The organism is Amycolatopsis sp. NBC_01307 (assembly GCF_035975215.1).
In the GTDB taxonomy this organism is placed as follows: Bacteria; Actinomycetota; Actinomycetes; order Mycobacteriales; family Pseudonocardiaceae; genus Amycolatopsis.
This window is the reverse complement of record NZ_CP108403.1, coordinates 6,792,363-6,848,168: the sequence shown is the minus strand read 5'-3', so window position 1 is coordinate 6,848,168 and position 55,806 is coordinate 6,792,363. Positions and strand designations below refer to the sequence as shown.

Below are 55,806 nucleotides of genomic sequence, written 5' to 3'. Positions count from 1 at the left end.
ACGCGGCGAGGATCGCGGGCCCGCCCTTGCGGTGGATGGCCCCATCGACGCCGCCCCCGCCCAGCAGCGAGGAGTTGGCGGCGTTGACGACGACATCGACGTCGAGGGTGGTGATGTCGGCTTCGACGATCCGGATGGACGGGCTCATGGTGACCATGTTCCCGGGCCCGTACACCGGTAATCGGAAGTCCGTGAATGCCACATCCACGGACGCTGGGTCCTCGATGTGGCATTCACGGACTTCCCCTAGCTCCGGAAGAAGTCCCTCAGCACCGGGGCCAGAGCCGCCGCCTTCACGATGTGTGTCTGGCCCGCCAGGGTCCGGTGGTCCGCCGATGGCAGGGCCTTCGCCAGTGCCGCCACTCCGTTGCGCATCCACTCCGGGCTCTTGCCGCCGTCGATGGTCACCGTGGGGATCTTCACCTGCGGCCACGCCGGGGACGGCAGCACGGCACCCGACTGGTGGTCGCCCACCACCGCCGTGTCGTACGGGAGGGTGTGGGCCACTCGCTTGAGCTTCGACCAGAACGGCATGATCCGCATCATCGCGACCACGCCGCCGCTCAGGCCGACGCCCTCCCTCATGAAGATCTTGACCGCCTTGCCGCGCTTGCCCGCTGCCACGGCTTCGTTCAGGCGGGTCGCGTAGTCGGCCGGGACCGGCTTGCGGGTGTCGTCGAGGATGAACGGCGGTTCGTACAGCGCCAGCTTCGTCGCCGGGAGCCCGCGGTCCACCGCTTCCAGCGCCAGCGCGGCGCCCGACGAGATGCCGAACAGCAGCGCCGAACCGCCCGCTTCCCCGACCAGCGCGTCGAGGTCCTCGACCTCGCGCTCGACCGCGTACGGCGTCGTGTCGGTGCTCTCGCCGCGGCCTCGGCGGTCGTAGGTGTAGACCGTGAAGTGCGCGGCCAGCTCCTTCGCCAGGTCGTCGTTGGGGGACGACCCGCGGTAGCACATCGCGCCGTCCACCAGGACGAGCGCGGGGCCGGACCCGGCGCGGGTGTAGGCGATCTTGGTGCCGTCGGCGGAAACCGTCGTGCTCATGGGGACTTCTCCTTGTCCGGTAGGGGTTTCAGCGCCGCGCCAGGTGGGCTGACGTCGTCGCGAGCCAGAGCCAGGCGACGGTGACCGCCGCCCAGAAGCCGAGCGTCACGGCCGGGCTCGTCGAACCGGACGCTACGCCCGCGAAGCCGAGGAAGAAAAGCACGCCGGTGATCCGCGCGTACCAGGCCCGCCCCGGCGTGAGGTGCGAGCCGATGACGAAGCACGCCGCGACCAGGCCGGCGAAGCCGAGGCCGCCGCAGACGAAGTGCAGCGTGCCGTGCCAGCTCACCGACGCCGGCGGCCCGGCGGGCGCGCCGAGCGGGAAGCCGTCCTGCGGGTCGGCCCGGAAGACGCCGGCGCAGAGCAGGCCGACGCCGTAGACCGTGAGCAGTCCCGGGCCCCACCGGCCGGGTAGTGCCCGCCGGATCCCGGCGGCGGCCGCGATCGTCAGCAGGCCGCTGACCAGGAAGTTCGTGATCTGGATGAAGCCGAGCGAGCCGTTCGACAGCAGGCTCGCCGGGTGCCGGGTGAGGTCGAAGCCCGCTCGCGTCAGGCCCTGGACCAGCCCGGTCAGAACGAAGACGGGCCCGGCGAGGACGCCGCAGGCGAGCAGGGCGCGGGTCCGGCCGTCCGACGTCGGGGCGGTGCGGGCGGGGCTCAGGGTGGTGGTCATGCCGCACAGCCTGACACCCGAGTACAAAAACTGTCAAGACAAAAAAACTTGTCGGTAACGCCGGAGAGAGGCCGCCCCGGGATCGAGGCGGCCTGACTCAGGCGCGGCGCAGCGTGAGGAGCGTGATCTCGCTGGGCGCGAAGACCCGGAACGGCGGGCCCCAGAACCCGGTGCCCCGGCTGTTGTACAGCTGGGTCGGGCCGAACCGCTTGAGGCCGGACAGCATCGGCTGGTCCAGCCGCACCAGGAAGTGGAACGGCCAGATCTGGCCGCCGTGCGTGTGCCCGGAGATCTGCAGGTCGATGCCCGCTTCCCGGGCCTGCGCGACCTGCTTCGGCTGGTGCGCGAGCAGCACCACCGGCACCTCGGACGGGACGCCGTCGAGCGCCGCGGGCAGGTCGGGACCGTGGCCGGGCAGGCCGGACGACGCGCCCGTCGGGTCGTCGATGCCGGCGAACACGATCCGGTCGCCGCCGCGCTCCAGCAGCGTCGAGCGGTTGTGCAGCGGGTCCCAGCCGAGCCCGGCCATGTGGTCGAGCCAGCCCTGCGCCTCGCCGAAGTACTCGTGGTTGCCGGTGATGTAGAACCGCCCGAGCTTGGCCTGGACGCCGCCGAGCGGGTCGACCTGCTTGCGGCGCCGCGCCACCGAGCCGTCCGCGAGGTCGCCGGCGTGGCAGACGACGTCCGCGTCCAGGGCGTTCACCGCCGCGACGACCTTCTCCGACCACTTGGTGCGGTCGATCGGGCCGAAGTGGGTGTCGGTCAGCACCGCGACGCGCAGGCCGTCGAGCGCCGGGCCGAGCCGCGGGATGACGACGTCGGTCGCCTTCACCGGCGGCACGCGCATCGCGACACGGTTGCCGTACACCAGCAACGAGACGGCGACGAGCGCCGCCGCGCCCGCGACGATCCGCGACCGCGCCGGGTCGTCGACGCCGAGCAGCGCGACGCGCAGCACCAGGCTCAGCACGGACCACGTGAACAGCACCCAGCTGACGGCGAGCAGCGTGTCGCCGAGGCGGGCACCGCCGTCACGCTGGCGCTTGCCGTGGCCGAAGACCATCGCGACGGGCATCGTGACCAGGCCCAGCGCGAAGAGCGCGGTGCCGGCGACGAAGCCCGCGGTACCCCACTCCGGTGCGAGAACGAGCGTCCACCACGGGACGGTGAACAGCAGAAGCAGCGCCAGAATCGGCACCGCGAGGAAAGGGCCTCTCATCGAACCAGGTTACAGCCCATCGGGCTGTTAGCACTTCGGCTACGCTGGGAGCGGAAGGAAGGGGGACGGCCGCCGTGAACACGTTGCTCGAGCTGGCGTTCCCCGCGCTGATCAGCCCCACCGCGCTGGTCGCCTTCGCCTCCCTCGCCGCCGCGAGCCTCCTGGTCGTCCTGCTGGTCGGCAGCACGCAGCGCAGCGAGCTCGCACTCTGGTCGGTGCCGGCGCGCAGCCGCGTCGCCGCCGCTCGCCGCCGCGCCCGCCGGGCCGAGTCCATCCGGCTCCGCGACCCAGGAGCACCCGGACGCAGCAGGCCACGAGCACCCGGTTTCCGCAGCCTGGCTGCGTAAAAACCCTTTCACGCAGCCATTCCGCCTGCCCTTCTCACTCATGCGGAGTGCTGCCCATGTTCGGCTTTCTCGACGTGCCCGTTTCCGGCGCGTACCACCTGATCCACTGGCTGCTCGCGGCCACGACGTTCACCGGCCCGCTCGCCGCGGCCCTGGCCATCGCCGGCTTCACCCTGTCCGTGCGGCTGCTGCTGCACCCGTTCGCCCGCGCGGCGGCCCGCGGCGAGCGCGCCCGGGCGGTCCTGATGCCCGAAATCAAGGCGCTGCAGACCAAGCACGGCCGGGACCGGGAGCGCCTGGCCGCGGAGATGACGAAGCTGCAGCAGGAAAGCGGCACGTCGATGTTCGTCGGCTGCCTGCCGATGCTGGCGCAGCTGCCGTTCTTCATGGTGATGTACCGCGTCTTCACGACGGCGACGATCGGCGGCGAGCCCAACTCGCTGCTCGGCGCGACGCTGTTCGGCACGCCGCTGGGCGCGCACGGCCTGGCCGGCAGCCCGCTCGTCTTCGTGATCGCGGCCGGGCTCGCCGTCGTCGCGTGGTTCTCCGTGCGCTGGCAGGACCGGCAGCGCGAGGCCGGCGCTGCCGACGTGCCGGGCGGGAAGCTGCTGCGGCTGCTGCCCTACGGCACGGTGCTAGCGACGCTCGTCGTGCCGCAGGCCGCCGGGATCTACCTGCTCACGACGACCGCGTGGAGCGCGGCGGAACGCGCGTGGTTACGGCGTGGCGCGTGACCGGCGCCAGTCTTCGAGCGCTTCCTCGACGTCGACCAGCGCGACGGTGAGCGGCGGCCCGGACAGGTGGTTGCGGTAGGCCTGGCGGATCCGTTCGTTGAGGTCCTCGACGACCTCCCGCACCCGCCGTTCGGTCCGCTCACCGGCGACGGTGCCGGGCAGATCCTGCACCTCGCGCTTGAGCGCGAGCGCGGGCGGCAGCAACGCCGCGGTGTCGTGGCCCTCGGCCCGGACCCGCCGCAGGACCCAGTCGGTCGCGGCGTCGTTGCCGGTGGGCGGCGGCAGCGGCTTGCCGGTGCCGGGCAGGTCGTCGAACTCCCCGCGGTCGCGCGCTTCGCTGATCTGGCGGTCGACCCACCAGCGGAAGGAGACCTTGGGCGGCTTGCGTCCGGTCATGTGGTCCAGGGTAGGTGGACGCGCGTCCGGATTCACGGGACCAACGTCCTGAAGTGCCAGGTGAGGGCGGTTCGCCGGTAGGATCCGGGAGGAGCGAGGGGAGCGCATGACCGCCGAACGCAGTGGTGCCGAGAACATCGACCGCACGCTCGGATTGCTCTGGCGCGCCCGGGGCGGCGGTGCCGAACCGACGAGGGGCCGCCGTCCGACGCTGACGGTCGAGCGGATCGTCGCGGCGGCGATCACGGTCGCGGACGCCGACGGGCTGGCGGCCGCGTCGATGCACCGCGTCGCCAAGGAGCTCGGCGCGGGCACGATGACGCTCTACACGTACGTGCCGGGCAAGACCGAGCTGGTGGACCTGATGGTCGACGACGTGCTCGTCGAGCGGCGGCTGCCCGGGCCGGGCGAGCCGCGCCCGGCCGGCTGGCGCGAGCAGGTGGCGCTGTACGCGTCGCGGACCGGGGACGCCTACCGCGACCACCCGTGGCTGTGCGAGGTCTCGCGGGTGCGGCCGCCGCTGGGCCCCGGGCAGCTGGCCGGCCAGGAGTACCTGCTGTCCATCATGGACGGTCTGGGCCTGCCGCCGCGGGACGCCGTCGCGGCGGCCAACGGGATCGGCACGTACGTCGACGCGAACGCGGCCATGGGCGCGGAGAACACGCGCCTGGAGCGCAGCACGGGACAGTCCACCGAGGCCTGGTGGCACCAGCGGTCGTCGTTCTGGGAGAACCACTTCACGGTCGAGGGCCACCCGGCGATCAACCGCGCCTGGCTGGGCGGCGGCTTCGACGGGACGGCGGCGGCCCAGGGCGAAGCGGCCTACGAGTTCGGGCTGCACCGCATGCTCGACGGCATCCAGGCCCTCGTGAGTGGTAATTCGGGTTAGAACCCGCATTGCCACTCACGACCAGCGGCACCGAGGTCTAGCGGCGCGTGGTGCGCAGCCACCGGGGTGGTCGGTTCGAGGTTTCGGTCAGGGCGGTGTTCCGGTTGCGCCTGGGCTCCGGTCGGTGGCGAGTGGGCGGTGAAGACCCCGCCGCCGTACGCGGGCGGGCCGAGGCCGGGCCGCCGGGTTCGGTGTTCCGGTCGCGACCTGGGCGGGTCGGCGGAGACGAGGCGCGACGACTGCGCCCTCCGGCGGCCGGAACGGTCTCGTCGCCTGGCGGGTACGCGAGGCGAGACGGTCGCGTTCGGGCGTTGCTCGGCGGATGCGATCGGGCTGTGGTCTGAGCCCGCGTCAACGGCGCGTGGTGCGCAGCCACCGTGACCGGCGGCGTTCCTGCGCCGGGACCGACGGCTCGGCCGGCGTCGTGTCGCCGCGCAGGATGTCGCGGCACGTCGGGTCGAAGCGGCCCGGGGCCTCGATCATCGGGGCCGCCAGCACGACGTGCCCGCAGATCGCGCGGAACCGGCCGCCGTGGCGGCCCGTCGCGAACTCGTCCTCGGTGACGGCGTGGGTGTAGCCGTCGGTGTCGCAGCGGATGTGCACCAGGAACGGCTCCACCGCGCTCAGCCCGTCGGGCTGGTCGTGGTGGTGGTCTCGGTGGGCGTCTCCGCCGAGTCCGCCGGGGTCGTCGCCGTGGTCGACGGCGGCGGGGTGGTCGTGCTCGTGGTCGACGGCGGCGGAGTGGTGGGCGTCGTCGGCGTGGTGGAGGCCGGCGGGGTCGACGTCGTCGGGGTGGTCGACGTCGCCGGTGACGTCGGGGACGTCGAAGTGGTCGGCGTCGTCGACGTGCCCGGCAGCGGGAGCGACCCCGGCGGGCCGGTGACCACCGGCGGAGCGGGCGGGGCGGGGACGCCGACCGGGCCGCCGGCCGCGGCGTTGTCCGGGGCGCTCGGCGTGCCGATCGGGACGTCGCTGTCGGGCAGCTGCGCCACCCCGCCGCGGTAGGCCGTGGCCCACGCCAGCACGGTGTCCACATAGGACTGGGAGTTGTTGTAGCGGCGGACGGCGACGCGCTGGCCGGCGTCCGTCGAGAGGTCGAGCCCGCCCGAGCAGAGGTACCGCGCGCTGGCCAGGGTCTCGTCGTAGATGTTGTTCGGGTTCGAGACGCCGTCGCCGTTGCCGTCGGAGGCGTAGCCGCGCCAGGTCGCCGGGATGAACTGCGTCGGGCCGACCGCGCGGTCCCACAGCGCGTCGCCGTCGTACTTGCCGCCGTCGGTGTCCGGGATCGCGGCGAACGCGCCCGCGCCGTTGAGCACCGGGCCGAGGATCGGCTCCAGCGTGTCGCCGGCCGCGTTGACGTACCCGCCGCGGGCGTGGTTCGACTCGATGCGGCCGATGCTCGCGATCAGCGCCCAGTCGATGTGGCAGCCCGGCTGTTCCTTGTTCAGGATGTCGGCGGCGTTCTTGTACGCCTTGAGCATGCTGGCCGGGATGCCGAGCGGCCCGGAGATGCCCGCCGAGCCGGCGTGCCCGCCCGGCACGATCAGCGGCATCGGCACGGGCGGCTGCGGCAGGCTGCCGTCGACCGCGACCGGCGGCATGACGATGTTCGGCTGCTGCAGCGGCGCGGCCTGACCCGGCAGCAGCGCGTCCCCGCTGTTCGCCACGACGACCGGCGCGGGCAGGCCGCCTGCGGTCAGCGTGGGCAGCACGACGAGCGCGCCACCGGCGAGCGCGGCGGCGGTCCGGCGAACGGAACGCGCGCTCTTGCGACGTGGCCGGTGCTTCGGCATGGTCGTCCCCGCTTCCCTCGATCTTCGCTGATCGCCCTCACCCGATCGGCCCCACCGCCGGTACTGGCCGGTAGGAGCAAGCTATCCGATGGAAGCAAACTTTGGCGAATGGCACAGCGAAATCCGGCCGCGACGGAGAAGTTCGTCCTGTTGGCACAAAACCTTCGTAGGGAATCTGTCACATTCACCAGGATTTAACGGGTCACTCAGGAGAGTTTGTCCAGTAGCGCGGCCGGGACGGTGATCCCGCGGTGACGCACGTCCGAACGAAACCGCCGGACGAGCGAATCCGACGGCGTAACGGTGAAAGTGACGACGTCGCGGTGCGGTGCGGGCTTCAGCCGCCGCAGCGCCCCGGCGAACGTGCGGGTCAGCGCCGTCGTCGGGACCAGCGCGGCCCCCAGGCCGGCCGCGGCCAGCTCGGCCGCCGTCGCCGCCTGCTTCGTCCGCATCACCGAGTCAAGCACCGCGCCGTGCTCCGCCACCACTTCGTCCAGCCAGCCGCCGAGGCCGTTGTCCCGGTGGTAGTGGACCACCGGCAGCCCGGCCAGGTCCGTGATCGGCACCGATGCGCGGGTGGCGAGCGGGTGGTCGGCGGCCAGGGCCAGGACGATCTCCTCGCGCCCCACCACCTCGGTGTGTCCAGTCCAGCGGCTCGGCCGCGGCCCCACCGCGACGTCGGCTTCGCCCGCCTCCAACGCCGCGACCAGCGCGTCCGCGCTCGTCGTCTCGGTGAGCGTGATCAGCACGCCCGGCCGGTGCCGGTGCCAGGCGCGCAGGACCGGCGCGAGCAGCCCGGCGGTCATGGACTCCGCGCACGCGATCCGGAGGGTGCCGGCACCGCTGTCCGCCACCGCGCGGCCGGTGCGGACCACCCGCTCGGCCGCCGCCAGCGCCGCGCGCGCGTCGACCAGGACCGCCCGGCCTGCCGCGGTCGGCCGGACCCCGCGCGGCAGCCGTTCGAGCACGGGCGTGCCCAGTTCGCGCTCGAGCGCGCCGATCTGGTGGGACAGCGCGGGCTGCGACAGGTGCAGCCGCGCGGCCGCTTCGGTGATCGACCCCGCGTCCAGCACGGCGACCAGGCACTCCAGCGCGCGCAGCGTAGGCATTCGCCGATTCTATCGCAGCCATCGAAAACCTTCGGATCGCGACGGGATGGATCCGGCGCCGCCGTGCGCTGAACCCGGTGTGCGAGACGAAAGGAGCACGACGATGTCATTGGTGTCATTGGTGTCATTGCGGGAAAAGCGATTGGTGATCGTGGGCGGCGGTTCGGGGATCGGCCGCCGGATCGCGGCGGACGCGCACGCGGCGGGCGCGGAAGTCGTCTTCGCCGGGCGGAATCCGGAGCGTTTCACCGAGCCCGGAATACGCGCGGAATTCGCGGATCTCGGGGATGAATCATCGCTGGAAACGCTCGCCGGGAAGGTGGGCGAACTCGATTATCTGATCACCCTCGCCGCGGCCCCGGCGAACGGGCCGGTCGCGACGCTGGAGCGGGACGCGATCATCCGGGCGTTCGACGCCAAGGTGATCGGGCCGCTGCTGCTGGCCAAGCACTTCGCGCCGCGATTCCGCGCCGGGGGCGCGATCGTGCTGTTCTCCGGCGTCGCCGCATGGCGCCCGCAGCCCGAGCGGGCGGTCATGGCCACGACGAACGGCGCGGTCGCGTTCCTGGCCGAGGCGCTCGCGGTGGACCTCGCGCCGATCCGCGTCAACGCCGTGTCGCCGGGCATCGTCGACTCGGGCGCGTGGGACCGCCTCGGCGAAGCGAAGGACGGCTTCTTCCGCCGCACGGCGGAATCGAATCCGGCGCGCCGGGTCGGCACCACGGCGGATATCTCCGCGGCCACCCTGAGCGTGCTGGCGAATCCGTTCATCACCGGGACGACCCTGCACGTCGACGGCGGTGGCCGGTTGTCCTGAGCGCGGATCCTTTACACGGCCCCCGGTCATTCCTAAGATCGCCTCGACCGGCCGCGTCGCCACCGTCCGGTCGACCCAGGGTGGAGGGTTTGATGACACGTCGGGCTCCGCGCCGCGAGCAGGTCAGCGTGGCCGAGTTGCTGGTCAGGTCGGACAGCTGGCAGGACGCGCTCGAAGCGCCGCCGTCGCGGCACCGGCGCCGGTCACCGGTGCTGCGTTCGCTCGCCCGCGTCCGGGCGCTCTCGGTCGTCGCCGGGGCGCTCGCGATCACCGGCGGGGTCGCGGCCTTGGCGGCGCAGCCGTTCGAGCACGCCGCGGGCGCGGTCTGGCCGCCCGTCGGTCTCGAACCCGTGCCGCTGGCCCTGACGCCGTCACCGGCGGACGTCGTGACGCCACCGGAATCCGTGGTACCGGAATCGAAACTCGGCGGAATCATTCCTGCGGCCGTGGTCCGGCCGGCGAATTCCGGAAAGCCGGCCGGAAACACCGCCGCGCCTTCGAATCAGGTGGCGCCGGTGCGGCACGAACTCCCGGCCTGGGCCGCCGGTGCCGATCGGCACTCGGCCCGGCCCTCGAGTCCGTCGCGCCAGCAGGTTTCGCAACGGCAGCAGGTTTCGGAACGGCAGTCGGTCTCGCAACGGCAATCCGCCTCGTCGCGGCAGTCGGCGTGGTCCGGCGGTCACCACGACGGCGGCGGGCACGGCCACCACCGCGGTGGCGGCGGTGGCCGGCACCGCCGCTAGCCGAGCGGGATCTGGTACTGCATGAACCCCTTGTCGAGCGCGACCTGGTCGTAGAGCCGGCGCGCGGTCGCGTTCGACGTCTGCGTGTGCCAGTAGACGCGCACGCAGCCCCGGGCCCGCGCCCAGCCGGCGACGGCTTCGATCAGCGCCCGGCCGACGCCGTGGCCGCGGGCTTCGGGCGCGGTGAAGAGGTCCTGCAGGTAACAGACGTCGCCCGACGTCGTGCTGGCGTGCGTCAGGAAGTGCGTGATCCCGACGAGCTCGCCGTCGAGCCGCGCGCCGAGCGCGTGCATCCGCTCGCCGGTCGAGAACTCGCGCCAGTCGCGATCCGCCAGCTCCGGCGTGAGCGGCCTGCCGTAGAACTCGTTGTAGCCGGCGAACAGGTTTTCCCAGGCCACACGGTCGGTTTCGGTCAACGCCCCAGTGGTGATCATGCGGCGAGGCTAACGCGGCGGATGGCCGGTCGAGGGACACGCCGGACACAACTGGTGAGTAAGGTGACGAACCCGAATTTGATTCATAGAATCAGCGCCATCCCGCACGGCAGCTACTCCCGGAGGTTCCCGATGGCGCGCACGCCACCCCGTGCCAGTGGCAAGCCCGTCACGGTCAGCGAGCTGTACCTGCGGCCGGACGTCCACGGCAGACGCCGGCCCGAAGATCTCGAAGTGCTCGAACTCGCCTACCGCATGCGCCGCCGGATCGGCCCGGAGGCGGTGGTGACGCCGGTGCCGTCGTCGCGTTCGCGCGCGATGGCCGTCGTCACCGGGCTGCTGCGCCGCAAGCCCCGGTAGCCGCCGGACCCGCTCTCCTGCTGCAGGCCACCCTCGCCGAGGGTGGCCTTTTTGCTGCGCCCGGACCCGGTGCCGGTTCCGTCGTCTGCTGTCTTCTCGCGCACTTCTCTGCGCGGACTCTGTGTGAAGTTGCACGATACGACGATTGACGACGCACAAAACTGCACCTAACGTGACAGGTGTTGCGCACAACCGGCACGGATGGGGAGTTCATGAGCGGGACCTTCATGGCGGCGGAGATCGCGAGCCAGCCCGGCTGCTGGCGGGACGCGGCCGCGCTGGCCTCGGCGAACAGCGGGCAGCTGCCCGCCCCGGGCGCCCGGGTGGCGATCGTCGGCTGTGGCACGTCGTGGTTCGTCGGCCAGGCGTACGCGGTGCTGCGGGAAACCGCCGGGCTCGGCGAGACCGACGCGTTCGCCGCGTCCGAGTTCCCGGTCGGCCGGGCCTACGACCACGTGCTCGCGCTGAGCCGCTCGGGCACCACGACCGAGGTGCACAGCCTGCTCGCGCAGTTGCGCGGCCGGACCCGGACCACGGCGATCACCGGCGTGCCCGCCGAGATCGAGCGGGCCGCGGACGGCGTCGTCGACCTGTCCGCGGTGGACGAACGCTCGGTCGTGCAGACCCGGTTCGCCACCACCGCGCTCGCGATGCTGCGCGCGCACCTCGGCGAGGACCTGACCGGCGTCATCGCGCAGGCCGAGCAGGTGCTGGTGGAGCCGCTGCCGGAGTCATTGGTCGGCGCCGGGCAGTTCAGCTTCCTCGGCACCGGCTGGTCGGTGGGGCTCGCGAACGAGGCGGCGCTCAAGTTCCGCGAGGCGTGTCTGCTGTGGACGGAGTCGTACCCGGCGTGGGACTACCGGCACGGCCCGATCAGCATCGCCGAGCCGGGCCGGGTGACCTGGATGTTCGGCCACGCGCCGGACGGGCTGGCCGAGGACGTCCGCCGGGCGGGCGGCACGTTCGTCGAAAGCGGCCTCGACCCGATGGCCGACCTGGTCCGCGCGCAGCTCGTCGCGGGCGCGATCGCCCGGCGCAAGGGCCTGGACCCGGACAACCCGCGCAGTCTCTCCCGCTCCGTCGTCCTGACGTGAGCCCGCCGTGATCCTCACCGTCACGCCCAACACCGCGCTCGACGTCACGTACACAGTGGACGGTCTGCGGCCGGACGGCGTGCACCGCGTCCGGGAGGTCCGGAGCCGGGCCGGGGGCAAGGGGATCAACGTCGCGCGGGTGCTGCACGCGCTGGGCGTCGACGTCCGCGCGGTCGCGACGGCCGGCGGGGCGACGGGGTCCGCGGTCGCGGCGGACCTCGGTGCGGCCGGGCTGCCGGCCGAGCTGGTGCCGATCGCCGGCGAGACGCGCCGCACCACGACCGTGCTGGGCGACGACGGGTCGGTCACGCTGCTGAACGAGCCCGGCCCGGCGCTGTCGGTCGCGGAGTGGGCGCTGCTCGCCGACGCGGTCCGGCGGCACGCGCCCGAGGTGCTGGTCTGCTCCGGCAGCCTCCCGCCCGGTGCGCCGTCCGGCGCCTACGCGTCGCTGCTCACGGGAACGTCGGTGCTGGACACGTCAGGCGCGGCACTGCTGGCCGGCCTGGCCGCGCACCCGGCCGTGGTGAAGCCGAACGCCGAAGAGCTGCGCGAGGTCACGGGCCTGGCCGACCCGGTCGCCGCGGCGGGTGAGCTGCGGAAGGCGGGCGCGGGTGCGGTCGTCGTGTCGCTCGGCGCCGACGGCCTGCTCGCGGTCACCGGCTCGGGCACGTGGCACGCGACGCCGTCCACCGCGCTCCACGGCAACAGCACCGGTGCGGGTGACGCGGTGGTCGCGGCACTCGCACTGGGCCTCAGCCGCCGCGAGCCGTGGCCGGACATCCTGCGCCGGGCCGTCGCACTGTCCGGCGCAGCGGTGCTGGGTCCGCTGGCCGGCGACGTCGACCTGGCGCACTACGAGCGCGAACTGGACTTGGTCGCGGTGCGGGTCGTGAGTGGTAATTCGGGTTAGAACCCGAATTACCACTCACGACAAGCCGCGGCAGACCCGAAACGACAGGAGTAGGTCATGCCTCTGGTGAGCACCGGGGAGATCGTCACCGCCGCCGCGGCGGCGAGACGCGGCTGTGGGGCCTTCAACGCCATCCAGCTGGAACACATCACCGCCATCGTCGACGGTGCGGCCGCGGCCCGAGCGCCGGTGATCGTGCAGCTCAGCCAGAACGCCGTCCGCTACCACGGCGCCCTCGCGCCGATCGGTGGTGCGGCGCTCGCCGCGGCCCGGGAGGCCGAGCCGGACGTCGCCGTGCACCTCGACCACGCCGAGTCCGCCGACCTCGTGCGGGAAGCCGTCGGGCTCGGGTTCGGGTCGGTCATGTTCGACGCGTCCAAACTGGACTACGCCGACAACGTCCGTGCGACCCGGGAGATCACCGCGTTCTGCCACGACCACGGCGTCTGGGTCGAAGCCGAGCTGGGCGAGGTCGGGGGCAAGGACGGCGTGCACGCGCCCGGCGCGCGCACCGATCCGGACGAGGCGGCGGAGTTCGCCGCGGCCACCGGGGTCGACGCGCTCGCCGTCGCCGTCGGCAGCTCGCACGCGATGCTGACCCGGGACGCCGCGCTGGACTTCGAGCTGATCGCGCGGCTGCGGGCCCGGGTGCCGGTCCCGCTGGTGCTGCACGGTTCTTCCGGGGTGTCCGACGACGGCCTGGCCGAGGCCGTGAAAGCCGGGATGACGAAGATCAACATCGCCACCCAGCTCAACAAGGTGTTCACCGCGGCCGCCACCGGCGACTGGCGTGCGCACCCGGACCGCGTCGACCCGCGGAAGTACCTGGGGGCCGGGCGGGACGCCGTCGCCGTCGAGGTGCGGCGGTTGCTCGGTGTGCTCATGCTGGTCACGGAGGGCGGACCCAAGTGACGATTGAGCAGAATTTGTTCCAATGAGTGTTGACAGATGCGTGAAACCTAACAAAACTGCGCAGCAACGCGCAGAAGTTGCGTGAAACTCGAACTCTGGTGGTGGCGGATGCGGCGAAGCAAGGTCATGGCGTGTGCGGTGGGGGCCTCTCTCCTGCTGGCCGGCTGCGGCGGGGGCGCGGACTCCGGCAGCGACACCGGTGAGAACGCGCTGCCCGGTGTCGACCAGTACCTCAACGCGCCTTGCCCGGAGGCGGCGGTCAAACCCGCCACGGACAAGGAGTTCACCTACTGGGCGATGTGGACGGCCGACGAGCCCCAGGGCAAGGTCCTGCAGAAGGCCTTCAAGTGCTTCCAGGAGAAGACCGGCGTCAAGGTGAACGTGCAGTGGCTGGGGCGCAAGGCCTACACGCAGAACCTGGTGCCCGCGCTGAACACCGACGCGGTGCCGGACCTGTTCGACCAGGACGTCAGCAAGGTCGGCGCGGCGATCGCGACGCCGGGCGGCACGCAGAGCGTCGACGACGTCTTCGCGATGAAGGTCGGCGAGGGCGACAAGACCGTCAAGGACGTGCTTTCGCCCAGCTCGTACGACTTCCCGCAGAACAAGGACCGCGAGGGCCACAACTTCATGGTCCCCTACACCGTCCAGTCGAGCGCCTGGTGGTTCAACAAGGACGCCGCGGGTGACGTCCAGCAGCCGAAGACGATGGACGACCTGACCGCGCTGTTCGACAAGGCGAAGGCCGACGGCAAGGCCGCGATCAGCCAGGACGGCGACATCCCGTTCTACAACATGTACTTCTTCACCCAGCTCGCCGAGCGCTACGTCGGCTCGGGCGGGCTGAACAAGGCCGCGGCCGACAAGACCGGGCAGCTCTGGAAGACCGACCCCGGTTTCCTCAAGGCCGCCACCGAAACCGCGAAGCTGCCGAAGTACTTCATCGACGGCTGGGACGCGGCGAAGTTCCCGCAGGTGCAGCAGCGCTGGGCGGACGGCGACTCGCGCTACCTCTACGTCGGCACGTGGGCGCCGAGTGAGACGCGCGAGTACCTGGACAAGCAGGGCGCCGGGACGAAGATCAACTACGGCTCGTTCCAGTTCCCGATGCCGGCCGGCGCCACGCACGACACCGTCGAGCAGATGTCGATCGGCTTCGCCGTCACCAAGAAGGCCAAGCACGCCGAGGCCGCGAAGGCGTTCATCGCCTACTTCCTCAACAAGGACATCCTGTCCGGCATCCCGGCGGTGGCCGACAACCTGGTGCCGCGCGCCGACCTCGCCGTGCCGGACGACCTCAAGCAGGTCAAGGCCGCGATGGACGACCCGAAGAAGGAGCACGTCCTGCAGTACGACGGGATCGACGGCATCGCCGGCGGCAAGTGGCAGACCGACGTCTTCGACCCGGCCGACACCTCGCTGCTCAAGGGCGAGCTGAACCCGCAGCAGTTCGTGGACCAGCTCGCGACCAAGGGTGCCGACTTCTGGAAGAACCAGAGCTGATGGCCACGGTCACGACGACGGCGGCGCGGGATCGGGGGACCCGCGCCGCCGGGGCCGCGCACCTGCGCCGCAAGAAGCGGCTGTTCTGGCCGTTCGCCGCCCCGGCTCTGGTGCTGTACCTGGCTTTCCTCGTACTGCCGACGCTCGCGACCGTCGTCCTGAGCTTCACCAGCTGGGCCGGCGCGGGCGACACGCCCAAGCCCAATGGCGTCACCAACTACACACAGATGTGGGCGAGCGACTCGTTCCAGTACGCCTTCCGCAACACGCTGGTGTACGTCTTCCTCGGCGGCATCGGCACGTTCGCGATCGCGTTCCTGTTCACCATGGTGCTGCGGGACATGCGCGGCGGCAAGGTCGTCCGGGCCATCCTGTTCTTCCCGAACATCGTCGCGCCGGTGGCGCTGGGCATGTTCCTCGGGTTCGTGTTCAAGTACCAGCCGGGCAAGCAGGGCCTGGCGAACTACGTGCTGGAGCACGTCGGCGCGGACGCGGCGAAGTTCCTGGCCCCGGCCAACGTGACCGGCGTCGTGACGGCGTCGCTGATCTGGGCCAGCTCGGGCTTCTACATCACCATCCTGATGGCCGCGGTCGACCGGATCCCGCCGTACCTCTACGAGGACGCCGAGCTGGGCGGCGCGTCGCCGTGGCAGAAGTTCCGCAACATCACGCTGCCGATGACGTGGGACGTCGTCGGCGTCGCCGGTGTCCTGTGGACGATCAACGCGCTCAAGATCTTCGAGCTGGTGTTCGTGCTGGCCGGGCCGGGCACCTACGCACCGCCGAACCAGGCCTGGACGCTCGGGATCTACGTGTTCGACCGGACCTTCGGTTCGAACGGCACGCCGGACTTCGGTGCCGCCTGCGCCTGCGCGGTGGCGATGATCGCGCTGGTGTCGATTCTCGTTGTCCTGCTGCGCCGGTTGATGCGCCGTGACGCGATCCAGTTCTGAGGGAGACCCGATGACCGTCACCGACGCCGCCGCGCCGGCGCGCCCGGCCGCGAAGCCGCCGCGCAAGGTGCCGCGCAAACCGCGGCCGGCACCCGGCTCGCGGAAGCTGAGCCCGTTGCGGCTGCTGGGTTCCGTGATCGTCTGGGCGTTCACCGCGGGCAACGTGCTGGTGCTGTACTGGCTGCTCACGGCGTCGTTCAAGACGCCGGTGGAGATCTTCACCAAGCCGTTCGCGCTGCCGTACCAATGGTTCCACCTCGGCAAGCCGTTCCGGAACTTCATCTACGCCTGGAACAACGCCGGCTTCGGCGACGCCGTGCTGACGACGGTCGTCCTGGTCGGGCTGGCGACGGTCGCGACCGTCGCCGTGTCCGCGCCCTGCGCGTACGCGCTGACCAGGCTCGGCGTGCGCGGGTCCGGGCCGCTGACCAACGTCGTCGCGATCGGCATGGGCGTCCCGTTCCAGACGGTGATCATCCCGCTGTTCGTGACCATGAGCAAAGCCCACCTGGACAACGAGTACGGCCTGTTCCTGCTCTACGTCGCGTTGTCGATCCCGTTCACCGTGTTCCTGCTGACCGGGTTCTTCCGCTCGCTGCCGGACGAGCTGGAGGAGGCGGCCTCGTTGGACGGTGCTTCCCCGACGCGGACGTTCTTCTCCGTCATGCTGCCGCTCGCGCGCGGCGGCCTGATCACGGCGTTGACGCTGAACGCCATCGGCCTGTGGAACGAGACGCTGCTGGCGATCGTGTTCCTCAAGGACCAGGCCCACTTCACGCTCTCGCGGGCGCTGTTCACCTTCTACGGCGCCGCGAGCTACCAGTCGGAGTACGGCGGCCTGATCGCCGGCGTGGCGATCGTCGTGCTCCCGATGCTCGTGCTCTACCTCGTGCTCGCTCGCCGGATCATCACCGGCCTGACCCTCGGCGCCGGAAAGTAGGACCTGATGGCCACCGTGAGTTTCCAGGACACGACCCGGTTCTACGCCGGTGTCGAGCGGCCCGCCGTCGACGGGCTCGACCTCGAGGTCGCCGACGGCGAGTTCCTCGTGCTGGTCGGGCCGTCCGGCTGCGGCAAGTCGACGACGCTGCGGATGCTGGCCGGGCTGGAGGGCGTCGACGACGGCTCCATCCACATCGGCGACCGGGACGTCACCGAGCTGGCGCCGAAGGACCGCGACATCGCGATGGTGTTCCAGAACTACGCGCTCTACCCGCACATGTCGGTCGGCGAGAACATCGGCTTCCACCTGAAGCTGGCCAAGATGCCGAAGGCCGAACGCGAAAGCCGGGTGCAGGAAGCGGCGAAGGTGCTGGACCTGACCGAGTACCTGGACCGCAAGCCCGCGAAGCTGTCCGGCGGGCAGCGCCAGCGCGTCGCGATGGGCCGGGCGATCGTGCGCGAGCCGAGCGTGTTCCTGATGGACGAGCCACTGTCCAACCTGGACGCCAAGCTGCGGGTGCAGACGCGCACGCAGATCGCGTCGCTGCAACGGCGTCTCGGCGTCACGACGTTGTACGTCACGCACGACCAGGTCGAGGCGATGACCATGGGTGACCGGGTCGCGGTGCTCAAGGACGGCGTCCTGCAGCAGGTCGACACGCCGATCGGCCTGTTCGCGCGGCCGGTGAACGTGTTCGTCGCCGGCTTCATCGGCTCGCCCGCGATGAACCTGCTGGAGACCACTGTGGACGCCGACGGCGCCGTCGTCGGCGGGACGCACCTGCCGCTGACCCCGGCGCAGCGCTCGGCGCTGACCGGCCCCGGCATCGTCGTCGGCGTCCGGCCCGAGGGCTGGACGATCGGCGACGGCGGGTTCGACGCGATCGTCGAGGTGGTCGAGGAGCTGGGCAGCGACCAGTACCTGTACTGCCGTGACGGCGACCGCGTGCTGACGGTCCGCACGCCGGGCATGTCGCCGTGGCAACGCGGGCAGGCGATCGCGCTGGCGCCGCAGGTCGGCTCGGTCCACTTGTTCGACGCGGCCACCGGTGACCGGCTGCCATGACACGCCTGTACCGGACCGTGCTGGTGCTGCCCGCGGCCGAGCTGGGGCCGGAGAACCCGCTGCCGCCGCTGGTGAAGCCGGAGGCCGTCGCGTCAGTGTCCAATGTGGACGAACTGCCGCCGGACCTCGCCGCTGGGCTCGAGTACGGGCGGCTCGACACCGTGCTGCCGTGCCGTCTTCAGGACGGCTACTCGCGGGAACGTGTCACACGGGAGCTGCCCGCGCTGGTGCTGGAGAACGACCGGGTGCGGGCGACCATCCTGCCCACGCTGGGCGGACGGCTGTACTCGCTGGTCCACAACGGACGTGAGCTGCTCTACCGCAACCCGGTGTTCCAGCCCGCGAACCTCGCGCTGCGGGACGCCTGGTTCGCCGGCGGTGTCGAGTGGAACCTCGGCAGCACCGGGCACACGACGCTGACGTGCGCGCCGATGTTCGCGGCTCAGGTCGACGGGCCGGACGGCACGCCGGTACTGCGGCTGTGGGAGTGGGAACGTACCCGCGACCTGCCCTACCACCTCGACTTCTGGCTGCCCGACGACTCGGACTTCCTGCTGGTGGGCGTGCGGATCCGCAACCCGCACCCGCACGACGTCCCGGTGTACTGGTGGTCGAACATCGCGGTGGCGCAGACGCCGGACACCCGCGTGCTCGCGCCGGCCACGCAAGCCTGGCACTACGGTTATTCCGGCCGGCTGGACCTGGTCGACGTCCCGGGTGCGCTGACCTACCCGGCGCGTGCCGAGTCTGCAGCGGACTACTTCTTCGAGTGCTCGAAGCCGTGGATCGCCGCGGTCGACGGTGATGGGCGCGGCCTGCTGCAGACGTCGACCGAGCGGCTGCGGGGCCGGAAGCTGTTCCTGTGGGGCGAATCCGCGGGTGGCCGGCGCTGGCAGGACTGGCTGGCGCCGGGCGCCGGCGGCTACCTGGAGATCCAGGCCGGGCTGGCCCGCACGCAGCTGGAGCACCTGCGGCTCCCCTCGGGCGAGGCGTGGGACTGGCTCGAGGCGTACGGCCCGCTCGCGGCCGATCCCGCGGTGGTCCACGGCGACGACTGGCGGGCCGCCACCGACGCCGTCGTCGCGCCGGTGTTGACCGGGTACCACGAACAGTGGCGGAAGATCCTCGACGTCGAGCCGGGCCCCCTGCTGGCCACGGGATCCGGCTGGGGTGCGCTGGAGGCCCGCCGGATGCCGGCGTACCTGCCGGGCACGCCGTTTCCCCCGGAGTCGCTGGGGCCGGAGCAGGAGCCGTGGTTGTCCCTGCTGGACGGTGTCCCGCCGGCGGGTGACCCGCTGGCCGTGCCGCCGTCGACGCTGGTCAACCGCTACTGGGCCGATCTGCTGGAGCACACGGCCGACAACTGGCTGACCTGGTACCACCGCGGTGTCGCGCGCTGGGCGGCCGGGCGTCACGAGGCGGCGCGGGAGGCGTGGGCGGCTTCGGTGTCAGCGGCCGAGAACCCGTGGGCGCTGCGCTGCCTGGCGGTGACGGCCGGCTCGGCGGAGGCGGCCCAGCTGTACGAACGCGCGTTGAAGCTGGCGCCGGCTCTGGAGCCGCTGCTGGTGGAGGCCGTCGCGGCCGGGTGTGCGCCGGAGCTGCCGCCGGAACCGACGGGACGGCTCGCGCTGCTGGCCGCTCAGGCGCGGCTCGCACGGGGCGACGTCGAGGGTGCGCGGGCGATCTTCGACGCGGGGTTCGAGGTCGCGAACATCCGGGAAGGGGAGACGTCGTTGTCCGACACCTGGGCGGCGCTGTCGGCCGATCCGCTGCCGGAGCGCTATGACTTCCGGATGAAGTAGGCGGCGTGCCGCGTTTCGAGGACGGTGATCGTGCAGCATAATGCTCGAAACGGTGGTCAACAGCGCACTTCTTTGTGCACAGGAACCTAGGGAGTACCGCCGATGGCCCGGCACGAACGGTTGAGCACCCTGCTGGACATGCTGGGGCAGCGGGAAAAGATCGACGTCGAGGACGTGGCCGAGGAGCTGAGCGTCTCCGCGGCCACCATCCGCCGCGACCTCGACCACCTGGCCGAGCAGCAGCTGCTCACGCGCACGCGTGGTGGCGCGGTCGCCAACGACCTCGCCTATGACCTGCCGCTGCGCTACAAGACCGCGCGGCACGTCCCGGAGAAGCAGCGGATCAGCAACGCCGCGGCCGCGTTCGCCGCCAAGGGGATGGTCGTCGGCCTCAACGGCGGCACGACGACCGCCGGCGTGGCGCGGGCGCTGGCGATCCGCTCCGACCTGTCCGGCCGGGGTGACGCGCCGGGCATCACGGTGGTGACGAACGCGCTGAACATCGCGCACGAGCTGGCGGTGCGGCCGAACGTCAAGATCGTGGTGACCGGCGGGGTGGCGCGACCGCAGTCGTTCGAGCTGAGCGGGCCGCTGGCCACGCGGGTGCTCAGCGAGCTGACCATCGACCTGCTGTTCCTCGGCGTCGACGCGTTCGACCCGGACGCGGGCGCGTTCGCCCACCACGAGGGCGAGGCCAGCATCAACCGCCTGATGGTGGAGCGCGCCGAGCGCGTGGTCGCGGTGACGGACGGGTCGAAGCTGGGCCGCCGCGCGTTCGCCCGCATCTGCGAGACGTCGCAGGTGCACGCACTGGTGACCGACGCGGAAGCGGACCCGGAGGTCGTGCGCGCGTTCGAGGCCGCGGGCGTCGAGGTCCAAGCCGTCTGAAGGTGGGTCTGCCGCCGCTCTCGTGAGTGGTAATGCGGGTTCTAACCCTCATTACCACTCACGACCGCCCAAGCGAGGGCCGCCGTGAGGACGCGGTGGCCGGCCGCTGTCGGGTGGACGTCGCAGCCCCCGGTCGGCAGCTTGATCAGCAGCCCAGCCGCGCACGGGTCGCCGCCTGTGCGTAGAGAGGCGAGCCGGAACGCCGTGAAGCCGTCGGCGATCTTCCCGTGGTAGCGGCGGGTCACCTGCGTGAGCGCCGCGTCGATCGCCTGCACCTGCTTGACCTGCGCGGGATCGCGGTAGTCGAGCGAGTAGTACGACATCAGCACGACGTCACCGCGGTAGTGGGCGCGCACGGCGCCGAGGATCGTCGCGACGTTGCGGCTCATCCGGTTCAGCGCCGCCTGGAAGTCCGGGCCGGTGCACTGGTCCGGCGTCGTGGCCTGGCAGACGAACATGTCGTTGGCGCCGATGTTCAGCGTCACCAGCTTGGTGTCCTGGTGGGTGCGCAGGTACCGCGTGGCGTAGTCGATCTGGGTGCCCGCGTACGTCACGTGCAGCGGGAACGTCGTCCGGTAGCCGACCGGGGAACCGACGGAGTTCTCGCAGCCGTTGCTCTGCGCGCCCGCCTTCAGCATGCTTCCGGTCGTCTCGCCGGGACACGACGCGTTGGCGACCCGCAAGCCGCGCAGGGCCGCGTAGTTCTCGGCGTAGCCGCGGAAGTTGGCCGCGTTCAGGTAGTCGGAAACCGGTGTCACGGCGCCGGGCCGGTACCCGAACGCCACGGAGTCACCGAGCGCGAGGTACCCGCCGCCGTGCCGGACTCCGGCGTCCGCGGGAGCCGTGGCCAGCCCGGTCAGCGTGACGGCGATCGCCGTGCTCGCGAGGAAAGTCCTGAACCGCATGACGGTCTCCTTTGCCCGCGACGTTGCGGGGCCGGAACCGATTGTGCCGCTCCCGGCCTCGCAACGGAAGCGTCAGAAACCGATCGTCACCGGCGCCTTCGGCCCGGCGATCCGGGCCTGCGCCGTGCCCGGCTCCACCGCGGCGCAGTGCGTGCCCCGGGCCGGGAGCTTGCCGGTGATCAGGTAGTCGTCGGTCGCCTTGGTGACGCAGTCGCTGTTCTTGAAGTAGGCGCCGTGGCCCCAGCCGTCGTAGGTGAGCAGCGTGTTGCCGGTCTGCCGGGCCACGGTCTGCGACCACGCGTACGGCGTCGCCGGGTCGAACTTGCTGCTCAGGACCAGCAGTGGCGGCGCGCCGTGCACCTGCAGCGGGTGCTGCGGGTTGCTCGCCTTCTCCGGCCAGCCGATGCAGGCGGTCACGGCGGACCAGCCCAGCGAGTTGACCTTGACGTCCGGTGCGGAGGCCGCGGCCGCACGCCGGTAGGTCTCCAGTTCGGCGTAGCTGTGCACCGGCAGTTTCCAGTCGTCGCAGAAGATGCTCTGGAACACGGTGTTGACCGGGATCTCGTCTCGCGCTCGAGCCGACGCGGCCGGCGGAGTGCCGTCCGCGAAGGACTTCAGCGTCTTCGCCAGCTGGTCCCAGCTCGGGCCGTAGAAGGCGCCCTGGAAGATCGACGCGAGGTTCAGCGGGGTGATCGGCTCACCGCTCTGCGGCGCCTTCAGTTCCCCGCGCGCGGCCTTGTCCTGCAGGTCCCGCGTCAGCTTGGAGACGTCTTGGCCGTGCAACACGCAGGACGGCGTCCGGCCGCACCAGCCGGCGAACTCGCCGAACTCCGCCTGCACGGACTGCGTTTCGCTGCGCAGGAAGTCCCACGCGCCCAGCTGCGAGTGGTCCATGTTGCTGTCCAGCACGAGCGCGCGGACCTTGCCGGGGAACAGCTCGGCGTACTGCTGGCCCATCAGCGTCCCGTACGAAACGCCGTAGTAGGTCAGCTTCTTCTCGCCGAGCGCGGCGCGGATCGCGTCCATGTCCCGCGCGACGGTCTTGGTGTCGGCGAAACTCGCGAGCGGCCCGGTGAGCCGGGAGCAGCTGTCGCCGACCTTCCGGTTGTACTGCGCGAGCTGCTCGAACTCGGCCTGGTTGCGCGGCACCTCGGGGTGGTCGGCGATGACCTCGTCGAGGCCGCACTTGATCTGGGTGCTGTCGCCGATGCCACGCGGGTCGAAGCCCACGGTGTCGAAGCGCTTGGTGACCTCGGCCGAGAGCGACCAGCCTTCCTTGACCTGGCCCGCGCCCGGCCCGCCGGGACCGCCCGGGTCCATCAGGACCGCGCCGATCCGGGCCTGCGGGTCGGTGGCCTTCCGCCGGGCGAGCGCGACGCTCGTGGTGCCCTTCTCCGGGTGGGCGTAGTCGATCGGCACGGTCACCGCGCCGCAGTCGACGCCCGGCGCGTCCGCGCAGGGTTTCCAGTCGACGCTTCCCGTGCCGGCCGCCGACGCCGGCGCGGCGGCCAGCAGGCTTCCCGCTACCGCCGTGACCGCCGCCGCGGTCAGCAGCCGCTTGCGTACCCCCAGCATGACCCGTCCTCCCCGTCACTGACCGTGGTTGATCGGCTCCAGGAAATCACCAAACCGGTGATCGCGCCAGGTTCGCAGGTGGGTCCTACCGTGGCGTCCACTGTGGACGATCGCGCAGCGTGGCCGTCGCGGTGCCGGTCAGCTCTTTCGCCGCTCGGCGCGGCGCAGCCAGGCCGTCGCGACGGTGCCGAGCACGCACAGCGCGCCCAGCACGCCGAACGCCCAGCCGAAGCCGGTCGCCGGATCGATCGTGAGGCCGCGGGACAAGACGATCACGCACGACGCGCCACCGACCGCGCCGCCCACGCGCAGCACGATGTTCACCAACGCCGTCGCGTGCCCGAGTTCGCCCGCGTCGACCGAGGCGTACGCCGCCGTCGACGCGGGCATGATCGACAACCCCAGCCCCGCGCCGCGGACCAGCAGCAACGCCTGGATCAGCCACATCGGCGTGGCCGGGCCGAGCCAGGGCATCGGCACCGTGCTCGCCAGCACCACCAGCGACCCGGTGAAGGAGACCGTGCCGCCGCCGTACCGGTCGGTCAGCCGCCCGGCCACCAGCACGAACACCGTGGTGGCCAAGCCCATCGGTGCGAGCAGCACCCCCGCTTCGGCCGGCCCGGCGCCGAGGCGGACCTGGAACCACAGGGGGAGCAGCAGCACCGCGCCGAACATCCCGGCGCCGGCGAGCAGCACGGCGGCCAGCGCCGCGCCCATGACCGGCCGGGTGGCCAGCCGCAGCTGCAGCACCGGGTGCGGCGCGCGCGTCGACCACCAGGTGAAGATGGCGAGCGCGACCGCGCCGACGGCCGCCAGCACGACGTTCAGCGGGCCGGTGGACCCGGGCGCGCCGAGTTCGGTGAGCGCGTAGACGACCAGCGGCAGGCCGAGCGAGACCAGGATCAGGCCGGGCCAGTCCACCGGCGGCGGCTGCCGCCGGTCGCCGCGCGGCACGAACCGCAGTGCCAGCCCGAACGCGACCACGCCGATCGGCAGGTTCAGCCAGAACAGCACCGGCCACGAGAAGTGCGCGAGCAGCAAGCCGCCGACACTCGGTCCGATCACCGGCGCGAGCCCGACGACCAGGCCGAGCGTGCCCATGGTCCGGCCGAGCCGTTCCGGGCCGACGGCCAGCCCGATCACGGTCTGCCCGGCCGTGACCATGACGCCGGCGGCCATGCCCTGCACCGCGCGGACGCCGATGAGCGTCCCGACGTCCGGCGCGAGCGCGCACGCGGCCGACGTCACCAGGAACGCGGCGAGCGCGCCGAGCCACAGCCGTCCCGCGCCGAGCTTCCGGACGAGCCACGGCGTCAGCGGCAGCGCCGCGGACAGCCCGAGGAGGTACGCCGTGGCGACCCACTGGACCTCGACCAGGCCGACGCCCAGGCTCAGCCGCATCGACTCCAGCCCGACGGCGACGATCGAGCCGTCCATGTTGCCGAGGAAGCCGCCGAGGGCCATCACCCCGGAGGCGATCCAGACGGTCCGCGGGATCGGCGGCAGGAGAGCAGTCATGCCACCGACGGTAAAAGCTCAAGAATGGTTGAAGTCAACCGTGCCGGCGGGAGTGATCCGGAAGCGGCACTTTCACGTGAAAGTGCCGCTTTCAGCGTGTGGAGCTGCCCCGGACGATCAGCTGCGCCGCCATCGTCGTCGTGGTCGTCGCGGGGGAGCCGCCGCCGATGCGGTCCAGCAGCAGCCGCGCCGCGAGCTGGCCCATCGCGTGGGCCGGCTGGGCCACCACCGTCAGGGTCGGCGAAATCAGCGTCGTCCACGGCGCGTCGTCGAACGAGACGATGCCGACGTCGCGGCCCGCACGCAGGCCCCGCTCCGCCATCGCCTGCAGCACGCCGATCGCCATCGTGCTGCTGGACACCAGGAGCGCGTCCGGCGCGTCGGTCTGCGCCAGCAACTTTTTCGCCGCTTCGTATCCGCCGGTTTCGCGGAATTCGCAACGGCGTACCAGCCGCGTCGAGAGTTTCCGGCCCGCGTCGCGAAGCCCGTCGCGGTAACCGTCGAGACGGTCGTCCGCGGTGGTGATGCCCGGCGGCCCCGCGACGCACGCGATCCGCTCGTAACCGCGGTCGACGAGGTGCCGCACGGCATCCCGGGCCGCGACGCGGGAATCGACGAGCACCGCGTCGCAGTCGGCCGCTTCCAGGCGCCGGTCGACGGTCACGATCGGCGTGCCGTGCGCGAGCAGCGGGCGGACGTCGCTGTCGCCGGTGGTCGGCGACATGATCACGCCCGCCAGCCGTTCCTGCGCCGCGACCTCGACGTACCGGCGTTCCTTCGCGGTGTTCTCGTCGGAGTTGCACAGCATCACGGAGAACCCGGCGGCCTGGGCGGTGTCCTCGACCCCGCGCGCGATCGCCGTGAAGAACGGGTTCTCGACGTCGGAGATGATGAGCGCGAGCACCGCCGTCTCGCGGCGGCGCAGGCTGCGGGCCAGGCCGTTCGGTGCGTAGCCGAGCTCTTCCACCGCCCGCGCGACCCGTTCGGCCAGCACCGGGTCCACAGTGGACTTGCCGTTGAGCGCCCGGGACACGGTCGCGGTGGACACGCCGGCCAGCGCCGCCACGTCGGAGATCGTCGCCACCCGCGTCCTCGTTCACCTGTGTCGTTGACAGTGTTCCCGGCACACCATAGCTTGGTGGTAATCGATTTCCCGCATCAGCGGTGCGTGGAGGGGCGGATGACGGGGCTGCTGCTCGGCGTGGACATCGGCACGGCCGGCTCGAAGGGCGTGCTGGTGGACGCCGAGGGCGCGGTGCTCGCCCGGTCCGTCCGCGAGCACGGCGTCTCGGCGCCCCACCCCGGCTGGGTGGAGCACGACGCCGAAACCGTGTGGTGGGCCGACTTCACCGCCATCGTCGCGGACCTGCTGAGTGCGGCGAACGGCCGGCCGCTCGCCGGGCTGGGGGTCAGCGGCATCGGCCCGTGCCTGCTGCCGGCCGACGAGCACGGCGACCCGTTGCGGCCGGCCATCCTCTACGGCGTCGACACCCGGGCGGGCGCCGAGATCGCGGAGCTGAACGAAGAGTTCGGGGCCGGCGAGATCCTGGCGCGCGGCGGTTCGCCGCTGACCAGCTAGGCCGTCGGGCCCAAGGTGCGCTGGCTGGTCCGGCACGAGCCGGACGTCTACGCGCGCACGGAGAAACTCCTGATGGCGAGCTCGTTCCTGGTGCACCGGCTCACCGGCCGCTACGTCCTGGACCACCACTCGGCCAGCCAGTGCACGCCGCTGTACGACCTCGCGGCCGGCGAATGGGCGAAGGACTGGGCGGAGCGCGTCGCACCCGGGCTCGAGCTGCCCGAACTGCGGTGGCCGACCGAGATCGCGGGCGAGGTGACGGCGGCCGCGGCGGCGCGGACCGGGTTGCCGCGTGGCCTGCCCGTCACCGCCGGGACGGTCGACGCCTGGGCGGAGGCGGCCAGCGTCGGCGTCCGCGAGCCGGGTGACGTGATGGTCATGTACGGCACCACGATGTTCCTCGTCCAGGTGCTCACCGAACCGCGGCCGCACCCCGGCCTGTGGGGCACGCGCGGCGTCACGCCGGGCAGCTTCACCCTGGCCGCGGGCATGGCGACGTCCGGCGCGGTCACCGACTGGCTGCGCCGACTCGTCGGCGGCGACTACGCCGGCCTGGTCGCGGAAGCCGCGGAGGTGCCGGCGGGCAGCCGCGGGCTCCTGCTGCTGCCGTACTTCGCCGGGGAGCGGACGCCGCTGTTCGATCCGGACGCCCGCGGCGTGCTCGCCGGGCTGACGACCACGCACGGCCGCGCCGACCTCTACCGCGCGGCGCTCGAAGGCATCGCGTACGGCGTGCGGCACAACCTGGAGGCGATGGCCGCCGCGGGTGGTGCGGCCGGGCGGCTGGTCGCGGTCGGCGGCGGTACCAAGGGCGGGCTGTGGACGCGCATCGTCTCCGACGTCACGGGCCTGCCCCAGCAGATCCCGGCCGAGACGATTGGTGCCTGCCTGGGCGACGCGCTCCTGGCGGCGGAGGCCACCGGCGTAGAGATCGACCCGGCCCGCGCCAACCCGATCGCGACGACGGTGACGCCGGACCCGGCGAACGTCACGCGGTACCAGGAGTTCTACGAGCACTACCGCGCGTTGTACGACGCCACGGCGAAGACGGCGCACTTCCTCGCGGCCCAGCAACGTGAAGCGGCTCGGTAGCCGCTACTCAGGTGGGGGCAGCCGGCGCACCGCCGGGCCGTGCCAACGTTGTCGGTCGACGCGGCCGCGGTAGTCCTCCAGCGCCGCGATCGACTCCGTGACCTGCTCGAAGGACGGCAACGCCCGCACGTTCGCGATCAGCGTCATGTCCTTGCGCGGGATCTCGACGAAGCACACTTCGACTCCGGAGAGTGACGCTTTGGCGGCCACCTCGGCCTGCCACGTCGGCAGATCGCCGTCGTCGCCCAGCCATTCGTGCAGGTACACGCACCACTTGCCGCGTAGCAGCTCTTCGGCGATGGCGTCCTGTGCCACCAGATATGGCTCTGTCACTCGGTCGGACACTGCTTGTCCTGTGCGTACCACGGCATGACATCCCTCCTGCACCCGACGGCGACCCGACCGCCGGTAAGCGCTCTCTCCGGTCACCTCCCCGATCCCGTCGAGCAGCACGAGCCCCGATGGCTGATCCCCAGCCTTCGGTGGGCTGCCAACTTACTGCGGAAAGTGTTTCACAGCAAGCACTTCATCACTTGCTGACAACTTGCGCGCGCGAGCGCCGTGCGGATGCACGTGCTGTTGCACGCCGGAAACCACGCATCGGAACCTGAAGTGTGACAACGGGAAACGGCGCGCGTCATCGTCCTGAATGGACAGAGAGATGCGATCTGCAATTTGCAGATGGAGTGACCTCTAAGACGCCGTTCAAGTACCCGGAGTAACTGTACAGCGGAAGGGCGACGGAAGTCGGGAGTCGGGGCGACGGAACCGGTTCAGTGGGTGACACTGCGCGAAACGTGCGCTATACAGACTCCAACATGCGTATTGATGCGCGAAAGGTGTCAGTAATGAGCAGAGTTGCGCAAACGCTCTGGTGTCTGGCGACGGCCGCCGTCCTCGGGCTCTCGCCCGCCACGGCCTACGCCGACCCGTCCGCGGCGCCCTCCGGGCAGCTCGGCGACCTGACCGGGATCGCCGCCGACGGCGCCACGGTGACGTTGACGTCGGGGAGCGCGGCGGTGCGCGTGAGCTTCCCGGCCGACGGCGCCGTCCGGGTCTGGCTCGCCCCCGATGGGTCCTTCACCGACCCCGCCGGCGGCAAGATCGTCCTCCCGAAGACCACGCCCCCGGCCACGCCGAAGCGCGTCGACAAGGGCGCGTACTGGGCCATCTCCACCCCGAAAGCGACATTGCGGGCGTACAAGCACCCGCTGAAGTTCGCCCTCTACGACGGCGCGGACCGCAAGCAGCTCTGGGCGGAGTCCGCGCCGCTGTCCTGGACCGGCTCGACGACCACGCAGAGCCTGACCCGGACCGCGTCGGAGCAGTTCGTCGGCGGCGGTGAGCAGAACGGCCGCTACAGCCACCGCGACCAGACGATCAAGATCTTCGCCGACGACAACTGGAACGACGGCGGCGCGCCCAACTCGCAGCCGTTCTACGCCTCGACCGCGGGCTACGGCGTCCTGCGGAACACCTTCGCGCCGGGCAGCTACTCGTTCACCGACCCGGTCGAGACCACCCACGACGAGCGCCGCTTCGACGCGACCTACGTCGTCGGCGGCAACCTCAAAGACGTCATCAGCGGGTACACCGAGCTGGTCGGGAAGCCCTTTCTGCCGCCGATCTACGGCCTGGAAACCGGCGATTCGGACTGCTACCTGCACAACGCCAACCGCGGCGAGCGGCACACGCTCGACGCGGTGAAGGTGGCCGACGGCTACGCCGCGCACGACATGCCGAACGGCTGGATGCTGGTCAACGACGGCTACGGCTGCGGCTACGAGAACCTGCCGCAGACCGGCGAGGGCCTGCGGAAAGACACCATGCAGCTCGGGCTGTGGACCGAGAACGGCGTCCCCAACCAGGCCGAAGAGGTCAAGGCCGGGGTGCGGGTGCGCAAGCTGGACGTCGCCTGGGTCGGCCCGGGTTACCAGTTCGCGCTCGACGCGTGCGACACCGCCTACAAGGGCATCGAGGACAACAGTGACGCCCGCGGGTTCGTCTGGCAGCCGGTGAGCTGGGCCGGCGCCCAGCGCTGCGGTGTGCTGTGGAGCGGCGACCAGTCCGGCTCCTACGACTACATCAAGTGGCAGATCCCGACGTACGCGGGCGCGACGACGTCCGGCATCGCGTACAACACCGGCGACATCGACGGCATCTTCGGCGGCAGCCCGCAGACCTACGTCCGCGACCTGCAGTGGAAGGCGTTCCTGCCGGCGGCGATGACGATGGACGGCTGGGCGTCGGCGGACAAGCAGCCGTGGCAGCAGGGTGAGCCGTACACCTCGATCAACCGCAAGTACCTCATGCTCAAGGAACGCCTGCTGCCCTACACCTACAGCTACTCCGCGCAGGCGCACCAGACCGGCGTCGGCCAGGTCCGGCCGCTGGCCCTGGAGTACCCGGACGACCCGAACGTGTGGACCGACAAGGCGAAGTACGAGTTCCTGTCCGGCACCGACTTCCTGGTCGCGCCGGTGTACGAGAAGGCGAACGTCCGCAACGGCATCTACCTGCCCAAGGGCACCTGGGTCGACTACTGGAGCGGCAAGATCTACACCGGCCCGACGACGATCGACGGTTACGACGCGCCGCTCGACACGCTCCCGCTGTTCGTCCGGGCCGGCGCCGTGGTGCCGATGTGGGCCGACGGCACGAAGTCGTGGCAGACGCGGGACAAGGGTGAACTCGACCTGGACGTCTACCCGCAGAGCAAGGGCAGCTTCACCCTCTCCGAGGACGACGGCGTCACCCGTGGGTACCAGCGCGGGGAGCAGGCGAAGCAGACGTTCACCGTGGACGCGCCCAAGTCCGGCCCCGGCACGGTGACCGTCGGGATCGGCGCGAGTACCGGCACCTACTCGGGCAAGCCGGCCACGCGGAACTACCAGCTGTCCGTCCACACGGGAACGAAGCCGGCGCTCGTCCAGGCGGGCACCGGGATCCTGCGGCAGTACGGCAGCAAGGCCGAGCTGGACAAGGCGGCTTCGGGCTGGTGGTACGACCCGGCCGCCCACGGCGTCGTGCGCGTGAAGACCGGGCAGATCGGCGCCGGTGCCCGCCAGGACGTGCGGCTCTTCGGGGCCAGTGCGGTCGGCGGGTTCTTCCCCGAGGACGACAACGGCACGACGACGCTGACCACGCCGTCGCTGGCCGCGCCGGGGCAGCCCACGGCGGCGACGGTGAGCTTCACCAACGGCACACCGCTGCCCGTCCGGGACGTCGCGCTGTCGGTGCGGGGCACCGGGTTCCGCGCCGACGTCCCGGCGTTGCCGAAGCTCGTCCGGCCTGGTCAGACGGTGAAGGTGCCGGTGACACTGACTCCCGACGCCGGGCTGAAGCCGGCGGACTACCAGGTCACCGCGGCCACGACCTACCGCGCGCGGCTGGACACGCACCAGGCCGTGGACTCGTCGACGGTGACGGTGCCGTACGCGTCCCTGGCGGCGGCCGCGTCGAACGTCGGCGTCACCGACGCGGGCCACGTGACGGCCGGTGATCTCGACGGCGGGGGCAGCAGCTTCCGGGCCGAAGGCCTCGCCGAGGCCGGGCTCGAGCCGGGAGCCGCATTCTCGGCTCTCGGGGCGACGCTGACCTGGCCGGACGCTCTGGGGGCGAAGCCGGACAACGTCGTCGCGGCCGGTCAGACCGTCGCGGTGCGCGGAACCGGGGCGAAGCTGGTGCTGGCCGGCACGGGCACCGGGACCGCCAAGGGCACGGTCGTCGTCCAGTACGCCGACGGCAGCACCAGCCAGGCCGACCTCGGGTTCCCGAACTGGTGCTGCGCCGACCCCGCCCAGTACGGCGCGACGACCGTCGCGACCGTCCTGGGCAAGAACACCGGGACCGGCGCGGCCTACCCGACCACGCCGTACCGGGTGTTCGCGAACTCCGTCCCGCTCACCGCGGGCAAGGAGGTCGTGGCGGTGACGCTGCCGGCGAACTCGGCGTTGCACGTGTTCGCCGCGAGCGTCGCCTGAAGCAGGTTCGGCGAACCACCGAAGTAGGCGCCGTCCGTGACGAACAGCGTGTCGTCACGGACGGCGACCGCCGTCGGGTTGGCCAGTCCGTCCTCAGCGGACAGAATGGTCTTGACGCCGTCGCGGCCGACGGTGACCACGCGGTTGTCCTGGTTGATCGCGGCGACGACGGTGTCGCCGTGGAAGGCGAAGTCGTCGACCGGGCCGAGACCCGATGTGACAACCCGGCCGGGGCCGCCGTGCAACGGGAAGCGGACCAGCGTGCCGCGGTCCAGGTTGGACACCCAGAGCGCGCCGTCCTGGACCTTGACGCCGTTGGCGCCGAAGCCGCTCACCGGGGCGAGCAGCTCGCCGGTGGCCCAGGCGGTGACGCGTCCCCGCGAAACCCGCCAGACCGTCGAGCCGAACGAGTCGGCGACGTAGAGGTCTCCGGTCGCCGGGTCGCGCGCGACGCCGTTCTGGAAGCCGGACGGCGGCAGTTTCGCCACCTGCACCGGTGGCACCCCGGCCCTGACCCGGTAGAGGCCGGTGGCCGCCGTGCCGGTGGAGACGGCGACGTACAGGTCACCACCGGGCGCGCGGACGATGCCGCCGAGGAACAGTCTCTTGTGGACGACCGGGACGTCGCCGTCTTCCGGCACCGGGATCCGGGCGATGATGGTGACCCGGCCGCTGGGGGAGACCCGGCTGATCTCGCCGGTGTAGGCGAAGGTCAGGTCCGCGGAGCCGTCGGGCTCCAGGGCGATGTTCTCGGGTTGCTGCCCGGGAGCGAGTGGCACGATCCTCGGTGCCGCGCCGGCCGGGGTGGCGGGCAAGGCGACCATGGCGATCGCGGCCAGCGCGACGCCGATGTGCTTGATGCGCAAGGGAAACTCCGTCTGAGTCGGGAGCGGCGGCCCGACCCTGGGCCGCCGTGCCTTCGACGGTAGGCCCGTGGTGTCCTCGCGAACCAATAGCTTGCCTTGGCCTGGCCATTGGAAAACCGATGGCGCTCAGAGATCCCGGGCGAAGCAGCGCGAAATCGATACGCCGCGGTACGGCCCGTAGGCCTCGATCGGCTCGTAGCCTTCGCGCTGGTAGAACCGCATCGCGTCCGGCTGCCCGGTCCCGGTTTCCAGCAGCAGCCGCGGAATCCCGAGTTCCCGCGCGTGGTCTTCGAGGGCGCGCAGCAGGGCGGTCGCGACGCCGGTGCCGCGCGCGGCCGGGTCGACGTACATCCGCTTGATCTCGGCGGAGTCCGGTCCGAGTGGCCGGAGCCCGCCGCAGCCGACGGCCGTGCCGTCGCGGTCGCGCGCGATGAGGAACACCGCCATGGTCTCGGCGGTCGGGAGCGCGCCGGGCTCGTGGTCGTCGGTGCCGTAGCGGGCGTCGAGTTCGACGCGCTGGGCCTCGCGCAGCCGGACGGCGTCGGGATCATCCCAGCTCACAGGCTTTATTTCGCTCGTGCCGAGATTGGTCATCGGGCACCCCTCCGTTTCGTAACGAGCGTTACCGTAGCACCTGTTACGCTACCAGGGAAGGAGGTTCCGGGTGCCGAGACAGCGTGACGTGGAGGCGCAGCGCGAGCTGCTGTCGAACGCGGTGTGGCAAGTGCTCGCCGAGGCGGGCCTGCCGGGCCTGACGCTGCGCGCGGTCGCCGAGCGCGCCGGCTGCACGACGGGCTTGGTGCTGCACACGTTCCCGACGAAGAAGGCCCTGCTGCTGCACGCACGCGACCTGCTGTACGAGCGCACGGCGATCCGCGCGGACGCGGCCGAAGCGGCGGCCATCGACGCCCCGGCCGCACTGCGTGCGGTCCTGGGCTGCGCGATCGACCTACCGCACGGCCACCACGAGGAGTCGAGCGTCTGGGTGGGCTTCCTGGCGGCAGCCCTCGCCGACGACGACCTGGCGCAGCGCCACCGAGCGGCGAACCACTCGTTCCTGGCCCGCGTCCGCCGCCTGATCGCCGCCTGCCGTCCGGAATGGACGGACAACCGCCTGGAGCTGACCACAAAGAGCTTGGTGGCACTGGTGGAAGGCCTCAACGTCCTCGCGGCAGCCGACCCCCACGCCTACCCGGCGCAGTTGCAGGAGGAAGCCCTGGCCAAGGCGCTCCAAGACGTCGTGAGTGGTAATTCGGGTTAGAACCCTAATTACCACTCACGAGGGCCGGGCCGAAGCGGCGGCGGTAAGCGCTCGGGCTGAGACCCGTGTGGCGTCTCAGCTGCAGCCGCAGGTTCGCCGCCGTGCCGAAACCGCTTGCCTCGGCTACCCGGTCCAGCCGTAGTTCGCCGCGTTCGATCAGGCGGCAGGCCAGCGTCACCCGCTCGGTCGTCAGCCACGCCAGCGGCGTCGTTCCCAGTTCCGCGCGGAACCTCCGGTGCAGCGTCGCCGGGCTGGTCGCCGCCCGTGCGGCCAGGTCGGCCACCGTCAGCGGGGTGTCCAGCCGTTCGAGGGCCCAGGCCAGCAGCGGTGCCAGCGAGGTGTCCGGCACCGCCGGCACCGGCCGGGCGATGAACTGCCGCTGCCCGCCGTCGCGGTGGCCGGTGAACACCAGGCGGCGGCTGACCGCGTTGACGACCTCCGCGCCGTGGTCGCGGTGGATGAGGTGGAGGCCGAGGTCGAGCGAGGCCGCGCTGCCCGCCGCCGTGAGGACGTCGCCCTCGTCGACGAACAGGACGTCCGGCTCCCAGCGCACCGCCGGGAAGCGCTCGGCGAACTCCGCGGCCCACCGCCAGTGCGTGGTCGCGCGCCGGCCGTCCAGCACGCCCGCCTCGGCGAGCGCGAACGCGCCGGTGCAGAAGCTGACCAGCCGGGCGCCCCGGTCCGCGGCCCGGCGGATCGCCGCGATGATCGCCGGGTCGGTCGGCACGCCGGTGTCCGGGCGGGCCGGCGCGATGAGCGTGTCCGCCGTGTCGGCGGCCTCGAGCCCGGCGACGCCGGAGAGCGTGAACATGCCCAGGTTCATCCGCACGTCCGGGGTCGCGGCGCAGAGCGTGAAGTCGTACCAGGGCCGGTTCAGCTCGGGCCGCCGCAGCCCGAACAGCTCGGTCGCGACGCCCATCTCGAACGGGTTCGACTCCGCCGTCACGATCGCGACGACCCGGTGAGAGAATTCTTGCGGCATGTGCGATTCCTAGCACTCGTGCCGCTCGCCCGCCAGGCGCAGGATCGACGCATGAACCCGATCGACCTGACCGAAGTCCTGGCGAGCTTCGACGCCGCCTGGAGCCCGCGGATCGTCACCCGCGTCAACGACTACGACATCCGCCTCGCGCGGTTCGCCGGCGAGCACGTCTGGCACGTCCACGAGGACACCGACGAGTTCTTCCTGGTGCTGGACGGCGAGATCGAGATCGGCCTGCGCGACCCGTCGGAACGGGTGGTGACGCTCAAGAGCGGCCAGGTCTTCGTCGTGCCGAAGGGCACGTTCCACAAGCCGTCGTCGAAGGCGGGCGCGAGCGTGCTCCTGGTCGAGCCGGCGGGCACCCTCTCGGTCGGCGACCAGCACGACGACGTCCCGGACCACGTCGACGTCACGACCGGCCACCTGGTCTAGCTTCGGGGCACGGCGCTGACCTTGGTACCCGCAGACCAGAGGTCCTGGGCGGACCTGCAGGCGATCTTCGGCGACCGCGGGGTTCACGGAGGTGAGCCGCCCGACCGTGCGGCGGGTGGTCATGCGGCTGACCTGCTGAGTCTCTCCGGAAAACGGCGTACCCTCGGCCGCATGAAACGGACCTCGTTCGCGCAGTGGCCGTGCTCGATCGCGCGCACCATGGATCTGCTGGGGGACTGGTGGACGCCGCTGGTGCTGCGTGACGCCTTCTACGGCGTCCGCCGCTTCGACGAGTTCCAGCAGGCCCTCGGCATCGCCCGCAACACCCTCGCCGACCGGCTCAAGCGGTTGGTCGACGAGGGGTTGCTGGAGAAGGTCGCCTACCAGACCGAGCCGGTGCGCTACGACTACGTGCTCACCGAGAAGGGCCGCGACTTCTACCCGGTGCTGCTCGCGATGACGCGCTGGGGCGACAAGTGGCTCGCCGGCGATGGCGGCCCGCCGATCACCGTGCACCACCTGGCCTGCGGGCACGACACGCACGCCGAGATCGTCTGCGCCGAGTGCGCCGCGCCGATGACGCCGGACGACACGCGGATGCGCCGCGGCCCCGGCTTCCCGGCCCGGCTGGCGCAGCGCGCGGACGTCGAGGAGCGCTTCGCCCGGCAGGAGTGAGATTGACAGCCGGGTCTACCTACGCAACTATCGTGGTCAGAAGCTCACCGAGAGGAGTGGCGACCACGATGGAGTGGACAGGCGCGCGGTACGCGGACAAGCCGACGGCCGAGGTCTCGACCTGGATCGACGCCGCCCCCGAGGCCGTCTGGCCGGTGGTCTCGGACATCGGGCTGATGCCCTCCCTGAGTTCGGAACTGCAGTCCGTCGAGTGGTGCGACGGCGAGACCCGCCGCAAGTTCGTCGGCCGGAGCAAGCACGACGCGTTCGGCGAATGGGAGACGACGTCGTACGTCGTCGAGTGCGAAGCGCCGCGCGTGTTCGCCTGGGCGGTGCAGGATCCGGCCGAGCCGAGCTCGGTCTGGAAGTTCACCCTCGAACCCGACAACGGCGGCACCCGGCTCTCGCAGTGGATGCAGATGGGCCCGGGCCGGTCCGGGCTGTCGTTCGCGATCGACCGGATGCCCGAGAAGGAACAGAAGATCGTCTTCGTACGGCTCCGCGAGTTCGAAACCGCGATGACCGGCAACCTCGCCGCGATCAAGGACCGGGTCGAAGGCTCGTGAAGACCGCGACGACGGTCGAGTTCTCCCGCGACACCCGCTCGACGCTGGACTTCGTGCTGGAGGCGGAAAAGCTCGGCCTCGACGTCTGCTGGGTCGCCGAGGCCTGGGGCTCGGACGCGCCGTCCGCGCTCGGCTACCTCGCCGCGCGCACCGACCGGATCCGGCTCGGCTCCGGCATCGTCCAGCTCGGCACGCGCACGCCGGTCGCGATCGCGCAGGCCGCGCTGACGCTCGCCGACCTGTCCGGCGGCCGGTTCGCGCTCGGCCTCGGCCCGTCCGGGCCGCAGGTGATCGAGGGCCTGCACGGCGTGCCGTTCGCCAAGCCGCTGACGCGGATGCGCGAAACCGTCGAAATCATCCGCCAGGCCTTCGCGGGGGAGAAGATCTCCTTCTCCGGCAAGGCTTTCGAGATCCCGCTGCCCGGCGAGACGCGCCCGATGCGGCTGTCGACCGAGCCGAACCCGGACATCCCGATCTACCTGGCCACGCTCTCGCCGAAGCTCCTCGAGCTGACCGGCGAGGTCGCCGACGGCTGGCTCGGCACCAGCTTCGTCCCCGAAGGCGCCGGCGCGTACTTCACCCACCTCGACGCCGGCCTCGCGAAGTCGGGCCGCACGCGCGCGGACATCGACGTCTGCCAGGGCGCCGAAGTCGCCTTCGCGGCGAACGAGGACGAGCTGCGCACGATGGTCGGCGGGCGCAAGAAGGAACTCGCGTTCAGCCTCGGCGGGATGGGCTCGGCCACCACGAACTTCTACAACAACGCCTACAGCCGCCAGGGCTGGGCCGACGTCGCCGCCGAGGTCCGCGAGCGCTGGCAGGCCGGGGACCGGGACGGCGCCACCACGCTCGTCACCGACGAGATGGTGCTCGGCACCACGCTGATCGGCACCGAAGAGATGGTCCGCGAACGCCTGCGCGTCTGGCGTGACACCGGCATCGACACAGTCCGGCTCTACCCGGCCGGCGAGACGCTCGAAGCGCGGCTGGACACCCTCGGCCGCGCGCTGGACCTGCTGAAGCCTGTCGCGAATGGACGGATCGGATAGTCCGGGCAAACCGCTGCGGGACGGCGGCCTTTCGGCCATAGTGAGAACTCGACCGAAGGGGTGGCCATGCGCAAGATCGTGTCGAACCTGTTCCTCTCGCTGGACGGTGTGGTCGAGGCACCCGACAAGTGGTCGCTGCGCTACTGGAACGACGAGATCGGCCGCGCCGTCGGCGGCGGGATGGCGGCGGCCGACGCGATGCTGCTCGGCCGCGTCACCTACGAGGGCTTCGCCGAGGCGTGGCCCGGGCGGACGGTCGAGGACGACGCGGGCGCCGAGTTCATGAACAGCGCCCGCAAGTACGTGCTGTCGTCGACGTTGTCCGAGGTCAGCTGGAACAACTCGACGCTGCTGACCGGGGATCCCGTCGAAGCCGTCCGGGCGTTGAAGGCCGGCGAGGGCGGCGACATCATGACCAGCGGCAGCACCACGGCCGTGCGCTGGCTGCTGGCCGAAGGCCTGGTCGACGAGCTGAACCTGCTGCTGTACCCGATCGTCGTGGGCCGTGGGAAGCGGCTGTTCCCCGAGGAGGGGCCGGGTTTCCCGCTGGTGCTGAAGAAGTCGGCCACCTTCGGCAACGGCGTCGTGCAGCTGACCTACGTCCCGGCGTGATCACGCCGTTCCGGATCGACGTCCCCGAAGCCGACCTCGACGACCTGCGCGCGCGCCTGCGCCGGACCCGCTGGCCCGAGCCGGAGCCGGTCGGCGACTGGAGCCAGGGCACGCCGCTGGCCGTGCTGCGGGAATTCTGCGAGTACTGGGCGGCCGGCTACGACTGGCGCCGCGCGGAGGCCCGGCTCAACGGATTTCCGCAGTACCGCACCGAAATCGACGGCCTGGGCCTGCACTTCCTGCACGTGCGTTCGCCGCACCCGGACGCGCTGCCGCTGGTGCTGACGCACGGCTGGCCCGGCTCGATCGTCGAGTTCACCAAGGTGATCGGCCCGCTGACCGACCCGCCGGACCCGGCGGACGCGTTCCACGTCGTCTGCCCGTCGCTGCCGGGTTACGGCTTCAGCGACAAGCCGTCGTCGCCGGGCTGGGGCATCGAGCGGATCGCGGCGGCATGGGCGGAGCTGATGGCCCGCCTGGGTTACTCCCGCTACGGCGCCCAGGGCGGCGACTGGGGGACGTCGATCACGACGTCGCTGGCCCAGCGGGACGCGGCCCACCTGGCGGGCATCCACCTGAACCCGCCGATCGCCGCCCCCGACCCGGCGACGTTCGACGACCTGACTGCGGCCGAGCGAGCCGCGCTGGCGGCGTTGGAGCACGCACAGCGCTGGGAGGACGGCTACTCGGTCCAGCAGTCGACCCACCCGCAGACGCTGGGCTACGGCCTGGCCGACTCCCCGGCCGGCCTGTGCGGCTGGCTGCTGGAGAAGTTCCACGCCTGGTCCGACGGCTTCCCCTTCACCCGCGACGAGCTGCTGGACACCATCACGCTGTACTGGCTGACGGGCACGGCGACGTCGTCGGCGCGGCTGTACTGGGAGAGCATCGCCAAGGTCCAGAAGTGGTTCAGCGAGGCCACGGACGACACGGTCGACGTCCCGACGGGCTGTTCGATCTTCCCCGCGGAGATGCCGCGCCCGTCGCGCCGGTGGGCGGCGCGGAGGTACACGGACATCCGGCACTGGAACGAGCTGGACCGTGGCGGGCACTTCGCGGCGTTCGAGCAGCCGGAGCTGTTCGTCACCGAGGTGCGGACCTTCTTCCGCCTGGTCCGCTAGCGCTTGAAGCCCTTCGGGTCGGCCAGGTAGCGGTCCAGGTCCGGATCCTCGTGCAACTCGGTGAACCCGTCCTCGACGGCCTCCCCGAGTTCACGGCGCAGCCGGGTCAGCGCCGCCCGGACGTCGGCGTTGAAGCGCCGGCACCGCGCCTCCCGCCACGGGCTGGGGTCCGGCGGGTAGTCCCAGTTCAGCGACTCGTCGTACTGCTTCACGAGGCTGTCCAGCTCCGCGCGCAACCCGGCGCTGATCGGCAGCCGGTCCACGTCCGCCGGGCCGACGCCGGCCCAGAGCACCGCGCCCGAGCCCGCGTCGAAGAAGAACCTCAATTCACCCCTCGGGCCTGGCCCTGCCAGAACGGCTCCCGCAGCTTGAACTTCTGGATCTTCCCGGTCGCCGTCCGCGGCAGCTCGTCCAGGAACTCCACCCGCTTCGGGCACTTGTACCCCGCCAGGTACTCGCGGCAGTGCTTGATCAGCTCCTCGGCGGACACGTCCGAACCCGTCACCACCAACGCCGTCACCAGCTCGCCCCACTTCTCGTCCGGGATGCCGATCACCGCCGCCTCGCGGACGGCCGGGTGCGAGCTGAGCGCGTCCTCCACCTCGATCGACGACACGTTCTCGCCGCCCGAGATGATCACGTCCTTCTTGCGGTCCGCGATGGTGAGGTAGCCGTCTTCGAACGAACCGCCGTCACCGGTGTGGAACCAGTTGCCCTCCTGCACCCGCGCGGTCTCGTCGGGGTTCTCCCAGTAGCCGTCGAGGTTGTGGTTCGACTGCGCGAGCACCTCACCGTCGGTGTCGACGGCGATCCGGACGCCCAGCGCGGGCGTGCCGGCGCGGCCCAGCAGCCGGGCCTGCTCGTGCGGGTCGAGGCCGGCCCACTCGCTGCGCATCCGGTTCACCGTCAGCAGCGGCGCCGTCTCGGTGAGGCCGTAGATCTGGATGAACTCCCAGCCCAGCTCGGCCCGCACCCGCTCGATCGTCCGGGTCGGCGGCGGCGCGCCGGCCACGACGATCCGGACGCGGTCGCGGCCCGGGATCTCGCCGTCCCAGCTCGCGGCGCCGTCGAGGGCCGCGCTGACCACCGCGGGCGCCGCGCACAGGATCGTGACGCCGTGCTCCTCGACGCGCCGCAGGATCTCGGTGCCGTCGACCTTGCGCAGCACGATGTGCCGCCCGCCGAGCCCGGTCACCGCGTACGGCATGCCCCAGCCGTTGCAGTGGAACATCGGCAGCGTGTGCAGCAGGACGTCGTTGTCGTTCAACGTCGTGTGCAGCCCGAAGACGGCCGCGTTGAGCCAGATGTTGCGCTGGGTCAGCTGCACGCCCTTCGGCCGCGCCGTCGTGCCGGAGGTGTAGTTGATCGTCGCGGTGGCCGACTCGTCACCCGCCCACGGCCGCGGTTCGCCGTCGCCGCCCCAGATCGCGTCGTCGTCGCGGCCCAGCACGAAGACGTGCTTCGCGGTGACGGTGCCGAGCAGGTGTTCCAGCTCGGGGTCGACGATCAGCACCTCCGCGCCGGAGTGCTCCACGATGTACTTCACCTCGGCCGGCGCGAGCCGGAAGTTCACCGGCACCAGCACCCGGCCCCAGGCCGAGACGCCGAAGAACGACACGAGCAGACGGGCGGAGTTGTGCGACACCACCGCGACGCGCCCGCCGACCGGCACGCCCAGCGCGTCGAGGTGGGCGGCCTGCGCGCGGGCCCGCCGCGCGACCTCGCGGTAGGTGAGCGAACCCCAGCTCGGCGCGGGCTGGTCCGGCTCGTCGACCACCGCGACGCGGTCCGGGTACACCGCCTCCGCGCGGTCGAGGAAGTCCCGGACACCCAGATCGAAGAACACGCGCCTTCCCTTCGTCACCCCTGACCCGATGATGACTGTTCGCGGGTGCTCGCACCAGTCCGATGTGGTTGGCTGGGCGGGATGGACCTGAAGACGGTGGCCGGCGAGCTCTACGGGGGTGACCTCGCGGAGTTCGTCAGCGCGCGCAACGCGGCGGCGAAGACGGCGAAGGCCGAGGGCGACACCGACCTGGCGGCGAAGATCAAGGAGCTGCGGAAGCCGACCACGGCCGCGGCGATCGTCAACCGGCTGGCCCGCGACGACCCGGACGAGCTGCGTGAGCTGGCCGAGCTCGGCGACGAGCTGCGGGACGCGCACACCCGCCTGGCCGGCGACGACCTGCGCGCGCTGGCCCGCCGCCGCGGCGAGCTGGTGCGGCGGATCCTGCACGGCCTGGCCAAGATGAGCGACACCGTGGCGCGGGAGGTCGAGGCGACGCTCGAAGCCGTCGCGGCCGACCCGGACACCGCCGCGCTCGCCCTGGCCGGGTGCCTGACGTCGGTGGCGCACCAGGACACCGACCAGTGGTTCACGCTCGCCGCGACCGCCCCGCCGTCGACCGGCAAGCGCCCGGCGAAGCTGGTGGAAAAGGCCGAACCCGCGAAAGCCAAGCGGACCGAAAAGGCCGAGCGGGCCGAAAAGGACTCCAAGCGCGAGGACGAGGAGCGGGCCGAGCGGGAGCGCGTCCGCGCCGAACGCGAGCGCCTGCGCAAGGAAGCCGCCGAGCTGGCGAAGGAACGCGCGGTGGCCGAGCGCGACCTCGTCCGCACCGAGCGGGCGGCCGAGCAGGCCACGGCCCGCGTCGAAGACCTGCGGGCCCGCCTGGCGGAAGCCGAGGAACGCGCCGAGCGCGCGACGGCCGAGTTCGAGACGGCCAAGGAAGCCTTCGACCAGGCCGACGAAGCTTCCATCGCGGCGAAGGAAGCCGCTGACGACGCGCGCTGATTCCGTGCTACCGTGGAAGTGCGCCCCGGATGGGCCTACGCACGGAGGTAGTGGCTACTCAGCCCCCTGAGATCGACACGTCGGTGTCTCTCGTCTTTTCCCTGCTGTGGACAAGTGTGCCTCCGTCGTGCCCTCTCACGCCTCCGATCACTCCACATCGGAAGGACCACGCGAGTTTGATCCAGCTCACCACGACCGGTGCCCGCACCGGCCGGAAACACCGCGTCACCTTGGGAGCCCTGCACATCGACGGCCGGCTGGTCGTCGTCGCCTCGGCGATGGGGTTGCCGAAACACCCCGCCTGGTACCACAACATCCGCAAGAACCCTTTGGTGACCGTGGAAACCGACACCGAGACGTTCGAGGCGATGGCCGCCATCGCCCCCGATCGTGACGCCCTGTTCGCCAAGGTCGTCGAGCAGCAGCCGGGCTTCGGGGACTACCAGGCCCGCACCACCCGGGTGCTGCCGGTGCTCGTGCTGCACCGCCTCGACCGCGTCCGGCGCATGGGCGACTGGATCGTCGAGGTGCACGACTGGCTGCGCACCGAGCTGCGGGACCTGCGTGCCCAGCTGGATTCCGGCGAGCCGCTGAGCTTCGGCAAGCGCTGCCTCGGTTTCTGCTCGGCCCTCACCCGCCACCACACGGGTGAGGACACGGCGATCTTCCCGATGCTGGCCGCGCAGTTCCCCGCGCTCGCCCCCGCGTTGACGAAGCTCGGCGAGGAACACGTCGTCGTCGCGCAGCTGCAGGAACAGATCCAGCGGCTCGTCGACGAGGAGTCCGACCCGGCCCGGCTGCACGCGGAGTTCGACCGGCTGGCGTCTCTTTTGGACAGTCACTTCACCTACGAGGAAAGCGTGATCGTCACGGCGTTGAACGCGCTGGCCCCGGCGCCCGGCTGATCAGAGCAGTAGGCCGGCGAGGATCCGGTGGTGCTCGGCCTCCACGTCCGGCGTGGGGCCGAGCACCTGGACGGCCACGTGGTCGGCTCCGGCGTCCACATGGGACCGCAGGCGCTTCGCGATGCTCTCGGGCGTGCCGTGCAGCACGAGGTCGTCGATCAGGCGGTCACTGCCGCCGCCGGCGACGTCCGCCTCGGTGTACCCGTGGCGCCGCAGGTTGTTCACGTAGTTGCGCAGCCCGAGGTACGGCTCGCGGACGAACGGCCGGCCGATCGCGCGCGCCGCCACCGGGTCGTCGTCGACGACCACCTTCTGTTCCGGCGTCAGGAGTTTGCCCGGGCCCAGCACCGAACGCGCGTGCCGCGTGTGCGCGACCGGCACGAGGTAGGGGACCGCGCCGGCGGTGCGCTCGGCGGCCAGCTTCAGCACGCGGTCGCCGAGTGCCGCCAGGATCCTGGCCTCGACGGGCACACCGGCCGCGTCCAGCCGGTCGAGGTAGCCGACGATCTTGTCGTACGGGCTCTGATAAGCGGCGATCGACTCGGGGTGGCCGACGCCGATGCCCAGGAGCAAGCGCTTTCCGTACCGGCCCGCCAGCCGGTGGTACGACTCGGCCAGGACCTCCGGCTCGTCGGCCCACATGTTCACGATCGCCGTCGCCACGGTGATCCGCTCGGTCGCGGCCAGGACGTCCTCGACGAACGCGAGGTCGCCGACCGACGCGCTGCCGGTGCCGAACCAGACCGTGCCGTAGCCCAGCTTGTCGGCCGCGACGGCGTGCGCCTTGCGCGTCTCGTCGTCGCGGTGCGGGGCCAGGAACACGCCGAACTCGTTCACTACATTCGCCATACGGCTCAATGTAGCAAATGTAGCGTCAGCTCGCGAGGCGGTGCAGCCACTCCCGCAGCAGCTGCCGCTCGGTGGTCGTCAGCTCGTCGACGTCGTCCGCGAGCGCGGTCGACAAAGCGACCGCGAGCGCGCTCGTCGACGACCCCGCGGCCGGGCCGTCGGTCAGCAGCCCGGCCAGCACGGCGTCCCGGACCTGCGTGGACATCGCCAGGTCGCGGGCACCTTCGGGCTGGGCGATCAGGCTGAGCGTGACTCCGCTGTTCGCCGCCGCGAACTGCCGCGCGGCCTCGGTCGCCTCGACGCGCAGCCGCCCGGCGCGGGCGAGCGGGGTGAACAGCTCGAGCAGCATCGCCTCGGCGCTGCTGGTGAGGTTGCACGGCACGCCGGGCTCGATCTGGCCGTAGAGCAGCACGTAGAACGCGGGGTTCTCCAGGCCGTACGCGACGTGCCTGTCCCAGCCCTCGCGGATCCGCGCCACCGGGTCGCCGCCGGTCTCGGGCGCCTGGACGTACTGGGTGAAGCCGTAGTTCACGACGGCGTCGAGCAGGCCCTGCTTGCTGCCGAAGTGGTGGTACAGCGTCGGGGCCTGGACGCCGGCGCGTTCGCAGATCGCGCGCGTCGACACCGCGCCGCCGTCCGCCTCGTGCAGGAGCTGCCCGGCGGCCAGCAGGAGGCGGTCGCGGGTACTGGTGGCGTTGCTCGATCGTCCGGCCATGTAGCAAGTGTAGCGGCGAGCTGTAACGTCAGGCCGTCCCGTCGAGCGCGCGCAGCCGCAGCTGGACCCGGCGCAGGCCGATGAACGCGTCGAGCACGGCCGGGTCGGTCGCGAACGTGGCCGGGCGCACCGACCGGTACCCGTCCAGCAGCGCCTCCCGCAGCTCCGCGCGGTGCGGCAGGTGCGCGAACGCCTCGACCGTCACGGCCAGGTCGTAGGCGTAGTGCCCGTACCCGCAGTCGTCGAAGCCGACCACCGCGACCCGGCCGCGGTGGACCAGGTAGTTCTCCTGGTGCAGGCCGCCGTGGACCAGGCCGAACACGTCGGCGCCGAACCCGAGCGCGGCCCGCACCGCCCGCACCCGCTCCAGCGCGGCGCGGATGTCCTCGCCGGCCAGCGCGACCGCCCGCCCGACGACGGTCGCCGAGAAGCCGTCCACCTGCGCCCGGCCGAACGCGCTGAGGTCGTCGACGCGGCCGCGGTCGAGGCCGTTCATCCGGGCGCCGTGGCGCTGCAGCCGCGCGGTGACCTCGCCCAGCCGGTAGAGCTGCGACGCGTTGAGCCGCTCGTCGAGGAACCGGCCCTCGACCCAGTGGCGCAGCACGCAGGTGCGCGGCTCGGGCACGGCCGGGTCGGCGACGACGGTGGCCGGCTCCCGGTGCCGCGTCGGCACCGGCCGCGGCACCACCAGGTCCGTTTCCCGGCACAGCGCCGCGAGCCAGGCCACCTCGGCTCGCACCTGCGCGACGCTCGGGCCGTCCGGCCGCTCCACGCGCAGCACGTAGCGGCGGCCGTCCGCGCCGTCGACCCGGAACGTCGTGTTGCGCCCGCGCGCCAACGGCGTCAGCCGCGCCACCGGGACGTCGTAGTCGGTCAACGCCGCTTCGGCGAGCCGGCGCAGCCTGCGCGTGCGGCCCGCGCGGTCGAGTTCGGCGAACGGCCGGAGGTTCGCTTGGAAGTCGGCCATCGACCACGTGGTCAGCTGATCGACCGTTCCGGCTCGCGGGAGTGCGAGACGAGCTCGATCGGCGGCGTGTGGCGGCCGCCGCCGAGCCGCTCGACCCCGCGCAGTCCCTCGACCAGCCGCTCGACCTCGGTGTCCGGCCGCACCCCGAAGCGCATGAACTGGCTGGTCATGCCGATCTTGTTGCCGCACTGGCGCACCAGCAGGTGATGCTCGGTGAGCAGGTAGTCGCACAGCTCGGCGCCGTCGACCGAGCCGGGCAGCTTGACGAGCAGGAAGTTCGCCTGCGACGGGTACACCGTCAGCTCCGGGAACTGGCTCAGCTGCGAGTTCATCATGAACCGGTCGAGCGCGAGCCGCTTGAGGCTGTCCTCGTACTCCGCGCGGTGCTCGGCGAGCATGAAGATGACGGTCTCGGCCAGCGAGTTCAGGTTCCACTTCGGCAGCGCGGCCGACAGCTTGCGCGTCAGCGCCGGGTTCGACACCTGGTAGCCGAAGCGGATCCCGTGCAGCCCGAAGTTCTTCCCGAGGCTCTTCAGCACGATGACGTTCGGCCGCACGACGGCTTCGGCGGCCACCGACGGGTTCATCTCGGCCTCGACGAAGTCGATGAACGACTCGTCGATCACCACGAGGTCGAGGTCTTCCAGGGCGTCCATGAACCGGATGACCTCACGGCGTGACAGGTAGCCGCCGTCGGGGTTGTTCGGGTTGCACAGCACCGCGACCCGCGAGCCGCGGCGCTTGATGAACTCGATGTACTCGTCGACGCGCAGCTCGAAGTTGTTCGCTTCCTTCAGCAGGAACATGTCGACGCGCTTGCCGGTTTCCAGCGGCTGGTCGGTCCAGCGGCCGAACGTGGGGATCGGCACCGCGATGCTGGCGTCCACCAGCAGGTGGTCGATCCAGGTGATCAGCTCGGTCGAGCCGTTGGCCAGCGAGATCGTCGAGGGGTTGAGGCGGAGCACGTGCGCCAGCTGCGCGGTGATCGCGCCCGCGTCGCTCGGGTAGAACTTGAGGATCGTGCGGAGGTTCCGTTCCAGCTCGCCGAACATCCCGTCGGTCGGGAAGTACGGGTTGCAGGGGATGCAGAAGTCCGCGAGGTCGTCGCCGTGCTGGCCCATCGCCCGCATGACGGAGAAGAACGACGGGCTGTGGGCCTGACTCTGCTGGAAAAGGCCGTTCGTGGTCATGCCGTGCCGCACGTGGTCTCCGTCCGCCGCTTTACCGGCCCCTTGCCTTCCCATCGGAGATACGTACGAATCGGATACCCGGTTCAACGCCGCTCAGCGCGTAAAGCCCGGTGCCGGCCAGCGCGGCCGCCGCCAGGACGGACAACGCGAGCACCGGCAGCGGCGCGGCGAACGGCGAGACGCCGGTGAAGGACTCGACCCCGATCACGGCGGTGAGCACGGCGTCGGCGAACACCGCGATCTTGACGACACGCAGCCGGTGGGCCTCGGGCCAGCGGGTGAAGGTGAGCAGCCAGGCCAGCCCGGGCAGCACGAGGATCGCGTGCATCGCGACCGCGTGCAGCGGCTTGAGCGAGCCCGCGGTCGTGTAGGCCAGCTGCGGATCGCCGCCACGGGCCTCCACCACGCCGCGCGCGATCATCACGGCCCCGGTGGCCAGCGCCACCACCAGCACGAGCAGCCCGGCCCGGACGGCGAGACGCAGGCTCGGCGCGTCCGGCCCGGGTTCCACGACCGCGGCCGCGGTGAAGCCGATGACGGTCAGGATGAGCACCCCGCCACCCGCGGCGAGCGTCATCGACACGACGTTGTCGAACGGCGTCTCGAAGTCGAAGTGCGACGGCACACCACGGCAGGACTGCATGCTGACCAGGGCGACCTCGACGACGCTGGCAACACTGAACGCGCCGAGCAGGGTCGTGCGCCACCGCGGCCGGACGGTGAGGAACGACGTCGCCCAGGCGACCGAGGCCAGCGTCAGGCCGAACGACAGCCCGAAGGTGACGGCCTTGCGCATCGAGAGCGGCCCCAGCCACGAGCCGCCGGTGGCGAGGAGCACGATCGCGTGCACGAGGCCGCTCACGAAGAGGACCGCGCCGACGGCGTAGGCGATCCGCTCGGCGCGCCGGCCGTGCTGCCAGACGTCGTGCCGGATCCGGGTCAGTGCGTTCATGCCCCCGAGTCTCGCGCGTCACGGGGGCGCCCCGCGTCGGCCCGGCGTCGACTCCCTGTCGTACGCCGATCTACGTACGGTGGATTCAGAAAGCCGCCGTAAAGAATTACCGGAATTCTTGACCGGAATATTGCCGAATACGGTGTCCGGCGCCACTCGGCAGGCGGATGCGGGGTGGCCGGGGGAGTTCTACTCTTGAATCATGTACATCGCACTGCTGACCTACACAGCGCCCGAGACAGAAGTAGACTACGCGCTCCCGGACCATTCGGACTGGTTGCGCACCCAATTCGCGAGAGGTATTTTCCTCGTTTCCGGAAAGGGAACCGGAGCGGCCGACCACGTGATCCTCACCCGCCCGGTACTACGCGGCAAACTCGACGCGGTCCTCGCCAGCGACCCGTTCGTGGTCCAGCGCCTCGCCCGCTACGACGTCATCGAGTTCACCGCCACCCGCACCGCACAGGAGCTACTGGCAATCAACGAGGCCATCGCCTCCTGAGAAGCCACGCCGACGGCCAGGTGGCCCGCAACGACGCCCGCCACCTACCGGCAAACGCCGACGCTCGCTCGCGCGTTGCGTCTTCTCGCCCTGTCCCACTTGCCTCATCCGGCCCTGCTCGCCCACTTGCCTCATCCGGCCCTGCTCGCCCGCTCGCCTCGCCTGGCCCTGCTCGCCCGGTCCCCTTGTCCGGCCCACTCGCGTGGCCCTAGTCGCTCGACCCCACCCGCCCAGCCTGGCTCGCGTGGCCCCACTCACTCGACTCCACTCGCCCGGCCTCGCCTGCCCCACCCTTCCAGCCTTGCTCGCCCGACTTCGCTGGTCCGGCCTCGCCCGCGTGGCTCGCGCCCGCGTGGCTTGCTTGCCTGGGCCCACTCGCTCGACCTCCGTCGCCCAGCCTGGTCCGGCCCCGCTTGCCCGGCCTTGCTCGCCCGGCATCGCTGGTCCGCCCTCGGTCGCGTGGCTTGCTTGTCTGGTCCCACTCGCTCGACCCTGCTCGCTCAGCCTTGCCCGGCCCCACTCGCCCGGCTTCGCCGGTCCGGTCTCGGTCGCGTGGCTTGTTTGCCAGCCGCGCTCGCTCGGCCCCACTCGCTCGACCCCGCCCGCTCAGCCTTGCCCGCACCCGCTTGCCCGGCCCCACTCGACCGGCTTCGCCGGTCCGCCCTCGGTCGCGTGGCTTGTTTGCCTGGCCGCACTCGCTCGGCCCCACTCGCGTGGCTTGTTTGTCCGGCCCTGCTTGCTTGACTCTGATCGCCCGGCCCCCGCTCGCCCCCGGCCCCACTCGTCCAGCCTGGCTCGCGTGGCCCCGCTGGCTCGGCCCTGCTTGCCCGGCTTCGCTGGTCCAGCCTCGGTCGCGTGGCTCGCGCCCGCGTGGCTTGTTTGCCTGGCCGCACTCGCTCGACCCCACTCGCGTGGCTTGCTTGCCTGGCGCCGCTTGCCTAATTCTGATCGCCCGGCCTCCGCTCACCCCGGCCCCGCTCGCCCCGCTTTGCTCGCCCGCCCACTGCGCCGCAGTTTTGTCGGTCCCCTCGGGTAGCATGGAGACCGGGGGCAGCGCCCATCACCATCGCGCGATTTCCCTTGCGTCACAACAAAATCTCACGCCGAACCCCGACGCCACACGTCACCCGATTCAGCGATGATCTTCGCACGTGTGTTCGGGTAACGTCGATGGCGTGACCAGAACGATCCGCCCGCCCGGCCGGGGCCGGCTACGAAGACAGCAGCTGGCGAAAGTGCTCCGGCAGCTCCAAAGCGCGTGCCGCCGCCGGCGTAAGCCACGCGAAGTCGTCGTGTTCTCCCGGATTGAGCACCACTTCGCCTGCGCCCGTTTCCTCGGCCGTGTAGAAGATCGCGTGGATCTGCAGCGGCCGTCCCGTGATGTCCGGCCAGGAATCGCGGCCGCGTTCCCCGGTGATCCGCACCTTCAGCCCGGTTTCCTCCGCCGCTTCGCGCACCGCTGTGGTCTCGAAAGGTTCGCCTGGCTCGGCCGTCCCTCCCGGCAACTCCCAGCGCCCGGCGAGGAAGACCCCGGGCGCGCGGCGGAGAAACAGCACCTTGTCACTGCGGGCGATCCAGCAGTACGCGAGGTGCTTGTGGTCCGTCATGCCCGCGATTCTCGCTCAGTTGGTCTTCGACGTCGGCAGGTGGGCGCCCAGGTACCCGACGTACACCGTGCCCGTGCGATCGGTGTCGTCGAGGAAGTGCAGCCGCGGCGCCGGCGACTTGAAGCGCTCCAGCGCGATGTGGGCGCCGAAGTAGTCGCGCCCCGCCGGGTTCGTCCGCGGGTCGACGCGGAACGTCCGCGCCTGCCGGAGCCGTTCGTTCGTCGTCACGGTGTCCGACTCGGCCAGCGCGATGATGTTGGCGCTGATCAGCGAGCCCGGCTGGCCGGTGCGGGCGAACGCGAGCACGTCCGACAATTCGGGTCCCGGGTCCTGGCCGGCGTCGAGCAGCGACCGGCGAGCCCGCGCGTACGCGTCGAGCGTGCGGAGCGCGTCCCACGCCTTCCGGCGCCAGGCGGCGGCTTTCGGGTGGTGGTCGAGGATCGCCGTCGGCGCGGCTTCGGCCGTGATCTCGAGGTGCTTGAGCGTCGCCGCGGCCGCGCCGATGAGGTCGGCGAAGCTCGGGAAGTCGTCCGGCGGAAGCTCGGCGTCGGCCACCTCGGTGCCCGCGTCGTGGTAGCGGGTCAGCGTACCGGCCAGCAACCCGTTGGCCCGTCTGAGCTCGTCGCGTTCGGCCTCCACCTCGTCGAAGGCGCGCGTGTAGTCGTCCAACGCCTCCTGCAGCTGCGCGAGCTGCTCCTGCAGGCAGGCGATGTCGGTCGCCGACAGCTCCTCGATGTGAGCGCGGAGCGCCTTCACCTCGCGGGCCGCGCGATCCCGTTCTTCCGCGCCGGTCTTGGCCTTCTTACGCAGGATGGTGATCACTCCGCGCGCCTCCGCCAGCTCGCGCTCGACGCGGTCCAGCTTCTCGGTCATCCCGGCGTCCGGTTCCCGCTCCGGCGCCGCGAACGGGTCCGCCGCGTACCAGGCCCGCACACTCGGCACGTCCGCCCACTCCTCGGGCAGCGGCGTCCGGCCTCGCGTCTGGATGAACCGCGTCATGGCGTCCTCGAGCGCCTGGTCCGCCATCGGGAGGGTCGCTTCCACGAAGTCCGGCAGCTCGTCGCACGGCGGGACGAACAGCCGCGCGCCCAGCGGCACCGCGCAGCCGAGCGGGAGGTGGCTGTTGAGGGTGCGGCGGAAGCGGTCGTCGACGTCGAACACGTTCACCAGCCCCGGCCAGCCCTCGACCGGCGCCGTCGGCGGTTCGGTGAGCACCAGCACCGCCGACGTCCGCCACGGCGCCACCAGCGCCTCGGCGAGCAGATCCGCGACGCGGTCGCACTCTTCGCGGGACCAGCCGTGCATCGAGAGCACCGGCCCGTCGATCGGGATCTCGTCGCTACCGCTGGCGCCCAGTTCCTCCAGGCCGATCCGCTGTGCCGGCGCTTCGTGGCAGCTGCGCCACGGCCGCGTGCACGCCGCCGCCAGCAACCACGCCACGCGGTCCTCGCCGGCGTGGTAGCAGAGCGAAAGCAATACCTGAACGGAGTAGCGGCCTTCGTGGCCGAGCCACGCGAACTTCAGGTCGCACCGGCGCGACCCGCCGTCGTCGGACGAGCCGAGATCGGTGACGGTGTAGTCGTCGTGCTGCCGTTGTCGGCTGATGAGCCTGCTGCGCAACGCGTCCAGGGGGCGTTTCCCCTCGACGGGGACCAGTCCGTGGTGCCAGATCCGGTGCACCCCCACTGGACTCACTCCGTTCGCCGGGAACCGGTACCTCCAGCGAACATAGCGGATCCTGTGACCGTTCGAACGCAGGGTGTCACCTCATTCACGCGTCCAGAGGCAGAACGGATGCCCGGCCGGATCGAAGTAGACGCGGACCTTCTCCTGCGGCTGGAACGCCGAGAGCCCGGCGCCCGCGGCGATGGCGACCGCGCCCGCCGCATCGAGGTCGTCGACCTCGATGTCGAGGTGCAGCTGCATCTGCTGGGCGCCTTTCGCCTGCGGCCATTCCGGCGGCACGTGGTCGGGCTCCAGCTGGAACGACAGGCCGGGCCCGTCGTCGGCGGGGCGGAGCGTCACCCAATCCGGCTCGTCGGTCTTGATCGACCAGCCGAGCAGGGTCGCGTAGAAATCGGCCAGCGCGCGTGGATCCCGCGCGCCGAGCACGGTCGAAGTCAGCTTCATGCCAGGTGGCTACCCGCCCGGGCGGTCGATCTACCGTCGGCGTCCCGACGTTGCGCCACGATGATGTCGCGAACACCACGGCACCGGAAACGCGAGCGCGTGCCGGCGCACCTGCCGAAGACCAGTGCCGGCACGTTGATCGGCAGCAACGCGAACCACAGCGAGCACCAGCACGAACGCCTGCGCGACCCAGGAGTACGTCCACGTGGCCACGGCCACGGCCGGCGGCCGGACGATCACCCAGGCCGCCCAGGTCGCCACTGCCGGCGTCAGGCCGATCGCGACGGCCGTGATCGCGAGGCCGCGTGACTTGGTTTCCGTGGGCTCGGTCTCGTCGTCAGGTTCCCGCATGGCGGGACTACCGCCTCCGCGCGTCGTAGTGCCCGGAATACCCCGGCGAGGCCTCGCCTTGCACCCTGGCGCAGGCGTCGTGATCACTGAGGGAGCCGCCATGTCGTCCGAGCACATCCAGGGAACCGTCGCCGACGGCTACGAGTCCGTTCGCGAGGAATTCGCCGCCGTCGCGACCGAGGAAGGCGGCGACTACGCTGCCCAGCTCGTCGCGCACGTCGCCGGCGAACGCGTCGTCGACCTGTGGACCGGCCCGGAGATCACAGCCGACTCGCTGACCGGCGTGTTCTCCTCCACCAAGGGCGCCGCACACTTGGTGGTCGCGCTGCTGGTGCAGGACGGCGTGCTGGACCTCGACGAGCGCGTCAGCCACTACTGGCCGGAGTTCGGCGCCGCGGGCAAGGCCGCGATCACGCTGCGGGACCTCCTGGCGCACCGCGCCGGCGTCGTCGGCGCGGACCACGGGTTCACCGCCGAGGAGATCGCCGACGACCGGATCATCGCCGAGCGTCTCGCGCCGCAGAAGCCGTACTGGCGCCCGGGGACGGCGTTCGGCTACCACGCCCTGGTGATCGGCGCCCTGACCGGCGAGGTCGTCCGGCGGGTGACCGGCCGCAGCATCCAGGAGCACTACGAAGAGCGCGTGCGCAAGCCGTACGACCTGGACTTCTACCTTGGGCTGCCCGAGGATCTGGAGCCGCGTTTCCTGACCACGCAGCCGATGCTGCCGACCCCGGAGCAGCTGGCCGCGCTCGAGGCGAACGCGACGGGCCCGGACAGCCTCACGGCGATCGCGTTCAACCGCAACCACCCGGAGGCCCCCGAGCTCTGGGACCTCCCGAACCTCAAGCAGGTCCGCCAACTGAGCCCGGCCTCGGTAGGCGGCGTGGCATCGGCACGAGGCCTGGCGGGGATGTACGCGGCGGCAATCAGCGGCCCGGAACCCCTCCTGACCCCAGAAACGGCGGCGGACGTAGCCCAGATCCACTCGATCGGCGACGACCTGTCGACACGAGGCCCCAACGCTTTCGGCCTGGGCTTCTCGGTCGTCTCGTACGACTACCCGGTCCTGGGCCAGGGAGCATTCGGCCACAGCGGAGCGGCGGGCTCCCAGGCATTCGCAGACCCCCGAACAGGCTTGGCGTACGGCTACAACCGCCGCAGGTTCGCCTTCCCGGGCGGCGCGGCCCCGGAGAACACTCGCTTGATCCAAGCGGTCCACACATCGGTGATAGCAAAGCGCGCCTGACACACAGACGCCCCCGACGCTCCCGGCCGCCAGGTCCGGACCACGAAGGCCCAGACTCCGTAGCGCGGCCGGGAGCACCGGATCGCCTAGCAACAAGGAACTCCCCGCTTCGCCCACCGACGGTTCCGGGGGTATGCCCAAACGAGGCCCGCAGGCGTCCGCAGCCAACCATCCCGGTGGTCCTGCGATCGGCGAAGACCTCCTCGCCATGGCGGCCGACGGCCTGCGCGCCGAGGCTGAACATCAGCGGCTGAGTGGGTTCGCTCGCGTGCAGCACCACCAGTGGCGGTGTCCTGCCCGCATGACTCGCGACCTGGGCTCGGCCAGCGCGACATCGCGCGGGTGGCGGCCGCTGCCGTCGGCCCAGACGTGCTTGCCCAGCTCGCGCACTCGGCCACACGCCGGGCAGACCCGCGGTCGCAGCAGAGATCCACAAGTACTGCGCCCATCCGTAGCCCGCGGCTCGCCGCGCGCGCCCACCGTTCTCTTGCTGCCGTCACCACCATCGCCTGCCGCGCCTGCCGCGCCTGCCGCGCCTGCCGCGCCCGCCGCCGGCGCGCACCGAGGCGGCGACCGAGCGCCGCCAACCAACCGCCGCACTAGACCACCTGAGCGCACGCTCAGTCGCACTCCGTGACCGGCGGCACGCGTCGATCCGCATGGCCCCGACCGCCCTAGTCCGCCCGGCGGTGATGCACGCCCTGGTCAAAGCCGTTACAGGGTTCACTCGTTAGGACGGTTTGGCGAGCGCGTCTGCCCAGTTCACGCCGATCGGACTGACTTTCCGTAGTGAAAGGCCTCCCGATCACTGCTCCGTTGTGCAACTATTGGTCCGTTCGCGGGGAAGAGGGCCCCGCGGCGAGGGACTCACCGTCACCGGTCAGCGTCCCTATGAAGATCCCCAGGGGAGAGGAGATCGACCATGTCGACGCCCACGGACACCAAGCCCGAAGAAACCCCGGAGCCGGTCGAAAAGGCCGGACCGGTGGTCCCGCACCCGGAGGCCGACGAGCACGGCTGGGTGCACATCGGCCATGACCACCCGAAGAGTGACGGACCGGTCATGACCCCGAACTGCGGGAACCCGTGCTATCAGGTCATCAAGTCCTGAACTTCATCAATTCGTGATCACCCGCCTGCCGGATTTCGCCTGGCAGGCGGGCTTCTTTCTGCGACTGGCTGTGCTGTCATAGGAGAGTGCCTGTGACGAACCTGGACCCGACCGAAGTCATCGAGAAGGTCCGCGCTCTTCAGAAACAAGCCGCAGACGGGTCCTGCCTCAAGCACTACCGCGAGGGTGTCCGGCTGCTGCGACGCGGTATGAGCATGCTGGACTCGATCCACCCCGTTCCGGAAAGTCGTCGCACCGACTGGCTGGTCACGAGGATCCGGCTGGTCAGCCTCATGGCCGCGCTGTCTTCGGAGATCAGCGGGGACCTCGCCGCGGGCTTGGCCGGTCTCGACGATGCCCGGCTGCTCATCAACGCGGTGCCGAATCCCGTGCTGCAAGCCGAACTCAACGGCGCGCTCAACCACAACTACGCGGCGCGGTTGATGAGCGTCGGACGCAACGAGGACAGCCTGATCGCGTTCGACATCTCTGTCGACCACCAGGAGTACCGCCTGGCGCACGGCCCGGACCCGGAGACCAGGATGGGCGCCTTCGTCCAGACGCTGTCGTCCCGGGCGTGGGTGCAGATCCGCTTGGGCAACGTCAGTGAGGCCCGGGCTGATCTCAACCGCTCGCTCGAGCTCGCCGAAAAGTTCGAGCTACGCTCGGTCGCCGCCGACATGCGGCGCACCATGGGCATGCTCGCGCTGAGGATCGGTGACGTCCCCGAGGCGTTGCGGCTGTACGAGGAAGCCGAACGGACCTACCGGGCATTGGACAGGGACGTCCCGAAGGAGCTGCGGTTCGAGCAGGCGGAGGCGTTGCTGGCGGCGGGGCTGGCCGACGAAGCCGGCGCTCACCTCGACGAGGTGCTTCCGATGCTGATGGCCGGGCAGAGCATCAGCCGCGAGGTCGCGCGAGCGGAGCTCTACCGGGCCTCCGCCGCGTTGATGACCGACGACGTCGAACTCGCTCGGCAGATGGCCGATTCGTCACGGCGCAAGATGCTGCGGGTGGGCTGCCAGACCTGCATCGCGGACGCGACGCTCGCCGGGTTGCAGGCCGATGTCCGGGACGCGCTACGTGGCTCGGAGGTACCTGCCGCGCTACCGACTCGCGCGCTCCGGCTCGCGGCGAAGATGCCGATGCCGCAACTGACGGAACAGGCTGCGATGGCCCAGATGCTCGCCGTCCGGCTCGACATTCGGCGGGGGAACCTCAAGCGGGCCGCTGAGACGCTGCAGAAAGTGCCGCGGCCCGGGCAGCTGACTCCCATCGACTACCGGATGCTTCGACGGCTCTGCCGGGCCGAGCTGGCTGTTGCTCAGGGGAGCCGGGCCAAGGCGCTCACCGAGATCCGGTCCGGGCTGACCGAGCTCGACGCCGTCCGGGATCGGATGGGTGGGCTTGACCTCGTGTCCGGGACCGCGTTGCACGGTCAAGAGCTCGCCGATCTCGCCGTGAAGCTGGTGTTGGAGCGCAATGACGCCCGGCGGCTCTTCGTCTGGCTGGAGCGGACTCGCGCGCAGACCTACCGCTACGAACCGCTCTCCGCCGGGACCGATCCCGAGCTGGCCGCGCGGGTGGCCGAGGTGCGGGGTCTCGGGCAGGCCATCCAGGAGGCCCAGCACGACGGGCACCCG

At 71.2% G+C, this 55,806-nt stretch carries 56 protein-coding genes and 1 pseudogene (2 of these 57 running past the window's edge); 30 read left to right on the top strand and 27 right to left on the bottom strand.

All coding sequences use genetic code 11. The annotated features are described in order from the left end of the window. The 4 genes from OG439_RS29480 to OG439_RS29465 all read right to left on the bottom strand — a co-directional run. Window positions 1-148 carry the beginning of an O-acetyl-ADP-ribose deacetylase gene (locus OG439_RS29480; RefSeq protein ID WP_442792230.1) on the bottom strand. It extends 374 nt beyond the left edge of the window, so only the first 148 of its 522 coding nucleotides appear in the window; it begins with the start codon at window positions 146-148; its stop codon lies off the left edge, out of view. A 98-nt stretch (window positions 149-246) separates the two neighbouring features. Further along, window positions 247-1,044 (bottom strand): alpha/beta fold hydrolase, encoded by a 798-nt coding sequence (locus OG439_RS29475; RefSeq protein ID WP_326944050.1) that lies wholly within the window; start codon window positions 1,042-1,044, stop codon window positions 247-249. A 28-nt stretch (window positions 1,045-1,072) separates the two neighbouring features. Beyond that, a complete protein-coding gene (locus OG439_RS29470; RefSeq protein ID WP_326944049.1) occupies window positions 1,073-1,717 on the bottom strand; it encodes a DUF998 domain-containing protein in 645 nt (214 codons plus the stop codon). 97 nt (window positions 1,718-1,814) lie between these two features. Further along, on the bottom strand, window positions 1,815-2,936 hold the full coding sequence (locus OG439_RS29465) for a metallophosphoesterase (protein ID WP_326944048.1): 1,122 nt from the start codon (window positions 2,934-2,936) through the stop codon (window positions 1,815-1,817). A gap of 74 nt (window positions 2,937-3,010) precedes the next feature. On the opposite strand from OG439_RS29465, the gene OG439_RS29460 reads away from it, so the two are divergent. Both OG439_RS29460 and OG439_RS29455 read left to right on the top strand, forming a co-directional pair. Continuing rightward, window positions 3,011-3,283 (top strand): DUF6412 domain-containing protein, encoded by a 273-nt coding sequence (locus tag OG439_RS29460; RefSeq protein WP_326944047.1) that lies wholly within the window; start codon window positions 3,011-3,013, stop codon window positions 3,281-3,283. A 56-nt stretch (window positions 3,284-3,339) separates the two neighbouring features. Further along, entirely contained in the window at window positions 3,340-4,017 is a 678-nt protein-coding gene (locus OG439_RS29455; protein ID WP_326944046.1) for a YidC/Oxa1 family membrane protein insertase, read from the top strand. Here the strand turns inward: OG439_RS29455 and OG439_RS29450 are convergent. After that, complete coding sequence (locus tag OG439_RS29450; protein ID WP_326944045.1) at window positions 4,000-4,413, bottom strand: J-domain-containing protein; 414 nt, start codon at window positions 4,411-4,413, stop codon at window positions 4,000-4,002. The two genes, OG439_RS29455 and OG439_RS29450, sit on opposite strands and share 18 nt — an antisense overlap. Before the next feature lie 106 nt (window positions 4,414-4,519). Between OG439_RS29450 and OG439_RS29445 the strand changes: the two genes are divergently transcribed. Further along, window positions 4,520-5,302, top strand: a complete 783-nt coding sequence (locus OG439_RS29445; RefSeq protein ID WP_326944044.1) for a TetR/AcrR family transcriptional regulator C-terminal domain-containing protein — start codon at window positions 4,520-4,522, stop codon at window positions 5,300-5,302. A gap of 351 nt (window positions 5,303-5,653) precedes the next feature. On the opposite strand, the gene OG439_RS29440 is transcribed toward OG439_RS29445, so the two are convergent. From OG439_RS29440 to OG439_RS29430, 3 genes are all read right to left on the bottom strand, one after another. Then, a complete protein-coding gene (locus OG439_RS29440; protein ID WP_247056913.1) occupies window positions 5,654-5,920 on the bottom strand; it encodes a hypothetical protein in 267 nt (88 codons plus the stop codon). Window positions 5,921-5,925: 5 nt separating this feature from the next. Beyond that, window positions 5,926-7,095: a lytic transglycosylase domain-containing protein gene (locus tag OG439_RS29435; RefSeq protein WP_326944043.1), complete on the bottom strand. Its 1,170-nt coding sequence runs from the start codon at window positions 7,093-7,095 to the stop codon at window positions 5,926-5,928. Between the two features lie 206 nt (window positions 7,096-7,301). Next, window positions 7,302-8,204: a LysR family transcriptional regulator gene (locus OG439_RS29430; protein ID WP_326944042.1), complete on the bottom strand. Its 903-nt coding sequence runs from the start codon at window positions 8,202-8,204 to the stop codon at window positions 7,302-7,304. Window positions 8,205-8,307: 103 nt separating this feature from the next. On the opposite strand from OG439_RS29430, the gene OG439_RS29425 reads away from it, so the two are divergent. Beyond that, complete coding sequence (locus OG439_RS29425; protein ID WP_326944041.1) at window positions 8,308-9,021, top strand: SDR family oxidoreductase; 714 nt, start codon at window positions 8,308-8,310, stop codon at window positions 9,019-9,021. A 92-nt stretch (window positions 9,022-9,113) separates the two neighbouring features. Next, complete coding sequence (locus OG439_RS29420) at window positions 9,114-9,764, top strand: hypothetical protein (RefSeq protein WP_326944040.1); 651 nt, start codon at window positions 9,114-9,116, stop codon at window positions 9,762-9,764. Here the strand turns inward: OG439_RS29420 and OG439_RS29415 are convergent. Continuing rightward, entirely contained in the window at window positions 9,761-10,198 is a 438-nt protein-coding gene (locus OG439_RS29415; RefSeq protein ID WP_326944039.1) for a GNAT family N-acetyltransferase, read from the bottom strand. The two genes, OG439_RS29420 and OG439_RS29415, sit on opposite strands and share 4 nt — an antisense overlap. 132 nt (window positions 10,199-10,330) lie before the next feature. Here OG439_RS29415 and OG439_RS29410 point away from each other — a divergent pair, with 132 nt between their 5' ends. The 10 genes from OG439_RS29410 (at window position 10,331) to OG439_RS29365 (ending at window position 20,628) form a co-directional block, all read left to right on the top strand. Beyond that, window positions 10,331-10,558, top strand: coding sequence for a hypothetical protein (locus OG439_RS29410; RefSeq protein ID WP_326944038.1), 228 nt, complete (start codon window positions 10,331-10,333; stop codon window positions 10,556-10,558). Window positions 10,559-10,770: 212 nt separating this feature from the next. Continuing rightward, entirely contained in the window at window positions 10,771-11,652 is an 882-nt protein-coding gene (locus tag OG439_RS29405) for an SIS domain-containing protein (protein WP_326944037.1), read from the top strand. Between the two features lie 7 nt (window positions 11,653-11,659). After that, window positions 11,660-12,562, top strand: coding sequence for a 1-phosphofructokinase family hexose kinase (locus tag OG439_RS29400; RefSeq protein ID WP_326944036.1), 903 nt, complete (start codon window positions 11,660-11,662; stop codon window positions 12,560-12,562). A gap of 57 nt (window positions 12,563-12,619) precedes the next feature. After that, complete coding sequence (locus OG439_RS29395; protein ID WP_326944035.1) at window positions 12,620-13,474, top strand: class II fructose-bisphosphate aldolase; 855 nt, start codon at window positions 12,620-12,622, stop codon at window positions 13,472-13,474. A gap of 126 nt (window positions 13,475-13,600) precedes the next feature. Next, the gene (locus OG439_RS29390; protein WP_442792351.1) at window positions 13,601-14,977 is read left to right on the top strand and encodes an ABC transporter substrate-binding protein; all 1,377 of its coding nucleotides are present in this window, start codon (window positions 13,601-13,603) and stop codon (window positions 14,975-14,977) included. Further along, window positions 14,977-15,930 carry a carbohydrate ABC transporter permease gene (locus OG439_RS29385; RefSeq protein ID WP_247056891.1) on the top strand — a complete coding sequence of 318 codons (954 nt, stop codon included), beginning with the start codon at window positions 14,977-14,979 and terminating at the stop codon, window positions 15,928-15,930. Before OG439_RS29390 ends, OG439_RS29385 begins: the two co-directional genes overlap by 1 nt. Before the next feature lie 10 nt (window positions 15,931-15,940). Continuing rightward, entirely contained in the window at window positions 15,941-16,870 is a 930-nt protein-coding gene (locus OG439_RS29380) for a carbohydrate ABC transporter permease (RefSeq protein WP_326944033.1), read from the top strand. A gap of 6 nt (window positions 16,871-16,876) precedes the next feature. Then, window positions 16,877-17,938, top strand: coding sequence for an ABC transporter ATP-binding protein (locus tag OG439_RS29375; RefSeq protein WP_326944032.1), 1,062 nt, complete (start codon window positions 16,877-16,879; stop codon window positions 17,936-17,938). After that, a complete protein-coding gene (locus tag OG439_RS29370) occupies window positions 17,935-19,740 on the top strand; it encodes a DUF5107 domain-containing protein (RefSeq protein ID WP_326944031.1) in 1,806 nt (601 codons plus the stop codon). The genes OG439_RS29375 and OG439_RS29370 overlap by 4 nt, the downstream gene beginning before the upstream one ends. Before the next feature lie 102 nt (window positions 19,741-19,842). Further along, window positions 19,843-20,628, top strand: a complete 786-nt coding sequence (locus OG439_RS29365) for a DeoR/GlpR family DNA-binding transcription regulator (RefSeq protein WP_247056883.1) — start codon at window positions 19,843-19,845, stop codon at window positions 20,626-20,628. 41 nt (window positions 20,629-20,669) lie between these two features. On the opposite strand, the gene OG439_RS29360 is transcribed toward OG439_RS29365, so the two are convergent. From OG439_RS29360 to OG439_RS29345, 4 genes are all read right to left on the bottom strand, one after another. Next, window positions 20,670-21,533, bottom strand: a complete 864-nt coding sequence (locus tag OG439_RS29360; RefSeq protein WP_326944030.1) for an SGNH/GDSL hydrolase family protein — start codon at window positions 21,531-21,533, stop codon at window positions 20,670-20,672. A 72-nt stretch (window positions 21,534-21,605) separates the two neighbouring features. Further along, complete coding sequence (locus OG439_RS29355) at window positions 21,606-23,108, bottom strand: alpha/beta hydrolase (RefSeq protein ID WP_326944029.1); 1,503 nt, start codon at window positions 23,106-23,108, stop codon at window positions 21,606-21,608. Between the two features lie 138 nt (window positions 23,109-23,246). After that, complete coding sequence (locus OG439_RS29350; protein ID WP_326944028.1) at window positions 23,247-24,626, bottom strand: DHA2 family efflux MFS transporter permease subunit; 1,380 nt, start codon at window positions 24,624-24,626, stop codon at window positions 23,247-23,249. A gap of 91 nt (window positions 24,627-24,717) precedes the next feature. Next, window positions 24,718-25,710, bottom strand: coding sequence for a LacI family DNA-binding transcriptional regulator (locus tag OG439_RS29345; protein ID WP_326944027.1), 993 nt, complete (start codon window positions 25,708-25,710; stop codon window positions 24,718-24,720). A gap of 96 nt (window positions 25,711-25,806) precedes the next feature. Here OG439_RS29345 and OG439_RS29340 point away from each other — a divergent pair. Continuing rightward, window positions 25,807-27,297, top strand: a pseudogene (locus tag OG439_RS29340) (FGGY-family carbohydrate kinase). Between the two features lie 3 nt (window positions 27,298-27,300). On the opposite strand, the gene OG439_RS29335 reads toward OG439_RS29340, so the two are convergent. Further along, window positions 27,301-27,630 carry a hypothetical protein gene (locus tag OG439_RS29335; RefSeq protein ID WP_326944026.1) on the bottom strand — a complete coding sequence of 110 codons (330 nt, stop codon included), beginning with the start codon at window positions 27,628-27,630 and terminating at the stop codon, window positions 27,301-27,303. Window positions 27,631-28,145: 515 nt separating this feature from the next. On the opposite strand from OG439_RS29335, the gene OG439_RS29330 reads away from it, so the two are divergent. Next, window positions 28,146-31,280: a TIM-barrel domain-containing protein gene (locus OG439_RS29330; protein ID WP_326944025.1), complete on the top strand. Its 3,135-nt coding sequence runs from the start codon at window positions 28,146-28,148 to the stop codon at window positions 31,278-31,280. Window positions 31,281-32,272: 992 nt separating this feature from the next. Here the strand turns inward: OG439_RS29330 and OG439_RS29325 are convergent. Further along, window positions 32,273-32,707 (bottom strand): GNAT family N-acetyltransferase, encoded by a 435-nt coding sequence (locus tag OG439_RS29325; protein ID WP_326944024.1) that lies wholly within the window; start codon window positions 32,705-32,707, stop codon window positions 32,273-32,275. A 103-nt stretch (window positions 32,708-32,810) separates the two neighbouring features. Between OG439_RS29325 and OG439_RS29320 the strand changes: the two genes are divergently transcribed. Next, the gene (locus OG439_RS29320) at window positions 32,811-33,407 is read left to right on the top strand and encodes a TetR/AcrR family transcriptional regulator (RefSeq protein WP_326944023.1); all 597 of its coding nucleotides are present in this window, start codon (window positions 32,811-32,813) and stop codon (window positions 33,405-33,407) included. 4 nt (window positions 33,408-33,411) lie between these two features. Here OG439_RS29320 and OG439_RS29315 read toward each other — a convergent pair whose 3' ends face one another. Next, window positions 33,412-34,389: a helix-turn-helix domain-containing protein gene (locus tag OG439_RS29315; RefSeq protein WP_326944022.1), complete on the bottom strand. Its 978-nt coding sequence runs from the start codon at window positions 34,387-34,389 to the stop codon at window positions 33,412-33,414. Between the two features lie 51 nt (window positions 34,390-34,440). Between OG439_RS29315 and OG439_RS29310 the strand changes: the two genes are divergently transcribed. From OG439_RS29310 to OG439_RS29285, 6 genes are all read left to right on the top strand, one after another. Continuing rightward, a complete protein-coding gene (locus OG439_RS29310; RefSeq protein WP_326944021.1) occupies window positions 34,441-34,821 on the top strand; it encodes a cupin domain-containing protein in 381 nt (126 codons plus the stop codon). A gap of 171 nt (window positions 34,822-34,992) precedes the next feature. Further along, the gene (locus OG439_RS29305; RefSeq protein WP_326944020.1) at window positions 34,993-35,496 is read left to right on the top strand and encodes a winged helix-turn-helix transcriptional regulator; all 504 of its coding nucleotides are present in this window, start codon (window positions 34,993-34,995) and stop codon (window positions 35,494-35,496) included. Between the two features lie 68 nt (window positions 35,497-35,564). Then, window positions 35,565-36,062 (top strand): SRPBCC family protein, encoded by a 498-nt coding sequence (locus OG439_RS29300; protein ID WP_326944019.1) that lies wholly within the window; start codon window positions 35,565-35,567, stop codon window positions 36,060-36,062. After that, window positions 36,059-37,111: an LLM class flavin-dependent oxidoreductase gene (locus tag OG439_RS29295; protein WP_326944018.1), complete on the top strand. Its 1,053-nt coding sequence runs from the start codon at window positions 36,059-36,061 to the stop codon at window positions 37,109-37,111. Before OG439_RS29300 ends, OG439_RS29295 begins: the two co-directional genes overlap by 4 nt. 66 nt (window positions 37,112-37,177) lie before the next feature. Beyond that, the gene (locus tag OG439_RS29290) at window positions 37,178-37,723 is read left to right on the top strand and encodes a dihydrofolate reductase family protein (RefSeq protein ID WP_326944017.1); all 546 of its coding nucleotides are present in this window, start codon (window positions 37,178-37,180) and stop codon (window positions 37,721-37,723) included. Then, complete coding sequence (locus tag OG439_RS29285; protein ID WP_326944016.1) at window positions 37,720-38,844, top strand: epoxide hydrolase family protein; 1,125 nt, start codon at window positions 37,720-37,722, stop codon at window positions 38,842-38,844. Before OG439_RS29290 ends, OG439_RS29285 begins: the two co-directional genes overlap by 4 nt. Here the strand turns inward: OG439_RS29285 and OG439_RS29280 are convergent. Both OG439_RS29280 and OG439_RS29275 read right to left on the bottom strand, forming a co-directional pair. Then, a complete protein-coding gene (locus tag OG439_RS29280; RefSeq protein WP_326944015.1) occupies window positions 38,841-39,170 on the bottom strand; it encodes a hypothetical protein in 330 nt (109 codons plus the stop codon). The genes OG439_RS29285 and OG439_RS29280 overlap by 4 nt on opposite strands. Beyond that, a complete protein-coding gene (locus OG439_RS29275; RefSeq protein ID WP_326944014.1) occupies window positions 39,167-40,690 on the bottom strand; it encodes an AMP-binding protein in 1,524 nt (507 codons plus the stop codon). Before OG439_RS29275 ends, OG439_RS29280 begins: the two co-directional genes overlap by 4 nt. Window positions 40,691-40,771: 81 nt before the next feature. Between OG439_RS29275 and OG439_RS29270 the strand changes: the two genes are divergently transcribed. After that, complete coding sequence (locus OG439_RS29270; RefSeq protein ID WP_326944013.1) at window positions 40,772-41,635, top strand: hypothetical protein; 864 nt, start codon at window positions 40,772-40,774, stop codon at window positions 41,633-41,635. Between the two features lie 176 nt (window positions 41,636-41,811). Then, window positions 41,812-42,540: a nitroreductase/quinone reductase family protein gene (locus OG439_RS29265; RefSeq protein WP_326944012.1), complete on the top strand. Its 729-nt coding sequence runs from the start codon at window positions 41,812-41,814 to the stop codon at window positions 42,538-42,540. Here the strand turns inward: OG439_RS29265 and OG439_RS29260 are convergent, their stop codons facing one another. Genes OG439_RS29260 through OG439_RS29240 form a run of 5 tightly spaced genes read right to left on the bottom strand, consistent with a single transcriptional unit; the run spans window position 42,541 to window position 47,213 of the window. Continuing rightward, the gene (locus OG439_RS29260; RefSeq protein WP_326944011.1) at window positions 42,541-43,389 is read right to left on the bottom strand and encodes an LLM class F420-dependent oxidoreductase; all 849 of its coding nucleotides are present in this window, start codon (window positions 43,387-43,389) and stop codon (window positions 42,541-42,543) included. Between the two features lie 25 nt (window positions 43,390-43,414). Further along, on the bottom strand, window positions 43,415-44,104 hold the full coding sequence (locus OG439_RS29255; RefSeq protein ID WP_247056836.1) for a TetR/AcrR family transcriptional regulator: 690 nt from the start codon (window positions 44,102-44,104) through the stop codon (window positions 43,415-43,417). Window positions 44,105-44,132: 28 nt separating this feature from the next. Next, a complete protein-coding gene (locus OG439_RS29250; protein ID WP_326944010.1) occupies window positions 44,133-45,071 on the bottom strand; it encodes a phosphotransferase enzyme family protein in 939 nt (312 codons plus the stop codon). An 11-nt stretch (window positions 45,072-45,082) separates the two neighbouring features. Further along, a complete protein-coding gene (locus tag OG439_RS29245) occupies window positions 45,083-46,273 on the bottom strand; it encodes a pyridoxal phosphate-dependent aminotransferase (protein ID WP_326944009.1) in 1,191 nt (396 codons plus the stop codon). 19 nt (window positions 46,274-46,292) lie between these two features. Beyond that, a complete protein-coding gene (locus tag OG439_RS29240; RefSeq protein ID WP_326944008.1) occupies window positions 46,293-47,213 on the bottom strand; it encodes a hypothetical protein in 921 nt (306 codons plus the stop codon). A gap of 202 nt (window positions 47,214-47,415) precedes the next feature. Here OG439_RS29240 and OG439_RS29235 point away from each other — a divergent pair, with 202 nt between their 5' ends. Beyond that, window positions 47,416-47,715, top strand: coding sequence for a YciI family protein (locus OG439_RS29235; RefSeq protein WP_326944007.1), 300 nt, complete (start codon window positions 47,416-47,418; stop codon window positions 47,713-47,715). A 1,211-nt stretch (window positions 47,716-48,926) separates the two neighbouring features. Here OG439_RS29235 and OG439_RS29230 read toward each other — a convergent pair. From OG439_RS29230 to OG439_RS29215, 4 genes are all read right to left on the bottom strand, one after another. Beyond that, complete coding sequence (locus tag OG439_RS29230) at window positions 48,927-49,322, bottom strand: NUDIX hydrolase (RefSeq protein WP_326944006.1); 396 nt, start codon at window positions 49,320-49,322, stop codon at window positions 48,927-48,929. Between the two features lie 15 nt (window positions 49,323-49,337). Further along, window positions 49,338-51,008, bottom strand: a complete 1,671-nt coding sequence (locus OG439_RS29225) for a hypothetical protein (RefSeq protein WP_326944005.1) — start codon at window positions 51,006-51,008, stop codon at window positions 49,338-49,340. Between the two features lie 81 nt (window positions 51,009-51,089). Further along, window positions 51,090-51,452 carry a VOC family protein gene (locus tag OG439_RS29220; protein ID WP_326944004.1) on the bottom strand — a complete coding sequence of 121 codons (363 nt, stop codon included), beginning with the start codon at window positions 51,450-51,452 and terminating at the stop codon, window positions 51,090-51,092. Window positions 51,453-51,482: 30 nt separating this feature from the next. After that, complete coding sequence (locus tag OG439_RS29215; RefSeq protein WP_326944003.1) at window positions 51,483-51,803, bottom strand: hypothetical protein; 321 nt, start codon at window positions 51,801-51,803, stop codon at window positions 51,483-51,485. Between the two features lie 100 nt (window positions 51,804-51,903). Between OG439_RS29215 and OG439_RS29210 the strand changes: the two genes are divergently transcribed. The 3 genes from OG439_RS29210 to OG439_RS29200 form a co-directional block, all read left to right on the top strand. Then, window positions 51,904-53,052 (top strand): serine hydrolase domain-containing protein, encoded by a 1,149-nt coding sequence (locus OG439_RS29210; protein ID WP_326944002.1) that lies wholly within the window; start codon window positions 51,904-51,906, stop codon window positions 53,050-53,052. 922 nt (window positions 53,053-53,974) lie between these two features. Next, window positions 53,975-54,163: a hypothetical protein gene (locus OG439_RS29205; protein WP_326944001.1), complete on the top strand. Its 189-nt coding sequence runs from the start codon at window positions 53,975-53,977 to the stop codon at window positions 54,161-54,163. A gap of 92 nt (window positions 54,164-54,255) precedes the next feature. After that, window positions 54,256-55,806 carry the 5' portion of a CHAT domain-containing protein gene (locus tag OG439_RS29200; RefSeq protein ID WP_326944000.1) on the top strand. The gene runs 1,059 nt beyond the window's last position, so the window shows 1,551 of its 2,610 coding nt (coding positions 1-1,551); the start codon lies at window positions 54,256-54,258; its stop codon lies off the right edge, out of view.

Bases quoted from the DNA above. Each gene is read 5' to 3' on its own strand.
- OG439_RS29475 (WP_326944050.1), bottom strand. From the start codon at position 1,044: ATGAGCACGACGGTTTCCGCCGACGGCACCAAGATCGCCTACACCCGC.
- OG439_RS29470 (WP_326944049.1), bottom strand. From the start codon at position 1,717: ATGACCACCACCCTGAGCCCCGCCCGCACCGCCCCGACGTCGGACGGC.
- OG439_RS29465 (WP_326944048.1), bottom strand. From the start codon at position 2,936: ATGAGAGGCCCTTTCCTCGCGGTGCCGATTCTGGCGCTGCTTCTGCTG.
- OG439_RS29455 (WP_326944046.1), top strand. From the start codon at position 3,340: ATGTTCGGCTTTCTCGACGTGCCCGTTTCCGGCGCGTACCACCTGATC.
- OG439_RS29450 (WP_326944045.1), bottom strand. From the start codon at position 4,413: ATGACCGGACGCAAGCCGCCCAAGGTCTCCTTCCGCTGGTGGGTCGAC.
- OG439_RS29445 (WP_326944044.1), top strand. From the start codon at position 4,520: ATGACCGCCGAACGCAGTGGTGCCGAGAACATCGACCGCACGCTCGGA.
- OG439_RS29435 (WP_326944043.1), bottom strand. From the start codon at position 7,095: ATGCCGAAGCACCGGCCACGTCGCAAGAGCGCGCGTTCCGTTCGCCGG.
- OG439_RS29430 (WP_326944042.1), bottom strand. From the start codon at position 8,204: ATGCCTACGCTGCGCGCGCTGGAGTGCCTGGTCGCCGTGCTGGACGCG.
- OG439_RS29425 (WP_326944041.1), top strand. From the start codon at position 8,308: ATGTCATTGGTGTCATTGGTGTCATTGCGGGAAAAGCGATTGGTGATC.
- OG439_RS29420 (WP_326944040.1), top strand. From the start codon at position 9,114: ATGACACGTCGGGCTCCGCGCCGCGAGCAGGTCAGCGTGGCCGAGTTG.
- OG439_RS29415 (WP_326944039.1), bottom strand. From the start codon at position 10,198: ATGATCACCACTGGGGCGTTGACCGAAACCGACCGTGTGGCCTGGGAA.
- OG439_RS29410 (WP_326944038.1), top strand. From the start codon at position 10,331: ATGGCGCGCACGCCACCCCGTGCCAGTGGCAAGCCCGTCACGGTCAGC.
- OG439_RS29405 (WP_326944037.1), top strand. From the start codon at position 10,771: ATGAGCGGGACCTTCATGGCGGCGGAGATCGCGAGCCAGCCCGGCTGC.
- OG439_RS29395 (WP_326944035.1), top strand. From the start codon at position 12,620: ATGCCTCTGGTGAGCACCGGGGAGATCGTCACCGCCGCCGCGGCGGCG.
- OG439_RS29390 (WP_442792351.1), top strand. From the start codon at position 13,601: ATGGCGTGTGCGGTGGGGGCCTCTCTCCTGCTGGCCGGCTGCGGCGGG.
- OG439_RS29385 (WP_247056891.1), top strand. From the start codon at position 14,977: ATGGCCACGGTCACGACGACGGCGGCGCGGGATCGGGGGACCCGCGCC.
- OG439_RS29380 (WP_326944033.1), top strand. From the start codon at position 15,941: ATGACCGTCACCGACGCCGCCGCGCCGGCGCGCCCGGCCGCGAAGCCG.
- OG439_RS29375 (WP_326944032.1), top strand. From the start codon at position 16,877: ATGGCCACCGTGAGTTTCCAGGACACGACCCGGTTCTACGCCGGTGTC.
- OG439_RS29370 (WP_326944031.1), top strand. From the start codon at position 17,935: ATGACACGCCTGTACCGGACCGTGCTGGTGCTGCCCGCGGCCGAGCTG.
- OG439_RS29365 (WP_247056883.1), top strand. From the start codon at position 19,843: ATGGCCCGGCACGAACGGTTGAGCACCCTGCTGGACATGCTGGGGCAG.
- OG439_RS29360 (WP_326944030.1), bottom strand. From the start codon at position 21,533: ATGCGGTTCAGGACTTTCCTCGCGAGCACGGCGATCGCCGTCACGCTG.
- OG439_RS29355 (WP_326944029.1), bottom strand. From the start codon at position 23,108: ATGCTGGGGGTACGCAAGCGGCTGCTGACCGCGGCGGCGGTCACGGCG.
- OG439_RS29350 (WP_326944028.1), bottom strand. From the start codon at position 24,626: ATGACTGCTCTCCTGCCGCCGATCCCGCGGACCGTCTGGATCGCCTCC.
- OG439_RS29330 (WP_326944025.1), top strand. From the start codon at position 28,146: ATGAGCAGAGTTGCGCAAACGCTCTGGTGTCTGGCGACGGCCGCCGTC.
- OG439_RS29315 (WP_326944022.1), bottom strand. From the start codon at position 34,389: ATGCCGCAAGAATTCTCTCACCGGGTCGTCGCGATCGTGACGGCGGAG.
- OG439_RS29310 (WP_326944021.1), top strand. From the start codon at position 34,441: ATGAACCCGATCGACCTGACCGAAGTCCTGGCGAGCTTCGACGCCGCC.
- OG439_RS29305 (WP_326944020.1), top strand. From the start codon at position 34,993: ATGAAACGGACCTCGTTCGCGCAGTGGCCGTGCTCGATCGCGCGCACC.
- OG439_RS29300 (WP_326944019.1), top strand. From the start codon at position 35,565: ATGGAGTGGACAGGCGCGCGGTACGCGGACAAGCCGACGGCCGAGGTC.
- OG439_RS29290 (WP_326944017.1), top strand. From the start codon at position 37,178: ATGCGCAAGATCGTGTCGAACCTGTTCCTCTCGCTGGACGGTGTGGTC.
- OG439_RS29270 (WP_326944013.1), top strand. From the start codon at position 40,772: ATGGACCTGAAGACGGTGGCCGGCGAGCTCTACGGGGGTGACCTCGCG.
- OG439_RS29260 (WP_326944011.1), bottom strand. From the start codon at position 43,389: ATGGCGAATGTAGTGAACGAGTTCGGCGTGTTCCTGGCCCCGCACCGC.
- OG439_RS29255 (WP_247056836.1), bottom strand. From the start codon at position 44,104: ATGGCCGGACGATCGAGCAACGCCACCAGTACCCGCGACCGCCTCCTG.
- OG439_RS29250 (WP_326944010.1), bottom strand. From the start codon at position 45,071: ATGGCCGACTTCCAAGCGAACCTCCGGCCGTTCGCCGAACTCGACCGC.
- OG439_RS29240 (WP_326944008.1), bottom strand. From the start codon at position 47,213: ATGAACGCACTGACCCGGATCCGGCACGACGTCTGGCAGCACGGCCGG.
- OG439_RS29235 (WP_326944007.1), top strand. From the start codon at position 47,416: ATGTACATCGCACTGCTGACCTACACAGCGCCCGAGACAGAAGTAGAC.
- OG439_RS29230 (WP_326944006.1), bottom strand. From the start codon at position 49,322: ATGACGGACCACAAGCACCTCGCGTACTGCTGGATCGCCCGCAGTGAC.
- OG439_RS29220 (WP_326944004.1), bottom strand. From the start codon at position 51,452: ATGAAGCTGACTTCGACCGTGCTCGGCGCGCGGGATCCACGCGCGCTG.
- OG439_RS29215 (WP_326944003.1), bottom strand. From the start codon at position 51,803: ATGCGGGAACCTGACGACGAGACCGAGCCCACGGAAACCAAGTCACGC.
- OG439_RS29210 (WP_326944002.1), top strand. From the start codon at position 51,904: ATGTCGTCCGAGCACATCCAGGGAACCGTCGCCGACGGCTACGAGTCC.
- OG439_RS29205 (WP_326944001.1), top strand. From the start codon at position 53,975: ATGTCGACGCCCACGGACACCAAGCCCGAAGAAACCCCGGAGCCGGTC.